Genomic DNA, 41,431 nt, shown 5'->3' with positions numbered 1-41,431 from the left:
TGCCAGCTGACTGTTCCTTCGGCATACCTGCATCCTCGTTTCCAAGGTCAGGAGCCTCCAACTTTTCCAGGGCGGTTCACAGTGCCAACATCACCGTCGGGGATTAGCGCCAGTTATGGCTTCGCCGGCGCGACTGGCGTGCGTAGCTTACGCCGTCTCCCAATCAGAAAGCGATGAAAGGATGACGGCTGGCCTCAGTCGTGGATCGTGTCGTGGCTTGCCGCAGGTGCGCCAGAAGGGCAGAGCGGATCGCGCACTAAGGCGACTATTTCGCTTGCTACTTGCGTAGGGTTCTCGTGCTCCCAGAAACGACGAACAATCCAACCCATAGCTTCTAACCGCTCATCAGTTTCGCGGTCCCGCTCGACGTTACTCGCGATCTTCGCCGACCAATACTGAGCGTTGGCCACCGGGAGGCGCAGATGGCGTGGACAGCCATGCCAGAAGCAACCGTCAAGAAATATGGCAATGCGTGGTCGCGTGAAAATAAGGTCAGCTCGACGGTTGATACTGGCCACGGGCTTGGCATCGACGCGATAGCGGAGGCCCGTCGCATGCACTAGCCGCCGGACGGCAAGTTCGTGCGTTGTGTCCCGTCGTCGGTTGCCGCGCATGGCGGCACGAGTCGCTGGGGACGAAGCCCAAGACGCGGCCATGGAGAGACTCCCTCCTGTTTTCGCGCTTCAATCAAGCATATTCCGAGACGTTGCACATCGGTCACCGCGCTCACCCGTTTGGACAGGGCTGCGCTATGTCCGAGGCACGCCGTGCGTCGCGTACATGTGTGTCGACTGTGCCAGAACGAGCTCTCAGACAGTCCTGGGTTCCAATATTCGAACCAGAATCGCAGTAGAACTCCGAGTCGTGGTCGGTTGCTCCGACGAGCCACAAGAGTCGCGCCGTCCTCGGAGGCGCTCCCTACCCCGAACAGGGACCGGCGTTCCTGTGGGCGACGGGCCCAGATGCCGCGTCAATCGATATCGAAGTACCTGTCGGCGGCGCTGGACGAGGTCCCTCCGGTCTGAATGCCGATGTCCGGCACCGGCCAGCACGCAGATAGCACGACGACAGGAATGCGAGGGAAGTATAGGTGGTGACCTGCGGTTATATAAGTGCCCCCGGCAGGATTCGAACCTGCGACACCGGCTTTAGGAGAGCCGTGCTCTATCCCCTGAGCTACGAGGGCGGGACCGGTCGGAGCTTACGTCACCGGGCCGTTTCCGAGCGAGTTGGTTCTTGGCGCTGACGCGCGCCGGCGCGCGCTCGCCGGCGACGAGCGCGCGCTCACGTCACGCAGAACCCGGCGTGTTGCGCAGCAGACACGCGAGCTCGCGCAGACGGGGTGAGGTGTTGCCGGATTGTGACCGGCGCCTCAGGTTTGAAGCGGAATCGGCAGGGACATAAACGCTCCGACTTTCATCACCCCGATCCGGCCCGTCGTCGAATTATCCGACGGGCCGGATCAATACTTCAGGAGCCATGACGAGCACGCCCACCTTCGGGGTCGAAGAGGAATTCCTGCTCGTCGACCCGTCCTCCGGCGCGCCCGTCCCGCTCAATCGGACGGTGGCCGAGCACGCCGCCCGTGACGGGGTCGATCTGCAACTGGAGCTCACCAGCTGTCAGGTGGAGACCGCCGGGCAGGTCGTCGACACCGTCTCCGACCTGCGTGCCGATCTGGTTCGACTGCGCCGGATCGCGGTGGCGGCCGCCGAGAGCGCCGGTGCGCAGGTGCTTGCCGCCGGACTGCCGCCGACCCTGCCCGAGGCGTTCCCGGTCACCGATACCCCGCGCTACCGCGACATCGGGCAGCGGTTCGGCATGATCGCCCACGAACAGGGCATCTGCGGCTGTCACGTGCACGTCGCGGTGCCCGACCGGGAGGCCGCGGTCCAGGTCGGCAATCGGCTCCGGCCCTGGCTGCCGCAGCTGCTGGCCCTCTCGGCGAACTCGGCGATCTACCGCAACGCCGACACCGGACATGCCAGCTGGCGCAGCGTCCTGTGGGCGCGGTGGCCCAGCGCCGGGCCGCCTCCCCACTTCGACTCGGCCGACGAGTACGACGCGGCCGTTGCGCTACTCGTGCGCACCGGAGCGATGCGCGACGACGGCATGGTCTATTGGGACGTGCGCCCCTCGACCAACTTCCCCACCGTGGAGGTCCGGGTCGCCGACGTTCCGGCCACCGTCGAGGACACGGTGCTGTTCGCCGCCCTGGTGCGCGCCTGTGTCATGACGGCACTCGCGGAAGCGCAGCGCGGCGAGCCGGTGTTGCCGCTGGCACCGTTTGCGCTCAAGGCCGCGTACTGGAAGGCCGCCCGCGACGGTCTCGACGGCGACGGCATCGATTTCGAGAGCCACGAAAGCGTCCCGATGCCGGAGTTGTTGCGACGGCTCGTCGAACGGGTCCGTCCTGCATTGGAGGACACCGGTGACCACGAGTTCGTCACCGCAGGACTGATCGACGTCGCCGCCCGCGGCAACGGGGCGACCCGGCAGCGCCGCGCGTGGTCACGCCGCCACGATGTCGCCGACGTCCTGGCCGAGATCGCCGCGGCCACAACCGAAGGGGTCAGGTGAGGGGCAGCTCGGCGAAGGCCGGGCTGGTCGGCTGCGTCGATCCGCCGGCCGGCTCGATCGTGAACGCCAGGGTGCGCGACGAGCCGAGGTCGGGCAGCACCGCCGTGGTCGACGGCGCCACCGCGGCAGCATCCATCGTGCCCGCCGACGACGGTCCGTCCGGCCCGACCAGCCACATCTGGTACACGGTGCCCGGCTGCGGTGGCGGCACGTTGTTCATGACCAGGACGCCGGCCTCGCGCTCCCGGGAGAACACCACGGTGGCCGTGCCGCCGCCAGGGACCTCCCCGGAGATGGTGCGAACATCGGGAGCGGCGAACACCTCTTCGGCCGTCGTCGGGTTCGCCGCCGGACGAAGCGCATATCCGACACCCAGTGCGCCCAAGCCGATCACCACGGCAGCCGCGGCTCCCAGGACGGCGCTCGACCGTCGACGGGACCGGGGCAGCGCGCGAACGTTGTCATCGGTGATCCGGCCGAGCACAGCTTCCCGTAGGTGTGCGGGCGGCTCGGTGGCGGTGACACTGGCCAACATCGCCATCGTCTCGCGCACCGCCCGCACCTCTGATGAGAAGGACTCGGCGATGTCGGGGGTGGTGTCGGCCAGCTGCCGATCGATGTCGGCGATCTCCGCATCGGTCAGCGCGTGCAACGCGTACGGCGTTGCCAGCGACAGGAGTTCGCTTCGGGGGCTGGTCATGTCACCCCCAGACATCTGCGCAGGCCGCGGATCGCGTCCCGCATCCGCGACTTCACGGTAGCGAGATTCGCTGAAAGTCGTTGGGCGACCTGCGAATATGTCAGGCCACCGTAATACGCCAACTCGATGCATTCGCGCTGCGTGTCGGTCAGCGAACCCAGGCACTCGGCCACGCGTCGGCGTTCGTCCTCGAGGATGACGTTGTCGGCGACGTGGTCGGACGGCGTTTCGACGGTGCTCGCCCCGTAGCGGGACTCCCGGGTGGTCGCGGCCTGCTCGGAACGCACCCGATCCACGGCGCGGCGATGGGCCAGCGTGAGCAGCCACGACAGCGGCGATCCGGCCGCAGGGTCGTAGTTCGCCGCGTTACGCCACACCTGCAGGTAGACATCCTGGGTGGTCTCTTCGCTGTAGCCCGGGTCGCGGAGAACCCGGGTGACCAATCCGTACACCCGAGACCGGGTCTGGTCGTAGAACGCGGCGAAAGCCTCGGCATCGCGGTGCGCAACCTGGCGCAGCAGCGCATCGAGTTCGGCGGTCACGAGCGAAAGCCTAGCGTCCGCCAACAGCAACGACGTCGTCATGGCAGTCATGTCCGCTGGCGATCTCTGGTCATGATCGTGCGAACCGGTCGAGGCGCGGCGGGCATCGGGCAGACCCGTTGCGTGCCGCCCGTCGCTCCTGCGGCCGGCACACGTCGCAGCTTGAGCAAGGTCGTCTGAATCCGGACACTCAGGCGGTTCAGCAACGGGGCCAGCGGGTTGGTCACCTGCAGAGCGAGGATCCGCGCAGGGGTGGCCGGGCAGCGCGCACCACGCACGGTCGCGACGATCGCCGGCTGGTGTTCGCGGTGCAGCGAGATCGTCACGTCCAGACGTTCGTCGGGGACGGGTGCGCGGACGAGGTAATGACCGTCGTCGCCGGTGAACGTCGACATGCGAAACGTCTTGGCCACCACAGCCGGTTGCGCACCCGGGGGAGGGAGCAGGTAGGCGTGTCGGTCACCGCGCACGGTCTGCACCTCGACGACGAGGCACCTCAGCGCACCGTGGACGTCGTGACACCAGTAGAGCGTGAGCGGGTTGAACACGTGCCCGAGAACGCGCGGCTGCATCAAGGCGGTGACCTTCCCGCCTCCGAGGTCGACCCCGCGGGTCTGCAGGAAGGCATCGACCCGGCCGCGCAAGGTGTCCTCGGCGCCCTCCCACAGATGGTCCCGGGCATCGAAGGTGGCAAACGGTCGGACCCATTGCGGCAGCCGCGGCAGCGCGTCGAGGTCCACCAACCAGCTGTAGCTGCGGTTCTCGAAGTAGTGGTGCACGGGCGCACGCCGCAGGTGGGTGATGCGGGTGCGATACAGGACCGCAGTTCCACGGCTCCGGCCTGGGGCGTCGGGTTTCACATCTGCTATTCGGAGCCGACGGCGCACCGGATCGCCCGGATCGGGCGGGGGTTTACCCGGATCGCGCGTCCCACAAACGCGCGGCCCGTGCCAACCCCTGGATCAGGGCCGACGTGGCCGGGGCCAGGCCGTCGTCTGCGGGCAGTCCGCTGCGAGGGCTGGTGCCGCGCACCCGGGCCGACAGCTCGAGCTGGACGCCGGCGCCGCGCACTCTGTTGACCGGATTGTCGGGGTGCAAACCGCGCAACTCGGTGGGGATCGCCTCCAGGTCGGTCACGATCCGATAGCCCGGGACGGCGGCGTGGTGGGCGATGTGGTCGGCGAGCAGCCGGTTACGTCCGCCGGCGAGGATGTGGGTGCTGCGTCCGATCCGGCCGTACCCGTGCAGCGACACCACGACGTCGACGTGATCGAGAAACTCCGCCAACAGAGCAGACTGGCTCGGGTCGTACCGGGCGGACGGCAGATGGTGCGGGTAGCCGGCGGGGTGACGCACCAGGTACAGCGAGGCGTCGGCGGCGTCGGCGGCGCGTTCGGCGATCACATCGGTCATCTGCTCGAGCCCGCCGCCGTGGATGGCCAGGAAACCGAACCGAGACCGCAGCCGGGACTCCTCTGCCACCCCAGGATGGGTCAGAAGCTCGGAAAGAGTCTGTGGCGCAAACGAATCCGCGGGCCCGCGACGCTGGGGCCAGTTCCCGGGATCCCATCGCTGAAGGAACTCGATCCAACGGTTCGGCAGCCTGTGCTGGTGCGCTCCCGCGATGATGCGCTCCAGATATCCGGGACGGGGTGGACCTGGTTCGACGCGGTGGTCGATGTACACCCACGCGGTGGCCTCGCCATCGCCGGTCTGCACGGTGAGGCGGTCGCGACGGTAGCGCACGGGCACCCCCTCGGCACTGTCGAGGGTGGCCAGGTCGCGCTCGGAGATCTGCCACACCACGCCGTGCACCTGACCGCCGCTGAACGGTTCGACGGTGGCGACCCCGCGCTCGTTGATCAACCAGTCGTGGTCACCCAAGGTTGCGGGCACCGGATCGGTGGCGTCGGGGCAACGCTGCGCCATCTGCTGCACATACAGGTTCGACCCGTATGCGAAGTAGCTGTGCCACCGGCTCATTCAGCCGGACAACGTCAGGTAGATCAGGACCACGTTCAGCAGCGTAATGAGTCCGGCGACCAACCACCCCAGTGCGGTGGTGACCCGGGCGTTGACGTCGGCGCCCATGAGTGCCCGGTCGGCGGTCAACCGGATCAGTGGGATCAGCGCGAACGGGATGCCGAACGACAGCACCACCTGCGAGAGCACCAGGGCACGGCTGGGATCGACGCCGACGGCGAGGATCACCAGTGCGGGAAGCAGCGTGATCAGGCGGCGGGTCATCAACGGAATCGATCGCCGCAGCAGGCCCGACATGATCATCGCGCCCGCGTAGGCGCCCACTGAGGAGGACGCCAGCCCCGAGGCCAACAGGCCGATCGCGAACAGCAGCGCGACGGTGTGTCCCAAACTGCTCTGCACCGCTGCGTGCGCACCTTCGATCGAGTCGGTGTTCTCCATTCCCTGCAGGTTGGTCGCGGCCACCAGCACCATCGAAAGATTGACCGCGCCCGCGATCAGCATGGCGACGCCCACGTCCCACCGGGTGGCGCGCAACAACCGGGCCCGGTGTGGGCCGGGTTCGGAATGCCCGTGCCGGTCACGCGCGAGGCCGGAATGCAGGTACACGGCGTGCGGCATCACCGTTGCGCCCAGCATGGCGGCGGCCAACAGGACACTCTCGGCTCCGTCGAAGCGCGGCACGAGACCCGCGGCGGCGTCACCGACGGGCGGCGGAGAGGCGAACAAGCTGGTGAGGAAGCCGATGGCGATGATCGCCAGCAATCCGGTGATGACGCGCTCGAACGCGTTCTGTCCACGCCGGTCCTTGACGAGCAGCAGCAGTAGAGACACCGCCCCGGTGATGACCCCTCCGAGCAGCAGCGGCAGATCGAACAGCAGGTACAACGCGATGGCCCCGCCGACGATCTCGGCGAGATCGGTTGCCATCGCCACCAACTCGGCCTGCAGCCAGTACCCCAACCGGGTCGGCCGGCCCATCCGGCTACCGACGACCTCGGGTAGCGACCGCCCGGTGACCAAACCCAGCTTCGCCGACAGGTACTGGACCAGGCACGCCATCACGTTGGCCGCGACGATGACCCAGACCAGCAGGAAGCCGAATTGCGCGCCGGCGCTGACGTTGGCGGCCACATTGCCGGGATCGACATAGGCGATGGCAGCCACGAATGCCGGTCCGAGCAGCATCCATCCCGGCGGTTTGCGCGTGGGCGCGTCCTGAGTCACCTAACCCCTCTATCCGGGTGATCGAATAGAAAAGTTAGGCTAGCCGAAATCTCACTCGGTGCGCTACGGCCCCAGACCGAAGGCGCCCACCAGGGGCCAGACGGATATGCCGGTCCAGCCACCGTAGTTCCACGGGGGTGGCGTAGTAGTCAGCTGGGTGCTGCCCTTGGTCTGGCAGAAGGTTACCGTCGGTCCCGCATCGGAACAGTCCGGTGCGGCCACCGACGCGGGTGCCGCCGTCATCGCGACGGCGGCACCGGCAATGAGCGCGAGGATGAAGCGCCGCACGGTGAACATGGGTCAGAGGATGAACATCCCGTAGTCCCACGGGAACATGCCGCCCATGGGACCAGGCGCGTAGACGCCGGGGCGGGAGTCGATCTCAGCGTTACCGGGGGACTGGCACACCGTGGTCGAGCCACCCGCCATTCCTCCGCCGTGGCCGGTCTCGACGCACGTCGGTTGTGCGAGCGCGGCGGGCGCCGCGGCGATGGCGACCGACGCGCCGCCGGCGATCAGGAGAGCGGCAAGTGAACTCAGACGAGCCTTCATCAGCGGGTTCCTTCCACAGGGTTTCGCGTGCAAGCGTACAAGCCTTTGCCGGTTATGGGAGGCAACTCGATGGCAGTGACGATTCCCGGCGGGGCTGCGACGACCGCCTCGATGGCATTGACGACTCGCGCGGCGGTGGCGACCAACCCGGCGTGGTTGTGGTCGCCGTTGGGGCTGCTCAGGCACAGATCCACCGCGTAGGACGGTTCACCGGTGATCTCGATGCGGTACGAACCGCCGTGCTGGGCGGGCTGCGGCCAATCGGGGCAGAGGTCGTCGCGCAGGCGGGTGACGTGTTCGAGGACGACGGCCACGTCGCCGTCCTTGATGCCGCGGACCTCGAATCGCATTGCAGCCGTAGTTCCTTCGGCGATGTGGCCGGCAGCGATGTCGAAGGCCTCGGGAGCGGGGACGCGCGTGTGGGTTTCGGTGACCTCGTCGAGTTCGATGCCGAGACCGGCTGCAAGTTGCCGTACCACCGACCCCCACGCCAGGCTGAGCACACCGGGCTGCAGCAGCATCGGCGTCTCGTCCAGGCTGCGTCCGAAGCCCATCACGTCGAACATCACGGTGGCGCTGTCGTAGGTGTCGTAGTTGATGATCTCCATGCAGCGGATCTGCTGGATGCTCTGGCAGGTGCCGGCGAGCGCCATGGGCAGGAGATCGTTGGCGAAGCCCGGATCGATGCCGTTGACGAACAGCGAGGCATTGCCTTGGGCTGCGGCCTGTTCGATCGGGCTGATCATCTCGTCGGGCAGCACCTTCCACGGGTGCTGCAGGAACACCGCGCTGCTGCCGACGACGTTGACACCCGCGGCCAGGATGCGCCGGTAGTCCTCGAGCGCGTCGGGCAGCCGGTTGTCGGCCATGGCCGTGTAGACCACGCATTCCGGGCCGGTGGCCAGAAGGGCGTCGAGGTCATTGGTGGCCCTCACCCCCGTCGACACGTCGAGTCCGGCGAGTTCACCGGCGTCCTTGCCGACCTTGGAGTCCGAGGACACCCATACCGCCGTCAGCTCGAAGCGTGGATCGTCGATCAGCTGGGTCAGGGCGTGCCGACCGACGTTTCCGGTGCCGACGGCGGCGACTTTGATTGGCATTGAGGCGGTTTCCTTACAGGTCGGGGATGGGCATGTCGAGGTTCGGGAAGGTCAGACCGCCGTCGACCTCCAACGTCTTGCCGGTCAGGTAACTGCCGGCCGGGGATGCCAGATACACCGCCGCGGCGGCGATGTCGGACGGGTCGCCCAACCGACGCAGCGGTGTCGCCTGCTCCATCGGGGTACGCAATTCGTCGTTGCTCGCGACGATGTCCAGTGCCGAGGTGAGGATCGATCCCGGCGCGATGGCATTGACGCGGATGCGCGGGGACAGATCGAGCGCGGACAGGCGTGTGTAGTGCGCCAGTGCGGCTTTGGCGGTGCCGTAGGCGGCGAAGCCGCGCCCGGCGAGGCGCCCCATCGTCGAGGTGATGTTGATGATGCTGCCGCCGCCGGCGTGTTCGAGCATCAGGGGGGCCGCGGCGGTGGTCAACGCGTGTGCGGTCGCGACGTTGAATGCGAACGCATCTCGCAGGTCCTTGACCGAGGTGCTCATCAGTGCGTTCGGCATGCTGCCGCCGACGTTGTTGACGACGATGTCTAGTCGGCCGAACGCCTCCACTGCGGCTGCCGCCAGTGCGGCCGTGTCCTCCGCGTGGGCGAGGTCCGCCGCGACGATGTGGGCGCGCCGCCCGGCGGCCGCGACCTGCGCGGCGACCTCCTCGAGTTGCGACCGCGTGCGTGCGGCAATCAGCACGTCAGCGCCCGCTTCTGCGAACGCGACGGCGATCGCCGCGCCGAGGCCGCGGCCGGCGCCGGTCACCACGGCCACCTGGTCGTCGAGTCGGAACCGGTCCAGAATCACGCTTGCCTCCCTTGGTTACCGCGCGTCACGCTAGCAAGGGAGCCGAGCCCATGTGGCCGCTTTCTGGAACACGTTCTAATTAGGTCACCGGTGTGCGAGCGGCGGCGATCACACGGCTGAGCTCAGCTCTTCTTCGCCGCGGCTTTCTTCGGGGCGGACTTCTTGGCCGGGGCTTTTTTGGCTGCAGACTTCTTCGCCGCCGACTTCTTGGCGGGTGCCTTCTTGGCGGTCTTCTTCGCCGGTTTGTCGCCGTCGGAGTCGTCGTCGCTGTCGGAGTCGTCGGAGTCGTCGGACTTGGTCGAGGAACCCCCACCTCGGCGCGCCTTCACGCTGGCTTCGAGCTTGGCCAACAGATCCGACACGTCCTCGGTCTCATCGAGTTCCTGGGGCTGTTCTTCGGTGGTGAACGCCTCGCCGCCTTCGAGTTTGGCCGAAATGAGCTCGCGCAACTGGTCCTGGTAGTCGTCGTGGTAGCGGTCCGGGTTGAAGTCGTCGGTCATCGAATCGACAACCTGGCCGGCCATCTTCAACTCGGCCGGTTTGACGTCGACCTCTTTGTCGAGCACCGGGAAATCGGGATCGCGGATCTCATCGGGCCACAGCAGCGTGTGGACCATCATGACGTCGCGCTTGCTGAAGTCCTTGACGCGTAGCGCAGCCAGTCGGGTCTTGTTACGCAGGGCGAAGTTCACGATCGCGATGCGGTCGGTGTCCTTCAGCGTCTTGGCGAGCAGTACGTAGGACTTGGACGACTTACCCTCGGGCTCAAGGAAATACGACCGGTCATACATCAACGGATCGATATCGCTGGCCGGCACGAACTCCAGCACTTCGATCTCGCGGCTGCGTTCCTCGGGCAATGTCGCGATGTCGTCGTCGGTGATGATGACCGTCTGACCGTCGTCGGACTCGTACGCCTTGGCGATGTCGCGATACTCGACCACCTCGCCGCAAACCTCACAGACCCGCTTGTAGCGGATCCGGCCGTTGTCCTTTTCGTGGACCTGGTGGAACTTGATGTCGTGGTCCTCGGTGGCGCTGTAGACCTTGACCGGGACGTTGACCAGGCCGAACGCGATGGAGCCCTTCCAGATGGACCGCATCAGCCCAGTATGTCCGATGCGGCGGCCCGATCGCGGGTGACACGGTCGGGCAGATCCGCGCCCGCACGCATCACGGTCAGCGCCGAGGTCAGGGTCGCCGCCCGCACCGCGCTGTTCAGTGCGTCCGTCCGGATCGCCGCGAGACGGTCGCGGCGCTGTCCGCCGAGCAGATCCATCGACCACAGCGCATCGATCAGGCCGGTCATGAACGCATCACCTGCTCCCACGGTGTCCACCACCTCGACATCTGGCGCAGATACCCGCACGGTGCCGTCCGCACACATCGCCAGGGCTCCGTAACGTCCGAGCGTCACCACGACGACCGAGATCCCCAGCGCCAGCCAGGTCGCCGCCATCTGTTCGGGCGTGCGTGTGGGGTCCAAGTAGTACAGGTCCTCGCTACTGACCTTGACGACATCGGAGATCTCGAGGAGTCGGTCGACGCGGGATCGCGCGACGTCCATGTCTCTGATCAGATCCGGTCGGATGTTCGGGTCGAACGTGACGGTGGCCGACATCCGGTAGGTGTCGACGAGGGCCTTGGCTGCCAGGCAGCCGGGTTCGAGCACCGCGGCGATCGATCCGGTGTGCACGACCAGTGGTGGGGGCACCTCGGGAATCCCGCTCAGTTGCCAGTCGATGTCGAAGGTGTAGGTGGCCGACCCGGACGGGTCGAGCACCGCGCGTGCGGTGGCGGTTCGCGGGGCGGTGGTGCTGCCCGGAACCAGCTGGGCGCCGGAGGATTCGACGTAGTCGGAGACGCGGCGGCCGCGCTCGTCGGTCCCGATGTGGGTCAGGAAGTCGACGTCGCGGCCCAATCGGGACAGCCCGACGGCGACGTTGAGCGGGCTGCCGCCGACGTGCTCGCGTGTCGGCCGACCGGCGCGCTCCACGATGTCGATCAGCGCCTCGCCGATGACCAGCGCCCTCCCGGTGGTCATGAGACCTCCCCGGCGACGAGTGCTTCGAGGGTGGCACGCGCGCCGACGCGGTGCAGCGAGTCCAGCGCCCACGTGTAGGCCTCGACGAAGCGCGGCTGAGAGGCGAGATCGCCGAACAGTTCGCGGTATTCGATGAACGCTGTGGGGTTGTCCCGCTGAGCTTTGGCGAGCGGGGTCAGCGCGTCGGCGCGGGAGTCCTGGACGTCGATGGGGTCGCCGTGTTCGTCGACCCCTTCGGCGTAGCGCGCCCAACTGGCCACCACGGCTGCCGACAACCGGACCGGCGCGTCGCTGTGCAGGTTCTCCCGGACCACCGGCAGGAGCCACTGGGGGATGCGGTCGGAGCTGCCGTAACAGAGCCGGGCGATGGTGTCCCGGACACCGGGGTTGGCGAACCGCTCGATCAGGGTGCGCTTGTAGTCGTCGAGATCGATGCCCGGTACGGGGCGCAGGGTGGGCGTTGCCTCGGAATCCATGTAGCGGCGCAGGAAGTCGGCGAACAGCGGGTCTCCGGCCGCGTCGTGCACGAGCCGGTACCCGGCCAGGTACGCGAAGTAGCACAGCGCTTGATGACTGGCGTTGAGCAGGCGCAGCTTCATCAGTTCGTAGGGGGTGACGTCGTCGACCAACAGGACGTCGACGTTCTCCAGCGGCGGCCGGCCGTCGGTGAACGAGTCTTCGAGCACCCACGCGGTGAACGGCTCGGCCACCACCGGCCATTGGTCGTCGACACCGAATTCGTCTGCCACCGTGCTGATCACGTCCGTGGTGGTGACCGGGGTGATGCGATCGACCATCGAGTTCGGGAAGCGGGTGTGCGTGCCGATCCACTCGGCCAGCCCGGGGTCGGTGAGCTCTGCGTAGGTGGTGAATGCGGCCTTCGCGACGTCGCCGTTGCCCTCGATGTTGTCGCAGGACACGATGGTCGGCGCCGCGATGCCGCGGTCCCGGCGTCGCGCGAGTGCCTGGGTGACCAGGGCGAAGACGCTGACCTCGGGCAGCGCGTCGAGGTGATAACCGCCCTCGGTGATCGTCAGCGAGATGACCCGGGTGGTGGGGGCTGCGAGCAACTCGATGACGCCTTCGGGATCGTCGGGGCCGTATCGGTAGTCGACGATCGAGCCGATCACCCGGGCCTCGCGCGTGCCGTCGGGTTTCTCGAGCAACAGGGTGTAGAGCCCGTCTTGGGCGCCCATCACCTCGGCCATCCGGCGGTCGCCCGGCAGGAGGCCGACACCGCAGATGCCCCATTCCGTCGCCTTGCCCTGTTCGAGAAGACGGTCGATGTACATCGCCTGATGCGCCCGGTGGAATCCGCCGACACCGAAATGCACGATGCCGACGGTGATTTCGTTGCGATCGTAGGACGGTTTGGCAACGTCGAGTTGTGCGAGCGTGCTCGTGTTGAGTCTCATGAGACCTGCACCATCGCCTTGACGCTACCCGGTGTGCGATCGGCGTTGAGGGCCTCGGCGGCTTGCTCCAGCGGGAAGCGCGCGGTCACCATCGCATCGACGTCCACGCGCTTGGACTCGATCAGGGCGATCGCCGTCGGCCACGTGTTGGCGTAGCGGAAGACGCCGGTGAGGACGAGCTCCCGATTCTGGATCACCTGCGTGGGCAGTTCCATGGTCTCCGCGCCGGAGCCGACGAGCACCACCGAGCCGGCGGGGCGGACGGTCCCGATACCGGCGGCCACCGCCGACGGTGCGCCGGAGGCGTCGATGAAGGCGTCGACACCCAGGTCGCCGGGCGGACCGGCGGTCGGGTCGAGGACCGAGGTGGCCCCGAAGCCGAGCACCTGACGACGGCGTGCCTCGTCCGGGTCACTGACGATGATCTCGGTGGCGCCGTAGGCCTGCGCGAGTTGGGTGATGACGATCCCGATCGGTCCCGCGCCGGCGATGAAGACGCGGTCACCGCCGCCGACCGCGGCCCTGCGGATCGCGGCGATGCCGACCGAGAGCGGTTCGCACAGTGCAGCGGCGTCGTCGGACACGGTGTCTGGGACGGGATGGGCGAACCCGGCGCCGATGGTGACGTAGTCGCAGAAGGCGCCGTCGATCGGTGGCGTCGCATAGAACTGCATGTGCGGGCAGAGGTTGTAGTGCCCGCGCCGCGTCTCCTCGGTGTCGGGGTCGGGTCGTTGCGGTTCGATCGACACCCGCTCGCCGATGCGTGTCGGGTCCACGCCGTCACCGACGGCCACGATGGAACCGGCGGCCTCGTGCCCGAGGATCAGCGGCGACTCGACCACGAACGATCCCACCCGGCCGTGCCGGAAGTAGTGGGTGTCGGAGCCGCAGACGCCGACCGACGACACCCGCACCAGCACGTCGCCGGTCTGCGGAACGGGTACCGGACGTTCCTGCATCTCGATGGTCTCGGGCGCGACCAGCACAGCGGCCCGCATCCGGCTCTCCGAGGAAGCTGTTGTCTGCGTCACACCGCCATGCTACCGTCATGAGCATCTGAACGGGACTGTGAGCATATGCTCACAGCCGGATGTGAGGTGGTGTGGTCATGGCGGTGTCGAGTCCCGACCTCGCCGCGACCTCCAACCGTGCCCAGCCCGAGGACCTTCGGCTCGCGCTGCGGGCTGCGACGTTGTACTACCTCGACGGGTTGACCCAGGCCCAGATCGCCACCCGGCTCGGCGTTTCCCGGCCCACCGCAGGACGATTGGTCGCCCGCGCGAAGGCACGCGGACTGGTCCGCATCGAGGTGGTCGTGCCGTCTGACCTGCGCGACGATCTGCATGCCGAGGAAGAGCGCGAACTCGAGGAACGGTTCGGCCTCACCGAGGTCGTGGTCGTCGGGCACGGCGCCGACGTCTCCGGGGCCGGCCGCCCAGCCGCGTTCGCCGGCGTGGGACGCGCCGCCGCAGCTCTGTTGATGCGCCGCCTGCTCCCCGACGACGTCCTCGGGTTCACCTGGGGCCCCGAGCAGGTTGCGGTGGCGACCGCGCTCACCCCGGGGGCGGCGACCTGTCGCGCGGTGGTCCAGCTCGACGGTTCGATGACGAGCGCGGCCTACCAGACCGGTGTCGAGCTGTTCCTCAGTCGATGTGCAGACACGTTGCGCGCCGAGACCATCCGCCTGCCTGCTCCGCTGTACGCCGACCCATCCACGGTGGCGTCGATGCGCAGCGACTCGATGATCTCGCGGACACTGGAGGCCGGGCGCCGCGCGGACATGATGCTTTTCGGTGTCGGTGCAGTGTCCACGTCGACCACGTTGTTCGAGGGCAGCTTCCTCGACACCCGCATGCTCGGCGAGCTCGTGGAACTCGGAGCGGTCGGCGAGATCGGCGGCCGTTTCTTCGACGCCGACGGCCACCCGGTGGCCAGCGAACTGCAGGACCGCGCCGTGTCGGTCCCGTTGGAGGACGTGCGTGCCTGTGAACGCACGCTGCTGATCTCCTCCGGATCTGCCAAGCATTCCGCCACTCTGGCCGCGCTGCGCGGCGGTCTGGCCCGACTACTGGTGTGCGACATCGACTGTGCGCGTTGGCTGCTGACGCAGTAGGCACCGCGGGAAGGGAAGGTCAACGGATGACTGGACACGTGTTACGCCGGATCGTGGCGTGTGTCGCCGCGGCCGGACTGGCATTCACGACGGGGTGCTCGGGAGCAGGCAGCCTGGGCGCGTCGGAGGACCAGGTGACCATCGCCCTGGTGTCGAACTCGCAGATGACCGACGCCCAACAGTTGTCCAGCGACTTCGAGGCCAAGAATCCCGGCACCAAGCTGAAGTTCATCACCCTGTCGGAGAACCAGGCACGCGCCAAGATCACCATGTCGACCGCGATGGGCGGCAGCGAGTTCGACGTCGTGATGATCAGCAACTTCGAGACACCCCAGTGGGCCCGCGACGGCTGGCTGCGCAACCTCAGCGAATACACCGCGCAGACACCGGGATACGACGAGCAGGACTTCATCCCGTCGCTGCGCCAGTCGCTGTCGCACGACGGCGACATGTACGCGGTCCCGTTCTACGGGGAGTCGTCGTTCCTGATGTACCGCAAGGACCTCTTCGAACAAGCCGGCATCACCGTCGACCAGAGCCCCGACTACCAGCCCACCTGGCCCGAGGTCGCCGAGTGGGCCGCGAAGGTGCAGACGCCCGACCGCGCCGGAATCTGCCTGCGCGGCAAGCCCGGCTGGGGTGAAGTGCTCGCACCGCTGAACACCGTGATCAACACCTTCGGCGGCCGGTGGTTCGACGAACAGTGGAACGCCCAACTCGACAGTCCCGAAGTCAAAAACGCCGTCAAGTTCTACGTCGACCTGATCAACGAGTCCGGTGAACTGGGCGCGGCCTCCACCGGTTTCCAGGAGTGCGCCAACCTGTTCGGTCAGGGGCAGACGGCGATGTGGTACGACGCCACCTCGGCGGTCTCGGTTCTCGAGGACCCGCAGTCCTACCCGGATCTCGTCGGCAAGATCGGCTACCTGCCGGCTCCGATCGTCGAGAAGCCGAACGCCGGCTGGCTCTACACCTGGGCCCTCGGCATTCCGCAGGGCGCCAAGAACCCCGACGGCGCATGGAAGTTCATCTCCTGGATGACCAGCAAGGACTACATGAAGCTGGTGGGGGAGAAGCTCGGTTGGGCCCGCGTCCCGCCGGGTAGCCGCACCTCGACCTACACCGAACTGCCCGAGTACGAGAAGATCTCGCAGGCCTATGGACCGCTGACCTTGCAGTCGATCGAGAACGCGACGCCGGACCAGCCCACCGTGGATCCGGTGCCCTACACGGGGATCCAGTTCATCGGCATCCCCGAGTTCCAAGACCTCGGCACCCGCGTCAGTCAGCAGATCAGCGCCGCGATCGCCGGGCAGAAATCGGTGGACGACGCACTGGCCCAGGCGCAGCAGTACGCCGAGGTCGTCGGCCGCACCTACCAGGAGAACTCATGACCGTCGCCTCCGACATCCCAGACACCTCAGGCGCCGCAACCGACGTCGCCGAACGGGTCCGGAAGATCAAGGAACGTCAGGACGTCGGCGTCAGCCGCGCCGAGGGATGGCGGCGGCGAGGACCGCTGCTACCGGCGTTGATCTTCATGATCGTCGTCACCCAGGTCCCGTTCGTGTTCACGCTGTACTACTCGACGCTGTCGTGGAACCTGGTCCGACCGGGGTCACGGCAGTTCGTCGGGATTCAGAACTACGTCGCCGTGGTCAGGGACAGCCAGTTCTGGTCGGTGGCGGTCAACACCGTCGTGCTGATCGTCGGGGTGGTGCTGGTCTCCGCATTCCTCGGACTGCTGCTGGCGCTGCTGCTCGACCGGGCGTTCCTGGGCCGCGGCATCGTGCGAACTCTGCTGATCACCCCGTTCCTCGTCACACCCGTTGCGGCGGCGCTGATCTGGAAGACCACCATCCTGGACCCCAACAACGGCATCCTCAACTGGCTGCTGTCGCTGGTCGGAATCGGCAAGGTCGACTGGATCGGGCAGTTCCCGCTGACGATGGTGATGGTGGTGTTGATCTGGCAGTGGACGCCGTTCATGATGTTGTTGATCCTCGCGGGCCTGCAGTCCATGCCGCGCGACATCCTGGAGGCCGGACGGGTCGACGGCGCGGGGGCATTCCAACTCTTCCGCGAACTGACGCTGCCCCACCTTCGGCGTTTCATCGAATTGGGCGTGGTGCTCGGGGCGATCTACCTGGTCAACACCTTCGACGCGATCTACATGATGACCCAGGGCGGCCCGGGCATCGCCAGCGCGAACCTGCCGTTCTACATCTACCAACGCGCGTTCCTCGGCTTCGACATGGGCCAGGCCGCGGCCATGGGTGTGGTGGTGGTCGTCTTCACGCTGATCATCGCGAGCTTCGCGCTGCGGTTGATCTTCAAATCGTTCACCGGCAAGGAAGAGGCTGCCTGAGATGAGCACCACCACTGTCGAAAAGAACGTGCAGACAACCGAATCGGTTGCCAAGCCCAAGAAGAATCGGCAGTTCAGCCCGTGGGCGCTGGTGGCGTGGCTGGTCGCACTCGGCTTCTTCTTCCCCGTCTTCTGGATGATCCTCACCGCGTTCAAACAGGAGTCCGACGCCGCGACCAGCCCACCGACACTGTTCTTCGCTCCGACGCTCGACCAGTTCCGCGAGGTGTTCGATCAGGCGATCGGGCCGGCGATGCTGAATTCGCTGTTCGCAACCGGCATCTCGACCGTGCTCGTGCTGCTGCTCGGGGTGCCCGCGGCGTTCGCGCTGTCGTTGCGCCCGGTACGCAAGACCTCCGATGCGCTGTTCTTCTTCATGAGCACCAAGATGCTGCCGATCGTCGCGGTGATCCTGCCGCTGTATGTGATCGTGTCCAACATCGGTCTGCTGGACAACATCTGGGCACTGGTCATCCTCTACACCGCGATGAACTTGCCGATCGCGGTGTGGATGATGCGGTCGTTCTTCCTCGAGGTCCCCGGCGAACTGCTCGAGGCGGCCAGCCTCGACGGCGCCAGTCTGTGGCGCACCGTGCGCGAGGTCATCCTGCCGCTGGTGTCGCCGGGTATCGCCGCGACCGCACTGATCTGCGTGATCTTCGCGTGGAACGAGTTCTTCTTCGCGGTGAACCTCACCGCGGTCAACGCGCAGACGATGCCGGTGTACCTCGTCGGCTTCATCGCCGGGGAGGGCCAGTACTGGGCGGTGCTGTCGGCGGCCGCCACCATGTCGGCGGTCCCGGTGATCCTGTGCGGCTGGTTCGCGCAGAACAAGCTGGTGCGCGGCCTGTCCTTCGGCGCAATCAAGTAGCCCCCGAACACAACGGAGTAACGATGGCAACGATCACCTACCGCAACGCCTCCTGCATCTACGAGGGGTCGGACAAGCTCGCGGTCGACTCGCTCAACCTCGACATCGCCGACGGCGAGTTCGTGGTCCTGGTGGGCCCGTCGGGGTCGGGCAAGAGCACCGCACTGCGCATGCTCGCCGGGCTCGAGGACATCGACGAGGGCTCCATCGAGATCGACGGCAAGGACATGACGGGCGTGCCGTCGAAGGACCGCGACATCGCGATGGTGTTCCAGAACTACGCCCTGTACCCGAACAAGACCGTCGCGGAGAACATGGGTTTCGCGTTGAAGCTGCGTGGGGTGCCGGCCGACGAGCGGCGCCGCAAGGTCGAGGAGGCCGCCAAGATCCTGGACCTCACCGAGTTCCTGGACCGCAAACCGGCGAAACTGTCCGGCGGACAACGGCAGCGCGTCGCGATGGGCCGCGCGATCGTGCGTGAGCCCCAGGTGTTCTGCATGGACGAGCCGCTGAGCAACCTCGACGCGAAGCTGCGCGTGCAGACCCGGACGCAGATCGCCGCGCTGCAACGGCGTTTGGGCACCACCACCGTCTACGTCACCCACGACCAGGTGGAGGCCATCACGATGGGCGACCGCGTCGCCGTACTGCGCCACGGAAAATTGCAGCAGTTCGCCTCACCCAACGAGCTCTACGACCGGCCGGCCAACGCGTTCGTCGCCGGCTTCATCGGCTCCCCGGCGATGAACTTGCTGACCGTGCCCGTCGCTGCCGACGGCGTCAAGATCGGTGACTCGACGTTCGAGCTGGAACGCGAGCACCTGAGCAAGATCAGCGAGGCTGGCCTGAGCGAAGTCACCATCGGCATCCGGCCCGAGCAACTCGAACTGTCCACCGACGGTGGGGTGGACGTGGTGGTCGACCTCGTCGAGGACCTCGGTAGCGAGGCCTACGTCTACACCCACGCGGGTTCGGGTTCCGGCGTCGAGCTGGTGGCCCGGTGCAATCCGCGCACCGCACCCAAGCTGGCCGACTCGGTCAAGCTGCGCCGCCACCCAGACGGTGTCGTGCACCTGTTCCACCCGCAGACCGGTGAACGCCTGAACTAGGGCGCGTCTTCTGTGGCGAGTTCTGCGTGAGGGTCATTGTCGGCTGTTCAGGACGACCCTCACGTAGAACTCGGCGGGGTCCACCCGCGCCGACGGAAGGCTTCGCGGACCCGATGCAGGATGAACTTCCGGCTGTGTTCGGCCACCACGCGAAGATCGATCCAGCCCTCGCGGTCGAGGAGTTCGACTCGGCCGATGTCGTGGACGTACTGGCCCCGGTTCGTCGCGTGATGAGCGCCCTCGTAGTCGAGGCCGACCTTCGGCTTGTCGTATCCCATGTCGATGAAGGCGGTGGAATGCCCGTCGGACACCCGGATCTGCGTCCTCGGCCGTGGCAGGCCGCCGTCGATGAGTGTGAGACGGAGCCGGGTTTCCTGCGGTGAGGCCGCGCCGGCGTCCATGAGATCCAACGCGGCATCTGCGGACCGGACACCTCGCGCACCGCGGTAGCGCAGGGCCAACGGGGCGGTATCGGCAGCGCTCACTCCGGTGGCGGCGGCCAAGGCATCGAGATGAACGACCGCGGCGTCGCGGGGGAGATGGCGACCGAGGTCGAACGCGGTGCGCACCGCCGAGGTCACCGGAAGGTCGCCGAGGTGGACGATCTCGTCGTCGCCCAGTCTTTCCTCCCGGACGATGACACCGTCCCTGCGGCGGCCGTGCTCGGCGATGATCTCGATCGGCGTGGTCGAGTCGACCCACTTCGCTCCGTGCAACGCCGCACCGGCGCGCCCCGCGATGACACCGCGGCGCCCTGTCCACAGCCAGGCGGCCGAGGCGTTGAGCAGCACAGTGCGTGGCGCGCCTCTCGGCACGTAAACCCCCGGATGGACAGCGACGTATCGCGCCCGCAGCTGTCCGCGGGTGAGCTTCCCGCGAGTGAGGGCTTCCCGCCCGATGAACGCCGACATGCGTCGATGTTCGCGACGACGCCCGACGGTGGACGTCCGCGAGCCGGGTCGCGAGCGTGTGGTTGTGGATGAAGCCGGCGTTGTGAACGGCCAGTTCTACGTGAGGGTCGTTGTCGGCCACACAGGACGACCCATATGTAGAACTCGGGGTAATACTTTGTCGTGGGCAATGGCGAGGATGGTTACGGGCGGGTACGGCTGACCAATCCGGACAAGGTGCTCTACCCCGCCACGGGCACCACCAAGGCGGAGGTGTTCGAGTACTACGTCGCCATCGCCGAGGCGATGCTGCCGCACATCGCCGGGCGGGCCGTCACCCGGAAGCGCTGGCCCAACGGCGTCGGAGAGCTGGAGTTCTTCGAGAAACAGCTGGCCAGCTCTGCCCCGGACTGGTTGGACCGCGGCACCGTCGTCCACAAGTCCGGTACCACGACCTATCCGGTGATCAACACCCGCGAGGGTCTGGCCTGGCTCGCGCAGCAGGCCTCGCTGGAGGTGCACGTTCCGCAGTGGCGGTTCGTCGGGTCGGGTGACGATCTGGTCCCTGGGCCCGCCACCCGCGTCGTGTTCGACCTCGACCCCGGCGACGGAGTGACGTTCCGCCAGCTGTGCGAGGTCGCCCACGAGGTCCGCGACCTGATCACCGGCATGGGGCTCACCGTGTTTCCGCTGACGAGCGGGAGCAAAGGCCTGCACCTGTACGTGCCACTCGATGAGCCGATCAGTTCGCAGGGCGCGTCGGTGCTCGCCAAGCGGGTGGCCCAGCAGCTCGAGAAGACGATGCCCAAGCAGGTCACCGCGACGATGACCAAGAGCCTGCGTGCGGGCAAGGTGTTCGTGGACTGGAGCCAGAACAACGGCAACAAGACCACCATCGCGCCGTACTCGATGCGTGGCCGCGACGAGCCGACCGTCGCCGCCCCGCGGACGTGGGAGGAGATCTCCGATCCCGATCTGCGGCATCTGCGTTTCGACGAGGTCCTCGAACGCGTCGACCAGTTCGGTGACCTACTCGCCGACCTCGACGAGAAGGTGCCCGTCGAGGACCGGCTGACCAAGTACCGCAGTATGCGTGACCCCGCGAAGACGCCGGAACCGGTTCCGCCCCGGCCTCCCGTCGCGGGCGACAACGACCGCTTCGTCATCCAGGAACACCACGCCCGCCGGCTGCACTACGATCTGCGCCTGGAACGCGACGGCGTGCTGGTCAGCTGGGCGGTGCCGAAGAACCTCCCCGACAGTCCCGCCGAGAACCGGCTGGCCGTGCATACCGAGGACCATCCGCTGGAATACCTCACCTTCCACGGCAGCATTCCCAAGGGGGAGTACGGCGGCGGGGAGATGACGATCTGGGACACCGGCACCTACGAGGCCGAGAAGTTCAACGACCACCCACCCGACGGGCCCGCCAAGGGCGGAGAGGTCATCGTCACGCTGCACGGTGAAAAAGTCCGCGGCCGTTACGCGTTGATCCAGACCGACGGCAAGAACTGGCTCGCCCACAGAATGAAGGACCAGCCGAATCCGACGTTCGAGGACTTCGCGCCGATGCTGGCCACCCACGGATCGGTCGAGAAGTACACCGCCAAACAATGGGCTTTCGAAGGCAAATGGGACGGCTACCGCCTGCTGGTCGACGCCGACCACGGCGAGCTCTGCCTCAAGTCGCGCAGCGGGCGCGACGTCACCGGCGAGTACCCCCAATTACGCGCCCTGGCAGCTGATCTCGCTGATCACCATGTGATGCTCGACGGAGAGATCGTCGCGCTCGACGAGAAGGGCGTGCCCAGCTTCGGCCAGATGCAGAACCGTGCCCGCGCCACCCGCGTCGAGTTCTGGGCGTTCGACGTGCTGCGGCTCGATGGCCGCTGGCTGTTGAAGGCCAAGTACCGCGACCGCCGCAAGATCCTCGAAACCCTCGCCGAGGGAGGCGGTCTCATCGTCCCCGACCTGCTCGACGGTGACGGACCCGAGGCGCTCGAACACGCCCGCGAACGCAAGTGGGAAGGTGTCGTCGCTAAGAAATGGGACTCGACCTACCAACCGGGCCGGCGCTCGTCGGCGTGGATCAAGGACAAGATCTGGAACACCCAGGAAGTCGTGATCGGCGGCTGGCGCCAGGGCGAGGGTGGCCGCAGCAGCGGTATCGGGGCGCTAGTCCTCGGCGTCCCCGGGACCGACGGGCTGGAATTCGTCGGCCGGGTCGGCACCGGGTTCACCGACAAGGCGCTCGCCGAGCTGAAGAAAACCCTGAAGCCGTTGCACACCGACGAGTCACCCTTTGCCGCAAGGCTTCCCACGCAGGACGCGAAGGGGGTGACGTTCGTTCGGCCGGAACTGGTCGGCGAGGTGCGCTACAGCGAACGCACCTCCGACGGGCGCCTGCGGCAGGCCAGCTGGCGCGGGCTGCGGCCGGACAAGAGCCCCGACGAGGTGGTGTGGGAATGACGGCACACGCGGTTCGCGAGGGCGGCCCATCTGCGGCGTCAGCTCTCGTACCTACTTCGGGGGCAGTAGTACCGGCTTGATGATCTCGCCCGCCAGGGCACGTTGTTCGACCGTGTTGATGTCGGTCAGGTCGAAGGTCTGGATCAGCTTGTCGAAGGGGAAGCGTCCGTCCTGCCACAACGCGATCAGTCGTGGGATGAACGTCTGCGGAACGGCGTCTCCTTCGAGGATTCCCCGCAGGGTGCGGCCCACAGCCAATGCCAGCGGGTCGATCACCAGATCACCCTGCTGCACGCCGACCAGTCCGAGCACTCCACGCTGGGTCAGCGCGTTGAGGGTCGGGCCGATGACGGCGGGCAATCCGGTGGTGTCCAGGCCGTAGTCCACCCCGGCGGGTGCGACGGCGCGTATCTGTTCGGTCAGATCCGCATCGCCGGAGACGATGATGTCAGTGGCGCCGAGTTCGCGGGCCAGTTCGAGTCGTTCGGCGTTGATGTCGACGGCGATGATCGGTCCGGCGCCGGCGACCTTGGCCGCCATGATCGCCGACAGACCGACAGCACCGGTACCCGTGACGACGATGCCCGTGCCGGGCGGTACGCGCAGCGCTTCGAGCACCGCACCCGCACCGGTCTGGATGCCACACCCCAGCGGGCCGAGCAGTTCCAACGGCAGGCTCTTGTCGTCGACGACGGCGTGGGTGGCAAACGACGACTGGCCGAACCACTGCCCGGCGACGGGTCGGCCGTCGGAGTCGGTGAGCTGCTCGGCACCGTCGACACCCGGACCGCCGAGGTTGCGCTCCATGAAGGTGTCGCAATACGCCGGCTGTGCTTGGCGGCAGTTGCGGCAGCGTCCGCAGGAGTCGAAGCTGAGCACGACATGATCGCCCACGCTGACGGAATCCACGGCGGTGCCCACCGCTTCGACCACGCCGGCGCCTTCATGGCCCACCACGATCGGTGGGGTGCCCAGACCCATGCCGGCGCGCGGTACGACGTCGGTGTGGCAGTGCCCGGCGCCGACGACGCGCACCAGGATCTGACCCGGGCCCGGATCGGGAAGCTCGAGTTCCTCGAGGGTGTACGGAGCTTGTTCGCCGCGTAGAACGGCTGCGGTGATCTTCATCGAGAGCGTCCTTACGATTCGGTGCCACTGATAGGCGAGTTGATGCGTCCCATTGTTGAGACAGGAGCCTGCGGATCGCCAGCGCCTTCGTCAGACCCGGCACTTGGTCGTGTGCGGGGACGTCGTCGCCGGCACCCACAAGCTGTGTCACCATGGAGAAATGATTCGCTGGTCTAAGTTTCTTCGGCTACCTGTCCTTCTGGCTGCCGCCGCGGTCGGCGGTGTGATTGCGCTGGTGCCGACACCGGTGGCCGCGGCGGCTTCCTGCGCCGACGTCGAAGTGGTTTTCGCCCGCGGCACCGCCGAGCCGGCAGGTCCCGGTTTCGTCGGGCAGAGTTTCGTCGACGCGTTGCGCCGTGAACTCGGAGACAGGACAGTCGGCCTGTACGCGGTGAACTATCCGGCCACCCACCGGTGGCCCACCTCCGTGATCGGCGTGAACGACGCCGGCGCACGCATCAAGCAGGTCGCCGCCGAATGCCCTGACACCAGCATCGTGCTCGGCGGCTTCTCCCAGGGTGCGGCGGTCGCGCAGATGGTGACTGCCGACGCTGCGGCCGTGCCACCGAACTCGTTCGCCTATGGCACCACGTCGCAGTTACCGGTCGCTGCCGCCGAGAAGGTGGACGCGGTAGCGCTCTTCGGTAAGCCGAATGACCGATTCCTGTTTTTGATCGGGCAGCCCAATGTTCCAGTGGGCGCATCGTTTGTGGCGAAGACGATCGACCTCTGCGCGGCCAACGATCCGATCTGCTCCAACGGGCTGGACCCTGCCGCCCACAACCTCTACCCCTCCAACGGGATGGTGGCGCAGGCGGCGGCGTTCGCGGCGGCTCGCGTTTGAGCGCCCGCTACGCCGCCGACCATGAACGCGAAGATCGCGGCAACCAACGCGCGGTGGCCTGAGTCTCACTGCTCAGCGTGTGGCCAGCAACGCTTCCTGCATGCCGCGCGTCGCGAGCACATCGGCCAGCTCGTTGTCGGCGACCCCCGAGTGGCCCTTCACCCAGAACCACTCGACTCGGTGTGGCGCACAGGCCAATTGGAGTCGCTTCCACAGGTCGACGTTCTTCACCGGTTGCTTGGCGGCCGTCATCCACCCGTTGCGTTCCCAGCCCAGCACCCATTTGGTGATGCCGTTGCGGACGTAGGTGCTGTCGGTGAACAGGTGGACCGAGACCGGCCGCGTCAACGCTTCCAGGGCCATGATCGGCGCCGTCAACTCCATGCGGTTGTTGCTCGTGTCCGCCTCGCCGCCGCACATCTCGCGCACGTGCCCGCGTCGGCGCAGCACCGCACCCCATCCGCCGGGCCCCCGGATTCGGTCGGCAGCCGCCATCGGTGTGGATGGTGACGGGCTCCTCGATGGACGCGCTCATGAGGTCCGAGGATAAGGGGCCGAGATCATCGCGGTCCGCACCGACATTCCCAACTCGAGGTTCCGCAGTGTGGTTATGCGGCGGCCCGGCTGCACCGCGTCCTTGACCGGTGCGGTGAGGTCACCGAAGAACGCGGCGGTGGCATCGATGTCGGTGACGACGTAGGTGATGCCCCAGAGCCTGGAAACGTCGGCGCCCGCGGAGTCGCGGGACCCGACGACTTCCAGGATCACGTCGCCGAGGCGGAAGAAGATCTGGCGGATGGGCCGCCCGCCCAGCTCGGCGTCGCGTTCGCGGCGCGGATGCACTCCGATGGCGGCCAGCGACGTGACTGTCCGCTGCAAATTCGGCGACATCAGGACGACGTGATCGATGGCCGTCACGCCGTTGGGGTGGGCACCGGGAGCAGCGCCCGGCGAATCGGAGCGTGTCGTCGGGATGCCGTCGAGTTCGTCGGGTGACTCGGGCGGAAGCCCACCCAAGGACCAGCCGACGATCCCGGTGCCGCGCTCGCGACCGAGCAGTCGGATGGCGACTCCGCCGACCGAGCACACACCGTCTGCGTCGACGTCGAACCCGCAGCGCGTCCACGCATCGGCGGGATCGGCGACCTGCAGCGCGAAGAGGGAGACGGTCATCGCCACAGGCTAGTTCGCGAGGTGTTGTCGGTACCCGCGCCTAGCTTCAGGGCATGGGTAGAAGTCGTGACGCCGTATCGGTGGCCATGGTGGTTCCGACGCCGGAGCTGCTCCGGCAGATGCTGCGACAACGTCCGACGTGCTGGCCGTGGGCGGCGTTCGCCTCGGCGCTCTTCCAACGCTGGGCTGCGCTGGAGGAACGCAAGATCGCGCAGGTGTGCAATGTCCCTGCGGCGCCTGCCACGCGTCTGCGCAGCGATGCGGAGGTAGCCGAGTTCGTCACCCGGCAGGTGCGTGGTACCGACGACATCGTCGCGCGGACGAATGCGTTCCTGGCTTCCCCGGACTTCACTGCGCTGTTCGGTTCCGCCGGTGACGAGAGCACCGCCGACGCCGACGGAATTCTGGCCGCCGCCGACTACCTCGGTGACTGCTACGAGTCGCTGCTCGAGCTGGCCGAGCGGGCGCGCCGGCATTCGGTCCCCGAGCCTCATATCGCGCTGCTCGCCGACTGCACGCGATTCTCGAATCAGCATCTCCAGGACTTCACCGGATTCATGAACGACGTGCTGCACCGCCTCGAAGAGATGCAGAACCGGGCGATGCTGGGCCAGAAGCCGACTCCCACAGAAACGGTGCGTCTGCGCGCCACCACCGACGATCGATTGATCTGGTCGATCCTGGATCGACTCCACGAGATCGGGTAACCCGGGCGCGGAATAGCGTCACGCCCGGCGATGTTGGCGTTCGTTGGGACGCGCAGGAGGTAGACGATGAAGTTCGGGATCTCGACGTTCGTCAACGACGACGCCATCGATACCGTCACCCTGGCGAAAGCCATCGAGGAGCGCGGTTTCGACGCGCTGGTGGTCGCCGAGCACACCCACATTCCGGCCAGCCGCGAATCCGCTTATCCCGGCGGCGGAGATCTCCCGAGCGTCTACTACCGCACGCTGGATCCCTTCGTCACCCTCGCCGCCGCGGCCGCGGTGACCTCCCGCATTCAGCTGATCACCGGCATCGCGCTGCTGATCCAGCGCGATCCCATCACCACCGCCAAGGAAGCCGCCAGCATCGACCTCATCTCGAACGGGCGGTTCGTGTTCGGTGTGGGGGCCGGCTGGAACCTCGAGGAGATGCGCCACCACGGCACCGACCCGAGAACCCGAGGAGCGCTGCTCGACGAGCGCATCGAGGCGATCAGAACGCTGTGGACCGAGGAGCCCGCCGAATACCACGGCCGCTTCGTCGATTTCGACCTGTCCTACCTACGGCCGAAGCCCGTCCAGCAGCCGCACCCGCCCATCCTCATCGGCGGCGATTCCGATGCGATGGTCAAGCGCATCGTCCGCCACGGCGCAGGGTGGATCTCCAACCCACTGCCCGTCGACCAACTGAAGCGGCGCATCGAACAGATCCGCGACGGCGCCGACGGTGACGTCTCGCTCACGACGTTCGGCACCCCGGCCAAGCCCACCTATTGGGCAGACCTGGAGGGGCTCAGTTACCGGCAGGTCAACCTGCTGCTGCCGACGTTGCCGCGCGACGAATCGCTGGGGATGCTCGACGAGCTGGCCGAGCAGGTGGCCGACTATCGCGGCTGACCGTCAGTCGTCGTCGTCGTCCTTCTTCTTGTCGTCCTCCGAGTCCTTCGACTTCTTGTCGTCATCGGAGTCGTCATCGTCATCGTCGGAGTCGTCGCTCTTGTCGGATGACGTGACCAACTCGAGCACGGCCCAGTGGCTCGGCGAGAGCAAGACCGACCACTCGCCCTTCTTCTTGCCGAGCTTGAGTACACCGTCGTCGAGGTCCCAGACGGTGTCGTCGCCGTGTTCGGATTCTTGTCCATCGGAGTAGGTGAGTTTGAATGCCATGCAGCGGAATGCCCGCAAACCAAGCCGAATTAAACCGCGCGCGTTCGGGCGATGAAAGTGTGCACGATGTTGCGCTGCCACCCCGGCACCGTCATCTGCTGCACATCGACGAAACCATTGCGGCGCAGGCGATCCTGGAACGCGCCGACGCCGTCGAACTCGTTGACGCTGCGCCGGAGGTACCGGTAGAGCCCGGCGTCGCCCGCGCGGATGCGACCGGCCGGGATTATCACCGCGGCGCAGACCGCATTCCAGAGCAGTCTCGCGGGCACCGAGTCGCGCACCGAGTACTCGTGCACGGCCAGCACGCCGCCCGGGCGCAGCAATGCGCACAGCGACCGCAACACCGGATCGGGATCGGGCAGGTTGCGGACCAGGTAGGCCGCCAGGATCCCGTCGAACGGTCCGGCCACGCCCGCCTCGGCCAGGTTCTCGGCGCGGCTGTGCACGAACCGCACCGTGTCCGGCCATGGTTTGGCGCGGGCTTCGTCGAGCATCCCTGACGATCCGTCGACCGCGACGATCTCGGCCATCGGCGCGACCTCGGTCAATGCCGACGTCGAGGCTCCGGTACCGCATCCGATGTCCAGCAGTTTCAGGCCTGCACCCCGGTTCTGCAGACCCATCCGGTGCGCCGAGAGTTTGAGGTGCTCGTGATACCCGGGGTTGGCGCCGACCAGGACGTCATAGGACTTCGCCCCCGCATCGAAGGCGCCAGGAACGTCGTAGCGACCGGCTGTCATCGCGTCCGACTCTACCGAGATCGCGCCGGTCTGCAGGCCAGTCCGCCATATCCGCGAAACTGATTGTGCAGCAACCATTTCGATTTACCGCATCCACTCACGCTACAGTCGACGAGTGTCAAGCAAGATCAGCACGAGGAGCCGGCCGGTTCCACGGACATAAGGACCAGGTTTGGCGCACTATCTTCTGGCCGCAACCCCGTTGCGGGGACATCTGATGCCGATGCTGGTGATCGGCTCAGGACTGCAGTCGCTGGGACACGATGTGACCGTGCTGACCGGCGCCGACCTCGCAGACGCGGTGCGTGACGCCGGACTGGACATGGTGGCCCTTCCCGACCGGGTGCGTATCGACCCGCCCGCCGCCGCGCCGATGCTGCTGCGCAAGCTGCCTGCGCCGCTGCGGCGCTTCTGGCTCGGCCGCGCCGAACTGCGGTCGGTGTTCGTCGAGCCCCTGGCTGCGCAGGCGCACGCGCTGCGCGCGATGCTCGACCACACGGCTGTCGACGCGATCCTGGCCGACGTCACGTTCACCGGAGCGTTGGCCGTCCTACTGGGCACGGCGCCCCGGCCCCCGATCGTGGCGTGCGGAGTCGCGCCGCTGACCCTCTCCAGCGTCGACACGCCACCGTTCGGGATGGCATGGCAGCCCCAGGAGGGCGTCGACTACAGCCGGATGACCAGCGTCGCCCACCGCGTCATCATGCGCGACAGCCAACATGCGTTCGACACCGCCTTACGTCGCGCAGGTGTCGGGGGTGGTGCACCGGTGTTCATCAGTGACTGGCCACGGCTGGCCGACGCGATGGTGCAACTGTCGGTCGCGGGCTTCGAGTACCCGCGCAGCGACCTGCCGGAGACGGTCGAGTTCGTCGGCCCGGCACTGCCGCCGGCGGACACCGCCTTCGAGAAGCCGTCGTGGTGGTCGGACCTCCAGTCCGCGCGGACCGTCGTCCTGGTCACCCAGGGCACCTTCGACAACACCGACCTCGATCAACTGATCACCCCGACCCTGCGCGGGCTCGCGGACCTCGACGATGTCCTCGTCGTCGCGACCACCGGCGGCAGGGCCGGCCAACGGCTTCCCACCCGGATCCCGGCGAACGCACGGGTAACCGACTGGGTGCCGTACTCGGCGCTGATGCCCCACGTCGACGTGATGATCACCAACGGGGGCTACGGCGGTGTGCAATACGCCCTGAGTCACGGGGTGCCGTTGGTCGTGGCCGGCGAGACCTCCGACAAGGCGGAAGTCGCTGCGCGGGTGGCGTACACCGGCGTCGGCGTCGATCTCAAGACCACGACCCCGACACCGCAGGCCGTGCGCGCGGCCGTGCTGCGGTTGCGCGACGACGACCGCCACCGCGATGCGGCGCAGCGGTTGTGCGCCGAAATCGGCCGTGCCACAACGATCGATGCGATCGCCAATGCGCTCAAGCGCTGCAGCGACGCGTGACTACACCTTGGCGATGACGTTCTCCGCGAACATTTCCAGATTGCGGATCTTGGCGTCGAGCGGTTCGGTGTCCTGCCCCGTGATGTAGGGAATCCGGAACCCGACGATCACGTCGGTGACGCCCTTGTCCTCCAGGCGCTTGATGCCGTCGGGGGTGTAGGCGTCGATCGAGATCACGTGGATCTCGTAGTCCTTGTTGTCGGCGGTGCCGGCCGCGTCGCGGAACTGGTTCAGCTTGGCCAGCAGGCCGTCGAGTTCCTCCGGATCCCCTCCGCCGTGCATCCAACCGTCGTTGCGGGCGGCGCGGCGCAGCGCGGCGTCGGCGTGCCCGCCGATGAGGATCGGCACGGGCTTCGACGGCGCCGGCGTCATCTTCGTCTTCGGGATGTCGTAGAACTCGCCGTGGAACTCGAAATAGTCACCAGAGGTCAGCCCGCGGATGATCTCGATGCACTCGTCCATCCGCTTGCCGCGACGGGCGAACGGCACATTCATCAACTCGTAGTCCTCCGGCCACGGGCTGGTGCCCACCCCGAGCCCGAGCCGGTTGTCGAACAACGCCGCCAGCGACCCGGCCTGTTTGGCCACGAGAGCCGGCGGACGAATCGGCAACTTCAACACGAAGTGGTTGAACCGCAGCGTCGTCGTCACCGCGCACAGCGCCGCGGTCAGCACGAACGACTCGATGAACGCCTTGCCGTCGAGGAACTCCCGGTTGCCGTCGGGGGTGTAGGGATACTTCGAATCCGACTCGAACGGGTAGGCGAGGCTGTCGGGGATCGTCATCGCGTGGTAGCCCGCCGCCTCCGCGGCTTTGGCCAACGGGATGTAGTACGTCGGGTCGGTCATCGCTTCGGCATAGGTGAAACGCACATCGCCTCCTGAATCGGGTGACCCGAATACTAGAACGTGTTCTAGTCCGCCGGGGCGGAATGTCGGGCGATTATGTTCTGATGACACCGTTTCTGCTGCGTGCTGCACTGACCGGACTCGCGCTGTGGGTGGTGACGCTGCTCGTGCCGGGTATAAGCTTCGTCGGCGGCGACAGCGCCGCCACCCGGGTCGGCGTCATCTTCGTCGTCGCGGTGGTCTTCGGTCTGGTCAACGCATTCATCAAACCCGTCGTGCAGGTCCTGTCGATCCCGCTCTACATCCTCACGCTCGGACTGTTCCACGTCGTCGTCAACGCGCTGATGCTGTGGCTGACCGCGTGGATCACCGAACACACCACCCGTTGGGGCCTGGCGATCGACGACTTCTGGTGGACCGCGATCTGGGCGGCCATCGTGTTGTCGATCGTGAGCTGGGCGCTGTCGCTGATCATCAGGGCACACTGAGTGGTATGCCGGAGCTGCCCGAGGTCGAAGCGCTCGCCGATCATCTGCGCCGTCATGCGGTCGGTCTGACCGTCGGTCGCGTCGACGTCGCCGCCCTGTCGGTGCTCAAGACGTTCGACCCGCCGACCACGGCGCTGCACGGAACGCAGGTCACCGGCGCCGAGCGGTGGGGCAAGTACCTGGGCCTGCGCGCCGGCGAAAGGTATCTGATCACCCACTTGTCGCGGGCGGGATGGCTGCGGTGGTCGGAGAAACTCGCGGCCGCACCACTTCGGCCGGGCAAGGGCCCGATCGCGCTGCGCGTGCACCTGGGTACGCCCGGCGAAGGACCGGGTTTCGATCTGACCGAGGCCGGCACGCAGAAGCGACTGGCGGTCTGGCTGGTCGATGATCCGATGAGCGTGCCGCAGATCGCCGCGCTCGGGCCCGACGCGTTGTCCCTGACACCGGACGCGTTGGCCGAGGTGCTGGTGACACAGACGGGCCGGATCAAGACCGTCATCACCGACCAGAAGACGATCGCCGGTATCGGCAACGCCTACAGCGACGAGATCCTGCACGTGGCGAAGCTGTCGCCGTTCGCGACGGCCAACAAGCTCTCCGACGCCCAACTCGCCGATCTGCACAACGCGATGATTTCGGTGCTCACCGACGCGGTCACGCGCCTGGTCGGACAGCAGGCCGCGACGCTGAAGGGGGAGAAGCGCTCGGGTCTGCGGGTGCACGCCCGCACCGGTCTGCCGTGCCCGGTGTGCGGGGACACCGTGCGAGAGGTGTCGTTCGCCGACAAGTCGTTCCAGTACTGCCCGACGTGTCAGACCGGTGGCAAGGTACTCGCCGACCGCCGCATGTCCCGCCTGCTCAAGTAGCGCCGCGGCTATCCTGCCGCCATGACTCGGCAGAAGATCTTGATCACCGGCGCGAGCTCCGGGCTGGGTGCGGGCATGGCCCGCGCGTTTGCGGCGAAGGGCCGCGATCTGGCGTTGTGTGCGCGGCGCACCGACCGGCTCGAGGAGCTCAAGGCCGAGCTGACGGGGCGCTATCCGGGCATCAAGGTCGCCGTCGCCGCGCTCGACGTCAACGACCATGACGAGGTGCCGAAGGTGTTCGGCGCGCTGCGCGACGAGCTCGGTGGCATCGACCGCGTCGTCGTCAACGCCGGCATCGGCAAAGGCTACCCGCTCGGCGGCGGCAAGTCGTGGGCCAACAAAGCCACCATCGAGACGAACCTGATCGCCGCACTCGTGCAGATCGAGACCGCGGTGGAGATGTTCACGGCCGCCGGTGGGGGACACCTGGTGCTCATCTCCTCGGTGCTGGGCAACGTCGGCCTGCCCGGCCACAAGGCGGCGTACTGCGCGAGCAAAGCCGGACTGAGCTCGCTGGGGCAGTCCCTGCGCGCCGAACACGCGTCGGGGCCGATCAAGGTCACGGTGATCGAACCCGGCTACATCGAGTCCGAGATGACCGCCAAGTCGAACACGACGATGCTGATGGTGGACAACGAGACCGGGGTGCGGGCGCTCGTCGCGGCCATCGAGAAGGAGAAGGGCCGAGCTGTCGTACCGGGATGGCCGTGGTGGCCGCTGGTGGAGTTGCTGAAGGTTCTGCCGCCCCGGTTCACGCATCGTTTCGCCTGACGATTCAATTGGATTCCTTGACAGATCATTGGGTTTTCCCAACACTTGGTTAGGTGAGTCCTGTCAGGCGGGGAGAGAAGCGCCCCATCCACAACCGCATCGGGGTCCTGCGCGCCGAGCGCAAGATGTCCCGGGCGCAACTCGCGGAGCTCATCGACGTCAACCCGCAGACCGTCGGGGCACTGGAACGAGGCGACCACTACCCGAGCCTCGATCTGGCGTTTCGCATCTGCGACGTCTTCGAGTTGCCGGTGGAGGCCGTGTTCTCGCGCGAACCCTTCACCCCGTTGTCGGCCGAGCTCTACCGCAAGACCACCCGAAACTGAGGAGCCCGCTCATGCCGAACGCCACCAGCATCGTCGACCGCTACCAGCAGCGCCGTGCCGAGCGCTTCCTGAAATACGAACAGGCATACGCCAATTGGCTGCCGACGTGGCGGACCCAGCGGCGCCGCCGGATGCTGGTCGTCGGCCTCGCGCTGACGTTCGCGGTCATGGCCGGAGTCAGCATCGTGTGCGCCTTCGGCCTGCGCGAGTTGGCCTTGATCTGGGTACCCGCCACCGTCGTCTTCTTCGTGCTGTGGCTGATGTTGCAGATCGTCTCGGGGCGCCAGGGTGACGCTCCGTTGGTCACTCTCGACGAATTCGAACTGGCCCAACGCAACAACGCCCGATCCATCGGTCTGACGGTCACGCAGAACCTGATGCTGCTGCCCATCTTCTATCTGATCATCGGCTCGGTCCTCACCGACTTCGGCGACGGCAACATCGCCTACGCCGGTGGCCTGATGACCATCACCGTGTTGCTCATCGGCGGATGCCTGCCCGCGATGATCCTGGGGTGGACCCGGCCGGACCCCGACGCCTGAAGGCCCGCGCCGCGTCGCCGGTAGTGTGGTCAGCCGTAGCCGTAGAAAGGAATGCGATGCTCTCCCTGACCATCTGGACCGGAGGACTGCTCGTTGCGACCGGCGTGATCGCCTACATCGTCAGCGGCGCGGCCAGCATCACCGCTCTGATCCCGGCATTCGTCGGAGTGCTGCTGCTGATCGCCGCGTTGATCGGACGTCGTTCCGACCGGACGCGTCAGCACGCGATGCACGCCGCGCTGGCGATCGCACTCTTGGCTGCGCTCGGTGCGCTGCGCAACGTGTTCGGGCTCGGCGACGTCTTCGCCGGCACCGCCGAACGGCCCGCTGCCGTGATCACCAGCACCATCATGTTCGTGCTGTTGCTGGTGTACCTGGCCTTGGGTGTGCGTTCGTTCATCCAGGCACGCGCCGCGCGCTGAGTCAGGCGCTGCGTCCGCGCTGCGCTCGGTACTTACGCACCAGGGCATCCGTCGACGAATCCGACTGCTGCGCAGGGGCTTCGGCGTCGGTGAGGACGGGCAGCAGCGCTTTCGCCTGCGTCTTGCCGAGCTCGACCCCCCACTGGTCGAACGAGTCGATGCCCCAGATGACACCTTCGACGAACACCTGGTGTTCGTAGAGCGCGATCAACTGACCCACCGTCGACGGCGTCAACTTGGTCGCCAGGATCGAGGTGCTGGGCCGGTTGCCGGGCATCACCTTGTGCGGTACGACGTCGGCCGAAGTCCCCTCGGCGGCAATCTCTTCGGCCGTCTTGCCGAACGCCAGCACCTGCGTCTGCGCGAAGAAATTGCTCATCAGCAGGTCGTGCATGCTGCCGGTGCCGTCGGCGGTGGCCAGGTCGTCGGTGGGTTCGCTGAACCCGATGAAGTCCGCGGGTACCAGCCGGGTGCCCTGGTGCAGCAGCTGGTAGAACGCATGCTGGCCGTTGGTGCCCGGCTCACCCCAGAAGATCTCGCCGGTGTCGGAGGTGACCGGCGAGCCGTCGGCGCGCACCGACTTGCCGTTGGATTCCATCGTCAGCTGCTGCAGGTACGCCGCGAAGCGTGCCAGGTCGTTCGAATACGGCAGCACCGCACGGGTTTCGGCGCCGAAGAAGTTGTTGTACCAGAGCCCGATCATCCCCAGCAGGACCGGAGCGTTGGCCTCCAGCGGCGCAGTCCGGAAATGGTCGTCGACCAGTCGGAAGCCCTCGAGGAACTCGGCGAAACGTTCCCGGCCGATGGCGGCCATCACCGACAGCCCGATGGCCGAGTCCACCGAGTACCGGCCGCCCACCCAGTCCCAGAAGCCGAACATGTTCTCGGTGTCGATACCGAACTCGGCCACCAATTTGGCGTTGGTGGACACCGCGACGAAGTGCTTCGACACCGCGTCATCACCGAGTGCGTCGGTGAGCCAGTGACGGGCCGCGGTCGCGTTGGTCAGCGTCTCCAGGGTGGAGAACGTCTTGGACGCGATCACGAAAAGCGTTGTGGCGGGGTCGAGTCCGTCGAGGGTGGCGACCAGGTCGGCCGGATCGACGTTCGACACGAACCGGGCCGAGATGCCGGCGTCGGCGTAGTGCCGCAGCGCCTGGTACACCATCACCGGACCCAGGTCCGAGCCACCGATGCCGATGTTGACCACGGTGGTGATGCGTTGGCCCGTCGCACCCTGCCATTCACCGCTACGCAACCGGTCGGTGAAATCGCCCATCCGGTCGAGCACGTCATGCACGTCGGCGACCACGTCCTGGCCATCCACCGACAACGCCGCATCCCGCGGCAAGCGCAGCGCGGTGTGCAGCACCGCCCGGTCCTCGGAGGTGTTGATATGCGCCCCGGTGAACATCGCGTCGCGCTTGGCAGCCAGATCGGCGGCCCGCGCGAGATCCGTGAGGAGCCGCAACGTCTCCCGCGTGACGCGGTGCTTGCTGTAGTCGATGTAAAGGTCGCCGACCGTGACCGCCAACTCCGTGCCGCGGCTGGGATCTTCGTCGAACAGATCGCGCAGGTGCTTGGCGCGGATGTCGTCGTGGTGGCGGGACAGCGCCTGCCATTCGGGTGTGGCGGTGATGTCAGAGCCCATGTGCAGAACACTAGTGCGATCGCGTAGGGGAAGGTGTATGACGTGGATATGGACACCGCGACGTTATTGAAGTCAGTTCCCACCGGCCTGTGGATCGGCGGTGAGGAGCGCGAAGGCAAGTCGACGTTCAACGTGCTCGACCCCAGCGACGACGAAGTGTTGACCGCCGTCGCCGATGCCACCGCCGAGGACGCCGCCGCCGCACTCGACGCGGCCTGCGCGGTGCAGGCCGAGTGGGCGGCGACGCCGGCGCGCAAGCGTGGGGAGATCCTGCGGTCGGTCTTCGAGGCGATCACCGATCGCGCCGAGGACATTGCGACGTTGATGACGCTGGAGATGGGCAAGGTGCTCGCGGAGAGCAAGGGTGAGGTGACTTACGGCGCGGAGTTCTTCCGCTGGTTCGCCGAAGAGGCGGTCCGCATCGAGGGGCGTTACACCCACAGCCCGGGCGGGACCGGCCGCATCTTGGTGACCAAGCAGCCCGTCGGCCCCTGTTACGCGATCACGCCGTGGAACTTCCCGCTGGCGATGGGCACCCGCAAGATGGGGCCCGCGTTCGCCGCCGGCTGCACGATGATCGTCAAACCCGCCCAAGAGACTCCGCTGACGATGCTGCTGCTGGCCAAGCTGATGGACGAGGCCGGGCTGCCCAAGGGTGTGCTGTCGGTGCTGCCGACCAGTAGCCCCGGACCGGTCACCGAGACGCTGGTCAACGACGGCCGGCTGCGCAAGCTCACGTTCACCGGCTCCACCGGCGTGGGTAAGGCGCTGGTCAAGCAGTCGGCCGACAAGCTGCTGCGGACGTCGATGGAGCTCGGCGGCAACGCGCCGTTCATCGTGTTCGACGACGCCGACGTCGACGCCGCCGTGGACGGTGCCGTGCTGGCCAAGATGCGCAACGGCGGCGAGGCCTGCACCGCGGCCAACCGGTTCCACGTCGCCAACGCGGTCCGCGAGGAGTTCACCGACAAGCTCGTCAAGCGGCTGAGCGACTTCACGCTCGGCAAGGGCCTCGACGAATCCTCGAAGCTCGGCCCGCTCATCAACGCCAAACAGGTCTCCACCGTCACCGAGCTGGTCTCCGACGCCGTCTCCCGCGGAGCGACCGTCGCCATCGGCGGCGTCGCACCGGCCGGACCCGGCAACTTCTACCCGGCCACCGTGCTGACCGACGTGCCCGCCGACGCCCGCATCCTCAAAGAAGAGGTCTTCGGACCCGTCGCGCCGATCACCGGCTTCGACACCGAAGACGAAGGCATCGCCGCGGCCAACGACACCGAGTACGGGTTGGCGGCCTACGTCTACACGCAGTCGCTGGACCGTGCGCTGCGCGTCGCCGAAGCACTGGAATCCGGGATCGTCGGCATCAACCGCGGCGTCATCTCGGATGCGGCCGCACCGTTCGGCGGCATCAAGGAATCCGGCTTCGGGCGCGAGGGCGGCACCGAGGGCATCGAGGAGTACCTGGAAACCAAGTACATCGCGCTGACGAACTAGTCGGCCCGCCGACGTGACGAACTAGTCGGCCCGCCGACGTGACGAACTAGTCCGGGTTCTCCCCGCGAGCAGTCCTGCAAAACCCCCACTATGTGCGCACATAGGGGGTATTGCAGGACTGCTCGCGCGGAATACCGCAGCGCGCCTCCCCGAATCGACTCTGCTGCGCCCATAGACTTCCTTGCTCGTAGTCGGAGAAGGAGGGCCCCGGGACGTGACAGCCGTGAGTGCGGCGCCGATCCGTGTGGGGCCGCGCCAGTATGTCGGTCCCGGCCAGGCCATTCCGGCGCTCGACGGGGTGCGGGCGCTGGCGGTCGGCCTGGTCCTGCTCGCCCATGGCGGAGTGGCCGGATTCTCCGGCGGCTTCCTCGGCGTCGACGTGTTCTTCGTGCTCAGCGGCTTCCTGATCACGTCGCTGCTGATCGACGAGATCGGCCGCACGGGGCGAATCGGGTTGAAGGGCTTCTGGATCCGACGCGCTCGCCGCCTGCTGCCCGCCTTGCTGGTCATGGTCCTGACCGTGGTGATGGTGCGCGACCTGTTCGCGACGGAGTCGACGGCCGGTCTGCGCACGGAGGCGGTCGCCGCGTTCTTCTGGGTGTCGAACTGGGTCTTCGTCGCCGACCGGACCGACTACTTCTCCCAGGGCGCTCCGCCGTCGCCGCTGCAGCACACCTGGTCGCTCGGTGTGGAAGAGCAGTACTACGTGCTGTGGCCGCTGCTGCTGGCTGCCGTGGTGGCCGGGCTGGCCGCACTGGCCTACCGCCGCGGGGTGCCGCTGTCGGCACGCGCGGTGCGAATCGCGGTGCTGGTGATCGCCACGGTCGGCTGCCTTGCGTCGGCGGCGGCCACGATGTGGTTCACCACCGAGGAGACCCTCAGCCGCGTCTACTTCGGCACCGACACCCGCGCGCAGGCACTGCTCATCGGTGCCGCCGCGGCGGCCCTGCTGGTGCGGGACTGGCGAGGCTTGACCGCAGGCCTGGAGATCCTGCGTAGCCGCTGGGCCCGCTGGGCGGCCCGGCTGCTGCCGGTTGTCGGGCTGATGATCCTGGTGACCGCGGCGCGCTTCGCCACCGGTAGCGCCGAGGAGTTCCGCAGCGGGCTGCTGCTCGTCGTCGCCGTCGGAGCAGTGCTGGTGATCGGCCCCGTGGCCATCGCCCAGGACGGCCCGGTCGCGAAGGTGCTCTCCCTGCCGCCACTGGTCGGCCTCGGTGCGATCTCCTACGGCGTCTATCTGTGGCACTGGCCGATCTTCCTGGTGCTCAACGGCGAACGCACCGCCAGCGAAGGGTGGCAACTGTTCGCGCTGCGCTGCGCAGCGACCATCGCCGTCGCCGCGGTCTCGTGGTGGCTGATCGAACAGCCGATCCGTGAATGGCGGCCCCGACTGGTGCCGATGCTGCCGCTGGCCGCCGCGACGGCTGCGACCGCGGCTGTCGTCACGCTGACGGTCATGCCGCCCGGAACGGCGCCGCACCGGACGCCGGATCCGCTGATCGACTCCGCCGCGCTGGTCGCCCCCGAAGTGCCGGTGGCGGTGACCAGGCCGGCCCGGGCGCGAGCCGCCGGCGATCTGCAGGTGGCGGTGTTCGGCGATTCGATCGCGTGGACGCTGATGCGCTATCTGCCCGAGACCCCCGGGATGGAGTTCGCCGACTACACCACGATCGGCTGCGGCATCGCCCGCGGCGGACCCTACGAATACGTCGGCCAGGAACTCAACCAGAAGCCCGAGTGCGACGCGTGGCCCAGCCGGTGGGCCCAACGCATCAGCCACGCCCAACCCGACGTCGTGCTTCTGGTGGTCGGCCGCTGGGAGGTCGTCGACCGGATGAACGAAGGCCGCTGGACCCACATCGGCGAGCCCGGCTACGACGCGTATCTGCGCGCCGAGCTGCGTCGCGCGCTGGACATCCTCGGGTCCACGGGCGCCCGCATCGTCGCGACCACCGAACCGTACAACCGGCGCGCCGAGAAGCCCGACGGCAGTCTGTACCCCGAGGACCAGCCCAAGCGGGTGGAGCGGTGGAATGAGTTGCTGCGCAGCGTGGTCGCCGAGCATCCGAACGCGTCGGTCCTCGACCTCAACCGCAAGCTCAGCCCGAACGGCTACTACCAGACCCGGGTCGACGGCATCCGGCTGCGCAGCGACGGCGTCCACCCGACACCGGAGGCAGTGGAGTGGCTGACGCCGTGGCTGATGGACGCGCTCAAGCCGCCCGCGGCGGGGTGATCAGTAACCGAGGCGGCCGCGGCCCAGCCGCAGCAGCAGCATCGCGAGGTCCTTGCCCTCGGGACCCAGCTCGCTGTACCGCTCGATGACCTTCATCTCCCGGCTGTGCACCAGACGGGTGCCGCCGGAGGCCATCCGGGCTTTACCGATCATCTGCGACACCTCGGTGCGGCGTTTGACCGCCGCGAGGATCTCGGCGTCGAGGCGGTCGATCTCTTTGCGCAACTCGTCGATATCGGGCACCTGCGTGGTCTCCGTCGTCATCTCGTGGTCCTCGGGATTCTCGTCGTGAAGGCCGGGTCTGATCGGAGATTCGGGCCTCACAAGAGACGAGCCCCGGATCGCCGGAGCGGACCGCGGGGCGCAAGGGAAGCAGCTACACCACGGGTACCGCTGGCCGGTACCCGCCGATAAATCGCTGCTGCGCACGAAGCACGCGTCGAGTGTGCCACTACCCGCCGTGCCAGCGCAAAGAGTGTCACCGGGCAGCGGTAGGTTGGTAACGATATGACTTCGCTCTACCCGGCCACCGGCACCGACGAGTTGCTCGAAGGTCTGAATCCGCAGCAGCGCCAAGCCGTCCTGCATGAAGGCTCACCGCTGCTGATCGTCGCCGGCGCCGGCTCCGGCAAGACCGCGGTGCTGACCCGCCGCATCGCCTACCTGCTGGCGGCGCGTGACGTCGGTGTGGGCCAGGTGCTGGCCATCACGTTCACCAACAAGGCCGCCGCCGAGATGCGTGAACGGGTCGCCGCGCTGGTCGGACCGCGCGCCCGGAACATGTGGGTGTCGACGTTCCATTCCACGTGCGTGCGGATCCTGCGCAACCAGGCCTCGCTGCTGCCCGGGTTGAACTCCAACTTCTCGATCTACGACGCCGACGACTCCCGCCGCCTGCTGCTGATGATCGGCAAGGACATGGGGCTCGACACCAAGAAGCACTCCCCGCGCCTGCTGGCCAACGGCATCTCCAACCTGAAGAACGAGCTCATCGGTCCCGAGCAGGCGGCGGCGGAAGCCTCCGAGGCTGCCGACGACCTCGCGCGGATCATCGCCGAGGTCTACGGCGAATACCAGCGCCGGTTGCGTGCGGCCAACGCGCTGGACTTCGACGACCTGATCGGCGAGACCGTCGCGGTGTTGCAGGCGTTCCCGCAGATCGCGCAGTACTACCGCCGCCGGTTCCGGCACATCCTCGTCGACGAGTACCAGGACACCAACCACGCCCAGTACGTCCTGGTGCGCGAACTCGTGGGGACGGAGGACGTCGACGCGGTGCCCCCCGCCGAGCTGTGTGTGGTCGGTGACGCCGACCAGTCCATCTACGCGTTCCGCGGCGCCACGATCCGCAACATCGAGGACTTCGAACGCGACTTCCCCAACGCCACAACGATTCTGCTCGAGCAGAACTACCGGTCCACCCAGACCATCCTCAACGCCGCCAACGCGGTGATCGCCCGCAACACCGGCCGGCGCGAGAAGCGGCTGTGGACCGACGCCGGCGAAGGTGAGCTGATCGTCGGCTACGTCGCGGAGAACGAGCACGACGAAGCCCGGTTCATCGCCCAGGAGATCGACGCTCTCGCCGACGCCGGTGACGGCTTCAGCTACAACGACGTCGCGGTGTTCTACCGCACAAACAACTCCTCCCGCGCCATCGAAGAGGTGTTCATCCGCGCCGGGATCCCGTACAAGGTCGTCGGCGGGGTGCGCTTCTACGAGCGCAGGGAGATTCGCGACATCGTCGCCTACCTGCGGGTGCTCGACAACCCCGGCGACTCGGTGAGCATGCGG

The 41,431-nt window shown here is 67.1% G+C and carries 42 protein-coding genes, 1 tRNA gene and 2 pseudogenes (1 of these 45 only partly in view); 21 read left to right on the top strand and 24 right to left on the bottom strand.

Features of this window, described 5'->3' with window-relative positions; genetic code table 11:
• Positions 1–194: 194 nt before the first annotated feature.
• The gene (locus tag ACAG25_RS18855) at positions 195–656 is read right to left on the bottom strand and encodes a very short patch repair endonuclease (protein ID WP_370489993.1); all 462 of its coding nucleotides are present in this window, start codon (positions 654–656) and stop codon (positions 195–197) included.
• Between the two features lie 457 nt (positions 657–1,113).
• Positions 1,114–1,186: transfer RNA gene (locus tag ACAG25_RS18850), tRNA-Arg, on the bottom strand.
• Positions 1,187–1,479: 293 nt separating this feature from the next.
• Between ACAG25_RS18850 and ACAG25_RS18845 the strand changes: the two genes are divergently transcribed.
• The gene (locus tag ACAG25_RS18845) at positions 1,480–2,580 is read left to right on the top strand and encodes a glutamate--cysteine ligase (RefSeq protein ID WP_370489992.1); all 1,101 of its coding nucleotides are present in this window, start codon (positions 1,480–1,482) and stop codon (positions 2,578–2,580) included.
• Here ACAG25_RS18845 and ACAG25_RS18840 read toward each other — a convergent pair.
• From ACAG25_RS18840 to ACAG25_RS18780, 13 genes are all read right to left on the bottom strand, one after another.
• Positions 2,573–3,280 (bottom strand): anti-sigma factor domain-containing protein, encoded by a 708-nt coding sequence (locus ACAG25_RS18840; RefSeq protein ID WP_370489991.1) that lies wholly within the window; start codon positions 3,278–3,280, stop codon positions 2,573–2,575. The genes ACAG25_RS18845 and ACAG25_RS18840 overlap by 8 nt on opposite strands.
• Positions 3,277–3,873, bottom strand: coding sequence for a sigma-70 family RNA polymerase sigma factor (locus tag ACAG25_RS18835; protein ID WP_370489990.1), 597 nt, complete (start codon positions 3,871–3,873; stop codon positions 3,277–3,279). The genes ACAG25_RS18840 and ACAG25_RS18835 overlap by 4 nt, the downstream gene beginning before the upstream one ends.
• Positions 3,870–4,691: a DUF1365 domain-containing protein gene (locus ACAG25_RS18830; RefSeq protein ID WP_370490001.1), complete on the bottom strand. Its 822-nt coding sequence runs from the start codon at positions 4,689–4,691 to the stop codon at positions 3,870–3,872. The genes ACAG25_RS18835 and ACAG25_RS18830 overlap by 4 nt, the downstream gene beginning before the upstream one ends.
• Before the next feature lie 43 nt (positions 4,692–4,734).
• Positions 4,735–5,805, bottom strand: coding sequence for a poly-gamma-glutamate hydrolase family protein (locus ACAG25_RS18825; protein ID WP_370489989.1), 1,071 nt, complete (start codon positions 5,803–5,805; stop codon positions 4,735–4,737).
• Complete coding sequence (locus ACAG25_RS18820; RefSeq protein WP_370490000.1) at positions 5,806–6,993, bottom strand: Nramp family divalent metal transporter; 1,188 nt, start codon at positions 6,991–6,993, stop codon at positions 5,806–5,808.
• 102 nt (positions 6,994–7,095) lie between these two features.
• Positions 7,096–7,329: a hypothetical protein gene (locus ACAG25_RS18815; protein ID WP_370489988.1), complete on the bottom strand. Its 234-nt coding sequence runs from the start codon at positions 7,327–7,329 to the stop codon at positions 7,096–7,098.
• Between the two features lie 3 nt (positions 7,330–7,332).
• Entirely contained in the window at positions 7,333–7,584 is a 252-nt protein-coding gene (locus tag ACAG25_RS18810; protein WP_370489987.1) for a hypothetical protein, read from the bottom strand.
• Positions 7,584–8,684, bottom strand: coding sequence for a diacylglycerol kinase (locus ACAG25_RS18805; RefSeq protein WP_370489986.1), 1,101 nt, complete (start codon positions 8,682–8,684; stop codon positions 7,584–7,586). The genes ACAG25_RS18810 and ACAG25_RS18805 overlap by 1 nt, the downstream gene beginning before the upstream one ends.
• 13 nt (positions 8,685–8,697) lie before the next feature.
• Entirely contained in the window at positions 8,698–9,489 is a 792-nt protein-coding gene (locus ACAG25_RS18800; protein WP_370489985.1) for an SDR family oxidoreductase, read from the bottom strand.
• 122 nt (positions 9,490–9,611) lie between these two features.
• A complete protein-coding gene (locus ACAG25_RS18795; RefSeq protein ID WP_370489984.1) occupies positions 9,612–10,592 on the bottom strand; it encodes a Ku protein in 981 nt (326 codons plus the stop codon).
• Complete coding sequence (locus tag ACAG25_RS18790) at positions 10,592–11,533, bottom strand: carbohydrate kinase (protein ID WP_370489983.1); 942 nt, start codon at positions 11,531–11,533, stop codon at positions 10,592–10,594. Before ACAG25_RS18790 ends, ACAG25_RS18795 begins: the two co-directional genes overlap by 1 nt.
• Positions 11,530–12,948 carry a mannitol dehydrogenase family protein gene (locus ACAG25_RS18785; RefSeq protein WP_370489982.1) on the bottom strand — a complete coding sequence of 473 codons (1,419 nt, stop codon included), beginning with the start codon at positions 12,946–12,948 and terminating at the stop codon, positions 11,530–11,532. Before ACAG25_RS18785 ends, ACAG25_RS18790 begins: the two co-directional genes overlap by 4 nt.
• Positions 12,945–13,946, bottom strand: a complete 1,002-nt coding sequence (locus tag ACAG25_RS18780) for an NAD(P)-dependent alcohol dehydrogenase (protein WP_370489999.1) — start codon at positions 13,944–13,946, stop codon at positions 12,945–12,947. The genes ACAG25_RS18785 and ACAG25_RS18780 overlap by 4 nt, the downstream gene beginning before the upstream one ends.
• Positions 13,947–14,056: 110 nt before the next feature.
• Here ACAG25_RS18780 and ACAG25_RS18775 point away from each other — a divergent pair, with 110 nt between their 5' ends.
• From ACAG25_RS18775 to ACAG25_RS18755, 5 genes are read left to right on the top strand one after another with little or no spacing between them, the layout of a single operon-like run.
• Entirely contained in the window at positions 14,057–15,061 is a 1,005-nt protein-coding gene (locus tag ACAG25_RS18775) for a sugar-binding transcriptional regulator (RefSeq protein WP_370489981.1), read from the top strand.
• Positions 15,062–15,087: 26 nt separating this feature from the next.
• Entirely contained in the window at positions 15,088–16,455 is a 1,368-nt protein-coding gene (locus ACAG25_RS18770) for an ABC transporter substrate-binding protein (RefSeq protein ID WP_370489980.1), read from the top strand.
• Positions 16,452–17,429, top strand: coding sequence for a carbohydrate ABC transporter permease (locus ACAG25_RS18765; protein ID WP_370489979.1), 978 nt, complete (start codon positions 16,452–16,454; stop codon positions 17,427–17,429). Before ACAG25_RS18770 ends, ACAG25_RS18765 begins: the two co-directional genes overlap by 4 nt.
• A gap of 1 nt (position 17,430) precedes the next feature.
• The gene (locus ACAG25_RS18760; protein WP_370489978.1) at positions 17,431–18,300 is read left to right on the top strand and encodes a carbohydrate ABC transporter permease; all 870 of its coding nucleotides are present in this window, start codon (positions 17,431–17,433) and stop codon (positions 18,298–18,300) included.
• 23 nt (positions 18,301–18,323) lie between these two features.
• A complete protein-coding gene (locus tag ACAG25_RS18755; RefSeq protein ID WP_370489977.1) occupies positions 18,324–19,409 on the top strand; it encodes an ABC transporter ATP-binding protein in 1,086 nt (361 codons plus the stop codon).
• A 59-nt stretch (positions 19,410–19,468) separates the two neighbouring features.
• On the opposite strand, the gene ACAG25_RS18750 is transcribed toward ACAG25_RS18755, so the two are convergent.
• Complete coding sequence (locus ACAG25_RS18750) at positions 19,469–20,320, bottom strand: hypothetical protein (protein ID WP_370489976.1); 852 nt, start codon at positions 20,318–20,320, stop codon at positions 19,469–19,471.
• A gap of 162 nt (positions 20,321–20,482) precedes the next feature.
• On the opposite strand from ACAG25_RS18750, the gene ACAG25_RS18745 reads away from it, so the two are divergent.
• A complete protein-coding gene (locus tag ACAG25_RS18745) occupies positions 20,483–22,768 on the top strand; it encodes an ATP-dependent DNA ligase (protein WP_370489975.1) in 2,286 nt (761 codons plus the stop codon).
• Between the two features lie 51 nt (positions 22,769–22,819).
• On the opposite strand, the gene ACAG25_RS18740 is transcribed toward ACAG25_RS18745, so the two are convergent.
• Positions 22,820–23,896, bottom strand: coding sequence for an NAD(P)-dependent alcohol dehydrogenase (locus ACAG25_RS18740; RefSeq protein ID WP_370489974.1), 1,077 nt, complete (start codon positions 23,894–23,896; stop codon positions 22,820–22,822).
• Positions 23,897–24,056: 160 nt separating this feature from the next.
• Here ACAG25_RS18740 and ACAG25_RS18735 point away from each other — a divergent pair, with 160 nt between their 5' ends.
• Positions 24,057–24,740: a cutinase family protein gene (locus ACAG25_RS18735; protein ID WP_370489973.1), complete on the top strand. Its 684-nt coding sequence runs from the start codon at positions 24,057–24,059 to the stop codon at positions 24,738–24,740.
• Between the two features lie 72 nt (positions 24,741–24,812).
• Here the strand turns inward: ACAG25_RS18735 and rnhA are convergent.
• Both rnhA and ACAG25_RS18725 read right to left on the bottom strand, forming a co-directional pair.
• Positions 24,813–25,275 (bottom strand): annotated as a pseudogene (gene rnhA, locus ACAG25_RS18730) (ribonuclease HI).
• Entirely contained in the window at positions 25,272–25,913 is a 642-nt protein-coding gene (locus ACAG25_RS18725) for a glyoxalase (RefSeq protein ID WP_370489972.1), read from the bottom strand. Before ACAG25_RS18725 ends, rnhA begins: the two are co-directional and overlap by 4 nt.
• A gap of 53 nt (positions 25,914–25,966) precedes the next feature.
• Between ACAG25_RS18725 and ACAG25_RS18720 the strand changes: the two genes are divergently transcribed.
• A complete protein-coding gene (locus tag ACAG25_RS18720) occupies positions 25,967–26,620 on the top strand; it encodes a hypothetical protein (protein WP_370489971.1) in 654 nt (217 codons plus the stop codon).
• A 66-nt stretch (positions 26,621–26,686) separates the two neighbouring features.
• A complete protein-coding gene (locus ACAG25_RS18715; protein ID WP_370489970.1) occupies positions 26,687–27,517 on the top strand; it encodes an LLM class F420-dependent oxidoreductase in 831 nt (276 codons plus the stop codon).
• A 3-nt stretch (positions 27,518–27,520) separates the two neighbouring features.
• On the opposite strand, the gene ACAG25_RS18710 is transcribed toward ACAG25_RS18715, so the two are convergent.
• Both ACAG25_RS18710 and ACAG25_RS18705 read right to left on the bottom strand, forming a co-directional pair.
• On the bottom strand, positions 27,521–27,787 hold the full coding sequence (locus ACAG25_RS18710) for a hypothetical protein (RefSeq protein ID WP_370489969.1): 267 nt from the start codon (positions 27,785–27,787) through the stop codon (positions 27,521–27,523).
• 29 nt (positions 27,788–27,816) lie between these two features.
• Positions 27,817–28,530, bottom strand: coding sequence for a class I SAM-dependent methyltransferase (locus tag ACAG25_RS18705; protein ID WP_370489968.1), 714 nt, complete (start codon positions 28,528–28,530; stop codon positions 27,817–27,819).
• A gap of 172 nt (positions 28,531–28,702) precedes the next feature.
• On the opposite strand from ACAG25_RS18705, the gene ACAG25_RS18700 reads away from it, so the two are divergent.
• A complete protein-coding gene (locus ACAG25_RS18700) occupies positions 28,703–29,986 on the top strand; it encodes a glycosyltransferase (RefSeq protein WP_370489967.1) in 1,284 nt (427 codons plus the stop codon).
• Here ACAG25_RS18700 and ACAG25_RS18695 read toward each other — a convergent pair whose 3' ends face one another.
• On the bottom strand, positions 29,987–30,859 hold the full coding sequence (locus tag ACAG25_RS18695) for an LLM class flavin-dependent oxidoreductase (RefSeq protein ID WP_370489966.1): 873 nt from the start codon (positions 30,857–30,859) through the stop codon (positions 29,987–29,989).
• 80 nt (positions 30,860–30,939) lie between these two features.
• On the opposite strand from ACAG25_RS18695, the gene ACAG25_RS18690 reads away from it, so the two are divergent.
• From ACAG25_RS18690 to ACAG25_RS18660, 7 genes and pseudogenes are all read left to right on the top strand, one after another.
• Complete coding sequence (locus ACAG25_RS18690; RefSeq protein ID WP_370489965.1) at positions 30,940–31,323, top strand: phage holin family protein; 384 nt, start codon at positions 30,940–30,942, stop codon at positions 31,321–31,323.
• A gap of 5 nt (positions 31,324–31,328) precedes the next feature.
• Positions 31,329–31,571, top strand: a pseudogene (locus tag ACAG25_RS18685) (DNA-formamidopyrimidine glycosylase family protein); the annotation flags it as partial.
• A 147-nt stretch (positions 31,572–31,718) separates the two neighbouring features.
• The gene (locus ACAG25_RS18680; protein WP_370489998.1) at positions 31,719–32,192 is read left to right on the top strand and encodes a zinc finger domain-containing protein; all 474 of its coding nucleotides are present in this window, start codon (positions 31,719–31,721) and stop codon (positions 32,190–32,192) included.
• 21 nt (positions 32,193–32,213) lie between these two features.
• Positions 32,214–32,963: an SDR family oxidoreductase gene (locus tag ACAG25_RS18675; RefSeq protein WP_370489964.1), complete on the top strand. Its 750-nt coding sequence runs from the start codon at positions 32,214–32,216 to the stop codon at positions 32,961–32,963.
• A 53-nt stretch (positions 32,964–33,016) separates the two neighbouring features.
• Positions 33,017–33,289, top strand: a complete 273-nt coding sequence (locus ACAG25_RS18670; protein ID WP_370489963.1) for a helix-turn-helix transcriptional regulator — start codon at positions 33,017–33,019, stop codon at positions 33,287–33,289.
• A gap of 11 nt (positions 33,290–33,300) precedes the next feature.
• Positions 33,301–33,831: a hypothetical protein gene (locus tag ACAG25_RS18665; RefSeq protein WP_370489962.1), complete on the top strand. Its 531-nt coding sequence runs from the start codon at positions 33,301–33,303 to the stop codon at positions 33,829–33,831.
• Between the two features lie 56 nt (positions 33,832–33,887).
• Entirely contained in the window at positions 33,888–34,253 is a 366-nt protein-coding gene (locus tag ACAG25_RS18660) for a hypothetical protein (RefSeq protein ID WP_370489961.1), read from the top strand.
• 1 nt (position 34,254) lies between these two features.
• Here the strand turns inward: ACAG25_RS18660 and pgi are convergent, their stop codons facing one another.
• Positions 34,255–35,904, bottom strand: coding sequence for a glucose-6-phosphate isomerase (gene pgi / locus ACAG25_RS18655; RefSeq protein WP_370489960.1), 1,650 nt, complete (start codon positions 35,902–35,904; stop codon positions 34,255–34,257).
• 48 nt (positions 35,905–35,952) lie between these two features.
• Here pgi and ACAG25_RS18650 point away from each other — a divergent pair, with 48 nt between their 5' ends.
• Positions 35,953–37,401: an NAD-dependent succinate-semialdehyde dehydrogenase gene (locus ACAG25_RS18650; RefSeq protein ID WP_370489997.1), complete on the top strand. Its 1,449-nt coding sequence runs from the start codon at positions 35,953–35,955 to the stop codon at positions 37,399–37,401.
• A gap of 214 nt (positions 37,402–37,615) precedes the next feature.
• Positions 37,616–39,637 carry an acyltransferase family protein gene (locus tag ACAG25_RS18645; protein ID WP_370489959.1) on the top strand — a complete coding sequence of 674 codons (2,022 nt, stop codon included), beginning with the start codon at positions 37,616–37,618 and terminating at the stop codon, positions 39,635–39,637.
• On the opposite strand, the gene ACAG25_RS18640 is transcribed toward ACAG25_RS18645, so the two are convergent.
• Complete coding sequence (locus ACAG25_RS18640; RefSeq protein ID WP_370489958.1) at positions 39,638–39,961, bottom strand: chorismate mutase; 324 nt, start codon at positions 39,959–39,961, stop codon at positions 39,638–39,640.
• A 183-nt stretch (positions 39,962–40,144) separates the two neighbouring features.
• Between ACAG25_RS18640 and pcrA the strand changes: the two genes are divergently transcribed.
• On the top strand, positions 40,145–41,431 hold the 5' portion of the coding sequence (gene pcrA, locus ACAG25_RS18635) for a DNA helicase PcrA (RefSeq protein WP_370489957.1). 1,026 nt of this gene lie beyond the right edge of the window; only the first 1,287 of its 2,313 coding nucleotides appear in the window; its start codon is at positions 40,145–40,147; its stop codon lies off the right edge, out of view.

The sequence above is a fragment of the Mycobacterium sp. pV006 genome (assembly GCF_041287115.1).
GTDB lineage: Bacteria > Actinomycetota > Actinomycetes > Mycobacteriales > Mycobacteriaceae > Mycobacterium.
This window is presented reverse-complemented; position numbering and strand designations above follow the sequence as displayed.

What these genes read in the sequence shown, in the direction of transcription:
- ACAG25_RS18855 (WP_370489993.1), bottom strand. Translation starts at nt 656, where the DNA reads ATGGCCGCGTCTTGGGCTTCGTCCCCAGCGACTCGTGCCGCCATGCGC.
- ACAG25_RS18845 (WP_370489992.1), top strand. Translation starts at nt 1,480, where the DNA reads ATGACGAGCACGCCCACCTTCGGGGTCGAAGAGGAATTCCTGCTCGTC.
- ACAG25_RS18840 (WP_370489991.1), bottom strand. Translation starts at nt 3,280, where the DNA reads ATGACCAGCCCCCGAAGCGAACTCCTGTCGCTGGCAACGCCGTACGCG.
- ACAG25_RS18835 (WP_370489990.1), bottom strand. Translation starts at nt 3,873, where the DNA reads ATGACTGCCATGACGACGTCGTTGCTGTTGGCGGACGCTAGGCTTTCG.
- ACAG25_RS18825 (WP_370489989.1), bottom strand. Translation starts at nt 5,805, where the DNA reads ATGAGCCGGTGGCACAGCTACTTCGCATACGGGTCGAACCTGTATGTG.
- ACAG25_RS18820 (WP_370490000.1), bottom strand. Translation starts at nt 6,993, where the DNA reads ATGCTGCTCGGACCGGCATTCGTGGCTGCCATCGCCTATGTCGATCCC.
- ACAG25_RS18815 (WP_370489988.1), bottom strand. Translation starts at nt 7,329, where the DNA reads ATGTTCACCGTGCGGCGCTTCATCCTCGCGCTCATTGCCGGTGCCGCC.
- ACAG25_RS18810 (WP_370489987.1), bottom strand. Translation starts at nt 7,584, where the DNA reads ATGAAGGCTCGTCTGAGTTCACTTGCCGCTCTCCTGATCGCCGGCGGC.
- ACAG25_RS18805 (WP_370489986.1), bottom strand. Translation starts at nt 8,684, where the DNA reads ATGCCAATCAAAGTCGCCGCCGTCGGCACCGGAAACGTCGGTCGGCAC.
- ACAG25_RS18795 (WP_370489984.1), bottom strand. Translation starts at nt 10,592, where the DNA reads ATGCGGTCCATCTGGAAGGGCTCCATCGCGTTCGGCCTGGTCAACGTC.
- ACAG25_RS18790 (WP_370489983.1), bottom strand. Translation starts at nt 11,533, where the DNA reads ATGACCACCGGGAGGGCGCTGGTCATCGGCGAGGCGCTGATCGACATC.
- ACAG25_RS18785 (WP_370489982.1), bottom strand. Translation starts at nt 12,948, where the DNA reads ATGAGACTCAACACGAGCACGCTCGCACAACTCGACGTTGCCAAACCG.
- ACAG25_RS18780 (WP_370489999.1), bottom strand. Translation starts at nt 13,946, where the DNA reads ATGCGGGCCGCTGTGCTGGTCGCGCCCGAGACCATCGAGATGCAGGAA.
- ACAG25_RS18775 (WP_370489981.1), top strand. Translation starts at nt 14,057, where the DNA reads ATGGCGGTGTCGAGTCCCGACCTCGCCGCGACCTCCAACCGTGCCCAG.
- ACAG25_RS18770 (WP_370489980.1), top strand. Translation starts at nt 15,088, where the DNA reads ATGACTGGACACGTGTTACGCCGGATCGTGGCGTGTGTCGCCGCGGCC.
- ACAG25_RS18765 (WP_370489979.1), top strand. Translation starts at nt 16,452, where the DNA reads ATGACCGTCGCCTCCGACATCCCAGACACCTCAGGCGCCGCAACCGAC.
- ACAG25_RS18760 (WP_370489978.1), top strand. Translation starts at nt 17,431, where the DNA reads ATGAGCACCACCACTGTCGAAAAGAACGTGCAGACAACCGAATCGGTT.
- ACAG25_RS18755 (WP_370489977.1), top strand. Translation starts at nt 18,324, where the DNA reads ATGGCAACGATCACCTACCGCAACGCCTCCTGCATCTACGAGGGGTCG.
- ACAG25_RS18750 (WP_370489976.1), bottom strand. Translation starts at nt 20,320, where the DNA reads ATGTCGGCGTTCATCGGGCGGGAAGCCCTCACTCGCGGGAAGCTCACC.
- ACAG25_RS18740 (WP_370489974.1), bottom strand. Translation starts at nt 23,896, where the DNA reads ATGAAGATCACCGCAGCCGTTCTACGCGGCGAACAAGCTCCGTACACC.
- ACAG25_RS18735 (WP_370489973.1), top strand. Translation starts at nt 24,057, where the DNA reads ATGATTCGCTGGTCTAAGTTTCTTCGGCTACCTGTCCTTCTGGCTGCC.
- ACAG25_RS18725 (WP_370489972.1), bottom strand. Translation starts at nt 25,913, where the DNA reads ATGACCGTCTCCCTCTTCGCGCTGCAGGTCGCCGATCCCGCCGATGCG.
- ACAG25_RS18720 (WP_370489971.1), top strand. Translation starts at nt 25,967, where the DNA reads ATGGGTAGAAGTCGTGACGCCGTATCGGTGGCCATGGTGGTTCCGACG.
- ACAG25_RS18715 (WP_370489970.1), top strand. Translation starts at nt 26,687, where the DNA reads ATGAAGTTCGGGATCTCGACGTTCGTCAACGACGACGCCATCGATACC.
- ACAG25_RS18710 (WP_370489969.1), bottom strand. Translation starts at nt 27,787, where the DNA reads ATGGCATTCAAACTCACCTACTCCGATGGACAAGAATCCGAACACGGC.
- ACAG25_RS18705 (WP_370489968.1), bottom strand. Translation starts at nt 28,530, where the DNA reads ATGACAGCCGGTCGCTACGACGTTCCTGGCGCCTTCGATGCGGGGGCG.
- ACAG25_RS18690 (WP_370489965.1), top strand. Translation starts at nt 30,940, where the DNA reads ATGACACCGTTTCTGCTGCGTGCTGCACTGACCGGACTCGCGCTGTGG.
- ACAG25_RS18680 (WP_370489998.1), top strand. Translation starts at nt 31,719, where the DNA reads ATGAGCGTGCCGCAGATCGCCGCGCTCGGGCCCGACGCGTTGTCCCTG.
- ACAG25_RS18675 (WP_370489964.1), top strand. Translation starts at nt 32,214, where the DNA reads ATGACTCGGCAGAAGATCTTGATCACCGGCGCGAGCTCCGGGCTGGGT.
- ACAG25_RS18665 (WP_370489962.1), top strand. Translation starts at nt 33,301, where the DNA reads ATGCCGAACGCCACCAGCATCGTCGACCGCTACCAGCAGCGCCGTGCC.
- ACAG25_RS18660 (WP_370489961.1), top strand. Translation starts at nt 33,888, where the DNA reads ATGCTCTCCCTGACCATCTGGACCGGAGGACTGCTCGTTGCGACCGGC.
- pgi (WP_370489960.1), bottom strand. Translation starts at nt 35,904, where the DNA reads ATGGGCTCTGACATCACCGCCACACCCGAATGGCAGGCGCTGTCCCGC.
- ACAG25_RS18650 (WP_370489997.1), top strand. Translation starts at nt 35,953, where the DNA reads ATGGACACCGCGACGTTATTGAAGTCAGTTCCCACCGGCCTGTGGATC.